A 57,671-nucleotide genomic window follows, 5' to 3' on the forward strand; every position below is an offset into this window, starting at 1 on the left:
GCGAGTTCCGCACGCAAAGGAAAGCACTTAATGTGCTTTCCGTCTTGCGCAGGACTGTAGAGCAGCAAACTTAACCCGCGCCCGCCCGGCGAGCAAGCGGACGACAAACACATCTGTCCAACAATTCGTCCGAAACATAATGAAAAACCGTTTGATGTGAGTTAATATAAACAACGTCGTGAATCTGACTCCTGCCACATACATGACAGGGGTTAAACACAAAAAAGGAGTCAACTATGGTTTCTGAGAAGGCTACCCTCGTTAATCCTCAGGGTCTGCACATGCGTCCGGCTGGTCTGTTCGCCTCCACCATGGGCAAGTATGCCTGTGACGTGACGGTCGTCACCCCCGAGAAGGAGGTCAACGGCAAGTCCCCGATGGCCCTCATGGCTGCTGGTATCCCCTGCGGTACCGAGGTCGAGGTCAAGTGCGACGGCGCCGACGAGACCGAGGCTCTGGCTGCTGCCATCGAGCTCATCAAGAGCGGTCTTGGCGAGTAGAACTCAAACGGGTCGCATGTTGAACAACTAAGTTCATATTTGGGGGCGCAGTGACCTGTTGTAAGGTAGCTGCGCTCTTTTGTCATGGATATGGCAAAACGCTTTATCACATGACACGGAGAGAGGAATGGGAATGTATCAGGGAGTCAACGCTTCCGAGGGCATCGGTATCGGCACCGTCATGGTCGCCGTCGATCCCGACTTGACGTTTGAGCCGCACGAGGTTGCTGATTCGGCAGCAGAGAAGGAGCGCTATCAGTCCGCTCTTTCGGTCTTCTGCGAGAAGACCCAGGCTCAGGCCGACCACATGAAGGAGACGGTGGGCGAGGCCGAGGCCGAGATCATGAGCGGACACATTGTTCTGGCTCAGGATCCGGGTATGACCGACGCCATCAACGCCGCCATTGACGGCGGTACCTGCGCCGAGCAGGCGCTCATGGACACCTCGACCATGTTCGAGAACATGTTCCTGTCCATGGACGACGAGATGTTCCGTCTTCGCGCGGCTGACATCGCCGACATCCGCACCGGTATTCTGGCCGAGCTGCTGGGCAAGGAGGTCGTCGACCTCTCCGTCCTGCCCGAGAACACTGTCGTTGTCGTGCACGACCTCACGCCGTCCATGACCGCCACGATCGATAAGGCCCACGTTGCCGGTATCGTCACCGAGACCGGTGGCCGCACGTCGCACTCCGCGATCATTGCGCGCGCCCTCGAGATCCCGGCTGTCCTTTCGGTCTCCAACAGCTGCACCGCACTGCGCAACGGCATGACCGTTGTCGTCGACGGCGGCAAGGGTATCGTCGAGGCCGATCCCGACGAGGAGACGCTCGCTGCCTACACCGCCAAGGCCGAGGCCTTCGCTGCCGAGAAGGCAGCCCTCGAGGCCTTCCGTGGCAAGCCGTCCGTGACTGCTGATGGCATCAAGAAGATCATCGCCTGCAACATCGGTAACCCCGATGACGTGCCCAACGCGCTCGATCACGACGCCGAGGCTATCGGTCTGTTCCGCTCCGAGTTCCTGTTCATGGACTCTGCTGAGCTTCCTTCCGAGGAGGAGCAGTTCAACGCCTACCGTAAGGTCGCCAGCGCGCTCAAGGGTGCTCCGGTCATCATCCGCACGCTCGATGTGGGTGGCGACAAGGAGATTCCGTATCTGCATATGGTCAAGGAAGACAACCCCTTCATGGGCTTCCGCGCCGTGCGTTACTGCTTGGCCAATCCCGACCAGTACAAGGTCCAGCTCCGCGCTCTGCTGCGCGCTAGCGCCTTCGGTGACGTCAAGATCATGATCCCGCTCGTCACCTGCGTCGAGGAGGTCTTGGCTGTCAAGGAGCTCGTCGAGCAGTGCAAGGCCGAGCTGACCGAAGAGGGGCGCAAGTTCAACGAGAACATCGAGGTCGGCATCATGGTCGAGACGCCCGCCGCTTCGCTGCTCGCAGACCGTCTTGCCGAGGTCGCCGACTTCTTCTCCATCGGCACCAACGACCTGATCGGCTACACCATGTGCGCCGACCGTGGCAACGACACCATCTCCAACCTGTACCAGGTTTACTATCCCGCCGTGCTCCGCTCGCTCAAGAACATCATCGAGAGCGGCGTGAAGGCCGGCATCATGGTCGGTATGTGCGGCGAGGCCGCTGCCGATCCGCTGCTCGAGCCGCTGCTGATCAGCTGGGGCCTGGAGGAGTTCTCGATGAGTGCTCCGTCGATCCTGCGCGCCCGTAAGACCATCAGCCAGTGGACCAAGGCCGAGTGCGACGAGCTCGCCGAGAAGGCGCTCGCCTGCAACACCGCCGCCGAGGTCAAGGCACTGCTCGAGTCCGCAGCTCGCTAATTTGGTATCAGAGGTAACCGCGTGGTTGGAATGGGCCGGCCACGCGGCCCTCACATATACAGGGGGTACTGTAAATGTTCTACACGCTAACCGCTAACCCGGCTGTCGACATGACGGTTTCGAGCTCTCCGCTCGAGCCCGACGAGAACGTCCGCACCGGTTCGGCCAGCTACACGGCTAACGGCAAGGGCCTCGACGTGTCCTTCGCCTTTAAGAAGATGGGCGTCGACACCGTCGCGCTCGGCTTCTTCGCTGGCTTCACGGGCAAGTTCATCGTCGAGGAGGTCATGAACCTGGGTTGCCTCTGCCGCCCGGTCTGGACCGACGGTATCACGCGCATTAACACCTACGTCAACGATGGCCAGCACGAGTACGGCATCCTGAACCCCGGCGCCCCGATCACGCCGCAGCACCAGGAGGAGCTCTACAACATCCTGGACACCGCGGGCGATCTCGAGTGCCTGATTGTCTCCGGCTCCGTGCCTCCCAAAGCTACGCCCGACTTCCTGGCTCAGGTCATGGAGCACGCTCAGGCTCGTGGCGCTGACGTCGTCCTGGACTTGTCCTCCGACAAGCTCAAGGAGCTCGCTCACAAGAAGCCGCTGCTCATCAAGCCGAACCATCACGAGATGAAGGCCATCTTCGGCGTGCCGGTCGACACCGACGACGAGGTTCGTGTCGCCATGAAGATGGCTCACGACGCTGGCGTTCAGAACGTGCTGCTCACCCGTGGTAGCCGCGGCGACGCTTACTTCTCCAACGGCGAGGACATCTGGTACGCCAAGCGTGAGTTCAACATCAAGCTGGTCTCTTCCGTCTGCGCCGGCGACTGCACCCTCGCTGCGTTCCTGCACAAGTGGTACAGGGATCGCGACAACGTCGAGGAGGCCATGAAGCTCGCTATGGCCACCGGCGCCAACGTTGCCGAGTCCGTCGGCATTGGTGACTTCGGTCACGTCGATGAGTACAGCAAGCGCGTTGCTGTCCGCAAGCTCGATCGTCAGTAATCGAAACGCGACATATTCGTGCGCATGCGGCGCCCCGGTTTCGGCTGGGGCGCCTTTTTGTTCCGCCACGGGGGAGAGGTGTCCCGCCGTACTTCATCGCTTCCACACCGTTCACCGAGTTGTCCTAGCCTTTTACCGATGCGTGGAATATACTTTCATTAACACGTTGCTTCGTGAAAGGAACATTCATGATTTACACGCTCACTGCAAATCCCGCCATTGACTACAACATCGCCTGCGACGGCCTTGCTGCCAACACCGTCACGCGTACTCGCAACGCCGTCTATACGCCCAACGGCAAGGGCCTCAACGTCTCGTTTACGCTTGACCACTACGGTGTCGACACCACGATCCTGGGCTTCTTCGCTGGCTTCTCGGGCGAGTTCATCGTCAAGGGCGCCGAGGCCCTGGGCGTGCCCGTCAAGCCCGTGTGGACCGACGGCATCACGCGCGTCAACGTCTTCCTCAATGCCGGCCCCGACACCGAGTACAACATGGTCAACGCCGGTGCCGCCATCAACGAGGCCAATGAGCAGGAGATGTTTGAGCTCATCGATTCGCTCGATGACATGACCTGCCTGGTCATCAGTGGCTCGCTGCCTCCCAACACTTCCGAGGGCTTCCTGGCCGAGGTTCTGCGCCGCGTCAAGGCCAAGGGTGCCGAGTTCGTTCTCGACATCTCGAGCCATCAGCTGGCAGATCTCATTGCCATGGAGCCGCTGCTGATCAAGCCCAATGACGACGAGTTGCTCGATATCTTTGGCATTAAGGTGAGCGGTGGCGACGACGAGTCCGTCAAGGGCGCTATGGCTGAGCTTCATGCCAAGGGCGCCAAGAACGTGCTGCTGACCCTCGGCGGCGCCGGTGCGTACTTCTCCAACGGCAAGCACATCTGGTTTGCTAACCGCACCTTCGACGTCAAGCTGCTGTCGACGGTGTGTGCCGGCGATTCCTCGCTCGCTGCCTTCCTGTCCGTGTGGCATGACGCCCCCGAGCGCGTCGAGGATGCCCTGCGCCTGTCGATGGCCACCGGCGCCAACGTGGTCGAGTGCCCCGGTTTGGGCGATTTTGCCAAGGTGGACGAATATAAGAAGCACATCGAGGTTCGCCAGGTCTGCTAGCCGCATCGATACATCGTTGCCGAACACCCGCTTTGGATTACCAAGGCGGGTGTTTTTTGCGCGCTGAACATATGTGGTGTCTGCTGTCTCGTTTTATCTAATCAACGACGCGATTGCGTGTGCGCGCTTTCTCGTTTCTTGTTAGACTTCTTGAGAACCATCGATTAACGCTCACAAGTGCAGGAGGCCATAGGCATGTGCAATGTTTCGCTCAACGGTACTCAACCGTCCGATGCGTCCCTGCGCGTCCTGCGCGCGCTTGAGGCGGCTGGTCTTGAGGCTTGGTACGTGGGCGGTTGGGTGCGCGACGCCCTGATGGGGTACCCCAGCCACGATGTTGATATGTGCTGTAGCGGCCTGTGGCAGGAGTCCAAGGCGGCGCTCGAGGCCGCCGGCATCGCGGTTGTGGAGTCGGGCATTAAATTTGGCGGAATCACGGCTATTTCCGATGGCGAGCGTATCGAGGTCACCACGTACCGTCTGGATGGCTTTTACACCGATGGTCGTCATCCCCAGAGTGTGGAGCGTGCCGCCTCGCTCGAGGACGATCTGGCGCGCCGCGACTTTACCGTCAATGCCATGGCCTGGCATCCCGAGCGCGGGCTTGTCGACCGCTACGACGGCCAGGGTGACTTTGAGCGCAAGCTGATTCGCGCTGTCGGCGATCCCAAGCGTCGCTTTAACGAGGACGCCCTGCGCATGCTGCGTGCGGTGCGCTTTGCCTGCCGTCTGGACTTTATGATTGAGCCCGAGACCAAGCGTGCGCTTGCCGAGTGCGCGCCGCTGCTCGATGCCGTGGCGCGTGAGCGTGTGGGTATTGAGCTCGAGGGCATTCTTTCGACCGGTCATGGGGGAGACGCGATGCTTCGCTATCCCGAGCTCATCTGTGCCGCTGTGCCCGAGTTGGCAGCGGGTCGCGGGTTTGATCAGCGAAGTGTCTACCATGCGTTTAACGTCTACGAGCATATCGCCCGTGTGCTGACAGTGGCAGGGGAGCTGGCGCTGTGCGACGGCGTCGCGCCATCGTCGAGCCTTATGTGGGCGGCGTTTTTGCACGATGTCTCCAAGCCCGAGTGCTTTACGGTCGATCACGCCGGCAGCGGGCACTTCTACGGTCATCCCGAGCTCGGCGCCAAGAAGGCGCGCGTCATTATGGATCGCCTGGCTCTCTCGCACGACCTGGTGCGCGACGTGTGCCTGCTCATCAAATATCACGACAAACCGCTGCGTCCCGAGCGATCCTGCCTGCTCAATATGATGTGCGCGCTTTCTGGCGAGGGCGTCGACACGGCCCGTCTGATTGACGAGCTCATGGACCTTAAGCGTGCTGACACCCTCGGCAAGGCCCCGTCGTGCTTCTATTACGTTGAGACGATTGAGGAGATGCGCGCGATGGCGCACGAGCTGCTGAAGGCAGGGGAGCCCTATACGCTCAAGATGCTCGCCATCAACGGTGGCGACCTGATCCGTGCCGGAGTCAAGCCTGGGCCGGAACTGGGTCAGCTTCTCAACTCCGCCCTCGACGCCGTGATCGAAGACAACATTCCCAACGATCGCGAAGCTCTTTTGGTCCATCTCAACTTGAATTAGCTACCCAGTTTACCTGCGTGTTCCATAACCTGCCGACAATTTTTCGGCAATTTGGAATTTCTTCTTGCGCTGACGTTTTTTGTCCCGTAATATATTTCCACGCAGCACGGCAGTGCAGATGTCATGTGGCCCGTTCGTCTAGCGGTTTAGGACGCCGCCCTCTCAAGGCGGAGATCACCAGTTCGAATCTGGTACGGGCTACCACGCATCTGATACCCGGACTTCCCATGGAAGTCCGGGTTTTTTGTTATCAAACAACCGTCTGCAATTCCCGTTTGAACCAGAGCTTTGCGTTCTGCCTATGGCCCTTACGGGTACAATATCCAAGATATTTTGACTGTTAGAAGGAGTCTCATGACGGAGTCCTCTCAGCATACGTCTAAGCCCCAGGTCGAGGTTGAGGCCTCGGGCGGAGATGACAATAAGAGCGCACGCCGCGGCGCCATCTTTATCGGCGTCGTGCTGGTGGGTTATATCGTCTATCTGGTGGTAACCGGGCAGATGGGGCAGTTCTGGGCCGCAATGTCGAGCGTCCAGGCGTCATGGCTCGTTGTCGCGTGTCTTTGCATGTTCATGTATCTGTTCTTTGGCATTGTGGCCTATGCGATCGCCGTCTGGCTCGACCCATATTCACCCGTCGGCATCCGCGACCTGATTTCGGTCGAGGCGAGCGGCATCTTCTTTGGCAACCTCACACCTATGATGATGGGCTCGACTCCCGCCCAGATCTACCGCCTGACCAAGGCGGGCCAAAATGTCGGCGAGGCTGGCGCCACGCAGTTCACGCGCTTTATCGTGTATCAGTTTGGCCTCGTTGCCTGGGGCGCTATCCTACTGCTTGCTCGCATGCCGTTTTTTGCCGAGCGCTATGGCGACATGACGCTGCTGTGTGTCTTTAGCTTTGGTGGGCACTGCTGCATCTTGCTGGGCATCTTCGCCGTCGCGCTCATGCCTAAGACCGTCACGCGCGTCGCCCATTGCATCATCAATTGGCTTGAGCGCATTGGTGTCTCGGCCACTAAGATCGAGGGATGGCGCACGTTTGTCGATGGCGAGATCTACTCCTTCTCCGAGAAGTTCAAGCTTTCAGCCGGACATTTTTCTTCCATGCTGCTCACCGTGTTTATCACCATGCTGCAGCTCGCGTTTTTCTATCTGGTGCCGTATTTCCTGATGCTTGCCTTTGGCCACCACGAGGTCGACTTTTTCTCGGTCATGGCCGCGAGCGCCTTTGTCCAGTTGCTGAGCTCTGCGGTTCCCTTGCCCGGTGGAACTGGTGGCGCTGAGGGCGGCTTTGCATTGTTCTTGGGTCATTTCTTCGGTTCGGCATCGACCGCCGGCTATCTGCTGTGGCGCCTCATTACGTTTATTGCACCGACCATTTTGGCTGCGCCCCTGCTGGGCCTTAAGAGCGCCCACAACGAGAGCATCCATGCGCGCTGGGATCGCGTGATGCGCAAGCTCGGCCGCACGCCTCAGACGCCCTCTGCGCCCACTAAGCCGCACCCCGCGAATGCTGTTACCGTTGATCCCAAGAAGCAGGCTCAGAAGGCTTCTGGGACCGCTAAGCCGGCTCATAAAGCCTATGTGCGCCAGACAGGCGACGGTATTCGCGTATCTCTGTCGGCACTCAATAAGAAGAAGCACCCTAAGTCGCAGTAGGGCAGTCGTGCGTTCTTCATGATGCGGGGCATATTTGTGCTGTATGGGGGATAATCCTCTTACGTAGATTATCTCTCATCTGTTGATGAATGCTCGCATATCGAAGGGACACGCCCATGGCAACCAGCAAACCGCGTCTTGATCGTCGCATCGTTCGCAGCCGTAATGCCATCCTTTCGGCTTTCGAGCGCCTGCTCATGGAAAAGCCGCTGGCAGACATTACGGTGAGTGCCATCGCGCGCGAGGCCAATGTCGACCGCAAGACCTTTTACGTTCACTTTGGTACGGTTGACGGCCTGCTCGATGCCATTGCCGTCGATGTGGTGGAGATGATTGTCGACTCAGTCGAGAAAACGCTTGCTTCCATGGACGGCGACACTAACGAGCGCGCCCTGGGCGCGGCGGCGACCTTCTTTAAAACCGTTAACGAGGCACTGTGCAACAACTTGGTGCTCAATCGTCAGCTGATCGAGAACATTCCGCTCGATGATTTTATGGCTCGTCTTCGTGCACCGCTCGAGCACGAGATTGCCGAGCGCGATCTGCTGCCCCAAGGTCTCAAGGACGAGATGTTCGACTACTATCTGGCGTTTTTGCTGTCGGGTATTATCGGTATCTATCGCACGTGGGCGCTGTCTGACGGCTCGGTTCCTATCGAGCGCGTCTCTGAGGTCGCCAACGACCTGACTCTCAACGGTCTGTCGAGTCTGGAATCTCGCTTCGAATAGCATCGATAATTCAACAACTTAAAGAAGTTGCGGTGGAATAGGGATTGTTTTGGTTATTGGAAGGCCGATCTAGTCCCTATTTCACCGCAACTTAGTAAAACTGTTTTGATGGTAAGGCGGAGCAGCCTCGAAGATGAGCCTCGAGACTGCTCCGCTTCATTTCTGAGCGTTTGCCGTGTAGAACAGCATTAATCGCCGTTTTTGAGCGTGCGGCCCTGCTTTTCGAACTTGTGCATGTCGCTATCGGCCATACCCTGTGACTTATCCTCGTGACGCTTGGCGTATAGCGGATCGTCGGAGTCGTTCCAGATGCGGTCGGCGACAGGTGACCATGCCTCGGCGGCAGCCTGGGTCTTTTCGCGCAGCTGCTCGGGTGACTCCTTCTCGATAAGATCGGTGCTCGTTGCGCCACTCTCGGCAACCATTTTGGGCAGCACGTCGGGATTCTCGAGCATGGGGCATGGTTTGAGGTAGTTGTCGTTGAACGGCATGTTTTCGTAGTACTTCATAAAGAGGGGAGAGCGCAGCGCGTCGAGTAAGCTCACATCGTGGATGTTGGCGTTTGAGTAGTGGATGAACACGCACGGCTCCACGTCTCCGGCGGCGTTGATGTGCAGGTAGCGGCGGCCGCCGGCGATGCATCCGCCTACAAACTCGCCGTCGTTTTGGAAGTCGAGCGTAAACAGCGGCTTCTTCTCACGCATTTCGCGGATAAAGTGATACATGTGCTCGCGCTGCTCGGGCGTGGGCATGAGCTCGGAGGTTGCATTGCGGCCAACCGGCATAAAGTGGAAGTACCAGCAGAAGAGTGCTCCCTCGTCGATCATCCAGTCCATGTTCTCCTCGGTAGCAACCGTATCGGCATTGGCGCTGGTCCAACAGGTGGAGATACCAAATGGCAAGTCGCGCTCGCGCAGGAGTTTCATTGCGTGCTCGATCTTTGCGTAGGTACCCTCGCCGCGACGGGCGTCGGTGGTGTGCTCATTGCCCTCGGCGCTGATGGCGGGGACAAAATTACCTACGCGAATCATATCGTCGCAGAAGGCCTCGTCGATCAGCGTGGAGTTGGTAAAGCAGAGAAACACGCAGTCCTGATGTTTTTCGCAAATTCTGATCAGGTCGTGCTTGCGGACGAGCGGCTCGCCGCCGGTATAGATGTAGATATGCGTACCGAGCTCTTTGCCCTGCGTAACGATAGAGTCGATGTCTTCGAACGAGAGATTCTGCTTGTAGCCGTACTCGGCGGCCCAGCAGCCCGTGCAATGCAGGTTGCAGGCGCTCGTGGGATCGAGCAGGATGGCCCACGGAACGTTGCACTGGTACTTTTCGCGGTTCTTTTCCTGCTCTGGCCAAGCAAGCAGGTTGGCGTCGACAATGAGGGTCTTAAGCAGTTTGGTTCGCATCTGGGGATTAAGGCTGAACACACGCATAATCAGGTCATACCAATTGCCGCGGCTCTTGATGACATTGGTGAATGCCTCTCGCTGTACAGGAAATACGCGATTGGGGACCAGCTTGTTCACGAGGTCCATGATTTTGTCGATGTTTTCTTGCGGGTTGTTGTCGAGATAATCGATGAGCTTATTGAGCGCTGCACGCTCTGCTGACTGTGTAAGCGACATGGGTATATCCTTTCACGTGTGCTTAATGTGTGATAATACCCACTTGTGGATTAAACGAAGTCTAAAGATTTGTAATGTGTCTATTCAACGAATCAATTTAATTTGGGGTGAAGCGTTATACGCCGACACCTTCTAAGTTGCGGTGAAATAGTGTCAGATGGGGATGCGGACGATTTCTTGGACCGCGCCTAGGCGTATCCATTGGAATCCTCCGATGCGCCTTCGCACGCTCGCATGACCTCGATACCATGCGAGCGTGCGAACTCGACGAGCTCTGCGTTGCGGGCGTTAATGGTGCCGAAGGCGGCGGGGCACACGATAAGGCGTGCGCAGTGGACGAGGAGCTCTTTGGCGCGGGCTATGGTTTTATCCCCGATCGGCTCGAAGGCGCGCTCGGCCACGCATTCCGTCGCCAGGTCGCGCGCAAGCTCGCAGTCGATGTCCCCTTCGTGCAGAATGCCCGCGTAGAACGCCTTGCCCTGCCGGATGAGCTGGCGAAACACAGCTGACCCCGTACCTGCGCCGGCGATGACGAACGTGTGCGCATCGCCGTGCGGGCGCCCAATTTCCACGCTGCCGAAGCGCTCGTTGAAGGTGCCATGTTGAAGGCCGTAGAGCTCGCCAATCGTCTCGCGCGTGAATATGTCCTCGGGTGCGCCGGCGCGGAAGACCCGACCGTCCTTCACGCAAATCACCTTTTCGGCGCTTTTCTGCGCGAGCTCGAGTTCGTGGATGGACATGATGACAGCCACATTCTGCGATTTCGCAAGGTGGCGAAGTATTCGCAGCAGGTCGATCTGGTAGCGGATATCGAGATACGATGTGGGCTCGTCGAGCACGAGCACACGCGGATCCTGCGCGATGGCGCGTGCGAGCATGACGCGCTGGCGTTGCCCGTCGCTTATCTGCATGAAGTCGCGCTCGGCGAGCTCTTCCACATGTGCGGTTTTCATGGCCTCGTCGACCCGACTATGGTCGTCAGGCGAGAGTGTTCCCATTCGCCCGGTGTAGGGATGCCTTCCCGCCTCTACGATATCGCGGCAGGTGAGGAGCTCGGTCCGGGGGCGATCTGTCAGCATAACGGCAAGGTTCCTTGCGATCTCCGCAGTCTTCCATCGGGAAATCTCCCGCCCGTCGAGCTCGATCGCGCCGGCAAGCGGTGCCAGATGGCGTGTGATGGTTTTCAAGATGGTCGACTTGCCCGAGCCGTTCGGCCCGATGAGCGCCACGACGTCGCCCGCGCGAACCTCCAGATCGACGCCTTCGACTACGATCTTCTTGTCGTAGCCCGCCGACAGGTCGCTTATGCGGAAAAGCGGCGCTCCGTCAGCCTGCGTTACGACCGGGGTTTCGAGGTTCGACTCCGCTCGGAGGAGGCTTTCCGCGCGCAGTTCCGCACGAGTCGAAAGTGCCTTCTGGCACTTTCGTGCGAGCTCAGGACTGTCTAAGCATGGAATGTCCCCTCCGAGCGTTTTGGGCCGCGGCACGAATTCCCCCATCTACCTCACCCGCTTCTTCAACATGAGCGCGATAACCACCGGCGCGCCGAAGATGGCGGTGACGGCGCTGATGGAAAGCTCGACGGGGGAGAACAGCGTGCGCGCGATCAAATCACAGCCCGCGCAGAAGATGGCGCCTCCCAAGAAGCACGCAGGAATCACGCGGATGGGCTTCGACGACTTCAGCGCCGACTTCACGAGATGCGGAACCGCGATGCCTACGAACGACACCGGACCAGCGAACGCGGTCACGCAGGCGGAGAGCATGCTCGCTAGAAGGACGAGCACCACGCGGAAACGTGCGACGTTCACGCCGACGCTTTTCGCGTAGGCTTCTCCCAGCTGGAAGGCGGAAAGGGGCTTCGATATCGCGAATACGCATGCGCTCACGGCGATCACCACGACCGCGATGACCGCGACGTCGTCCCAGCTCGAACCCGAGAAGCTACCCAAAGACCAGTTGTGCAGGTTTACGATGGACTGGTCGTCGGCGAAGGCGATGAGGAAGTTCGTCGCCGCCGAGCAGATGTATCCCACCATGACGCCCGCCACGATGAGCATGGCCATGGAACTTATGCGCCGTGCGATGAGGAGCACGAAGCCGATGGTGATAAGCGAGCCCACAAATGCTGCGGCCACCATGGCCGGCGAGGACATGGCCTGGTTCGCGCCCAGAAGTACGATCATCGTAAGCGCGACGACGAACTTTGCGCCCGAGGAGACGCCCAAGATGAACGGGTCGGCGATGGGGTTGTTGAAAAACGTCTGTAGCAGGAACCCGGAGAGCGAAAGTGCCCCGCCGAGAAGCACGGCTGAAAGCACGCGCGGCAGACGAATCTCCCAGATGACCTGGCTTTCCATGGAATTGGCCGCGCCACCCGAAAGGATGCCGGGGATGTGGTCTGCGGGCACGAGCACGCTCCCGATGCACAGGTTGGCCCCGACGATCACGATGAGGGCAACAGCGAGCAGCGCCGTCACGACGCGACACCGCGCAGCGCGCCCCGATTCGTCGTATGCCATGGAAAGCCGGTTTCTCATGGCGCTAGCCGAGCTTCCTCAGATAATGGAAGTCGCTCGCGTCATCGCCGGTAAACGCCCCGTGCAGCTCGTCGATAATGTCGGCGGTAGAAGTCATCTGCTGGTACATGTCGGCGCTTGTGACCCAGACGTTGCCGTTCTTCACGGCTTTGAACTGCGACAATAGCGCATTTTTGCCTACGAAGTCGTCCAAGGTGGCAACCGATTCGTCGATGGTGCCGTTGTAGACGATGATGTCCGCATCCTTCGCCGTCGCGTAGAAGCGCTCCATTTCGAGCGTTATTGACGAACCTGACGTCGACGCCGTCTGCGCGTCATCGAGCGCGTAGATGCCGCCTGCAAGCTCGATCATCTGCGCCACGTAGTCGCCCGCCCGCCGCGTGACGGCGGCCCCGTTCGAGTTAATGTAGAAATACGCCACGGTTTTACCTGACGACGCGAGCCCCGACGTTTGCTCGACGCGGGCCTTCTGCTCGTTGAACAGGTGCGCGGCCTCGTCTTCTTTGTCGAACAGGACGCCGAAAAGTTTAATCCACTCGACGCGCCCGAGTGCTTCGGGCTCGCTCGATGACTGTTCGGTGAGCACGACGAGCCCGAGCTTCTGCAGCTTTTCCTTCACATCGGGCGTGTGGTTGATCATGGTGTTCTCGATGGCGAGCGTGCAGCCCGAGGCCGATATTCTCTCGTAGTCGGGCGCGCTGTACTTGCCGCCGTAGGCGATCGCCCCACTTTCGAGCGCGCTTTTGAAGCCCGCGACCGAGCAATCGTTAGCCTTCGTGCCCGACATGAGGATATTGTCGTTCGCATCGAGCGCGTCGACCAGGCACATCGTCGCCGACGACACGAGGTACACCTTGTCGGCGGGGCGCCTTATGACCGCGATGTCGGAGCTCAACCCATCAGGTACCTTTGCATTTTGCGGCACCACGAGGAAGCGCTCCCCGTTCGAAATGCAGATAAGCCGCAGGCCGCCTTCGTACTCGTCGACAGTGAAGTGCTCGGCGTATTCAAGCTGAAGCGTCCCCGTCGGCTTCCAGCCGCAGCCCAAATCGGCGTTGTGGAAGTCAGCCGCGGCGTTTGAAGCCGTTCCCGCAGGGGAGCCGCCGCTTGCTTCGTCGCCCGATTTCTCCTTCATGGTGGATGAATCGAAGTGGAGCGTGTAGTCGATGGTGTGCGGCGTCGACATGGCGACGGTCTCGGCCGACACGGCGATGTCCTCGTCGAGCGTGACGGGTATCTCGAATGTGGAGTTGCCGCCGTCGTTTACGGGCGCGTAGTCCACGCCGTCGACGGTCATCTTGTCGTAGTTCGAACTCGACCAGGTGATGGTCGCGGTGTAGGTGTCGCCATCCTTCACAATTGTGGTGGGTGAGGCGATGCTTGCGCGCCCTGACCCGCCGGAGAGCGAGACGCTCACAGTGTATTCCTGAGAGCCTGCCGTGCCACCGGTCGCGTTCGGGCTCGCACTGCACCCCGCGAAGGGAAGCGCGAACAGGGCGACGAGAACGCAGGCGATCGCGCGCACCGCGATGCTGAGACGCTTCCTGCTTTCCCCCTTGGGAAGAATCGACCGCATGGCGTTACTTCAGTGCGTCGGCGCGCAGATCGACGCCGGCGGATTCGAACACGAGCGTGCGGTCGTACCACTGCTCTTTTCTAATACTCCACGCGGCGCAGGCGGTGTCCTCGTCGAGCGCTTCAACGGGCACGTCGTAGGTGTACTTGCCTTCCGCGTTTTCCACATAGGGGATGAAGTCGGCCTCGCTCGCGGCGGCAGCCTCGTCGCCCGTGCCCATGAAGAGCTTGCCGTAGCCCGTGCCGGAAAGCGTCATCACGCAGTGCATGGAGCCGTTTTCCACGATGAGCTGGGCGTCCACAATCCTGAACATGTTCGAGCTGGAATCTACGGTGATCGGATAGGTGCCGTCGGCCACCTTGTCGGCGGTGATGGGGTCAGCGCTTGCGCCCTCGGGCGCATCGGCCGCCTGTTCGGTCTTTTCCTGGGAATCGGCATCGCTTGCTTTTGCGCTGTCGATTGAATTTCCGCCGCAGCCGGCGAGCGAGAACGCGAAAAGCGCCGCTGACAGGGCGAAGGCGAGGGTTTTCTTCAACATGGAGGGGGTTCCTTTCAATCGCTTCGACCGTCCGCGCCGTGCGGTGGGCGGGCGGGATGCGAATGCAACGGGCATGCGCCGTCAGTCGGGGAAGGCGCATGCCCGTTGCACGGGGACGCGACCGGCGCCCCCGTGCGCGGCGAGTTTACAGCTTGGCGATGGCGTCGTCCACGTGCGCGACGTAGATGTCGTCGACCGCGACGTTCTGTCCCAGACCCTGGAGCAGGCACGTCACTTCGAAGCCGGCGGCCACGAACTTCGCAGCCCAGCTGTCGGGGTCGGTCTCGTCTGCCATGTCGTTGTTCGCGTGGTCGCCCGCGACCACCATGAACGGCGCGAGCACGGCCTTCTTGTAGCCTGCGGCGCTCGCGGCGGCGATAACATCCTCGCAGGTCGGTTCAGCCTCGACGGTGCCGACGAAGAACTGCGTCAAGCCCTCGTTCTTAAACACTTCCTGCATCTTGGCATAGTCGGCGTTGGAATCGGCTTCGGTGCCGTGGCCCATGAGGCACAGCGCCGTCTTGCCGTCGTCGAAGGACGCCATGTTCTCCTTAATGGCTGCGGCCACCTTCTTGTAGTCGTCGTCGGAGGTGAGCAGCGGGTCGCCGAGCGAGATTTTGTCGAACTTGTCGGCGTACTTGTCGAGCTCGTCTTTCACGTCGGTGTATTCCAGGCCACCCATGAGATGCGTCGGCTGCACGACGATTTCCTTCACGCCGTCTTCCACGCAGCGGTCGAGCGCCTCGGTCATGTTGTCGATCGTGATGCCGTCGCGCTTCTTCAGCTTGTCGATGATGATCTGCGCGGTGAAGGCGCGGCGGATGTCGTAGTCCTGCCAGTACTTCTCGCGGATAGCGTCTTCGATGGCGCCGATGGTGATGTGGCGCGAGTCGTTGTAGCTCGTGCCGAAGCTCGTGACGAGGATGACCGGCTTCACGGCCTTCTCCTTTTCACTCGATTTCTCGGAACTCGCGGAGGTGTTGGAGCAGCCCGCGAGCGCGACTCCGGCGAGCGCGACGGCTCCGGTTGCTGCGGCGCCCATGAAGCCGCGGCGTGACATCTGGTCGGACATGGTTTTTCCTTTCCTCGGTTTGCCGGTCCCCCGGCGACAGTTGCTTGTCGGCACAAGCGAAAGAAAAGCGCACCCCTCGGGGTTCACAAGGAGCTAACGCCACGGCGATGCCGTGAGGAAAAGGCGAAGCAGTCTGGCTTGGGGCGCGAGGCGGTTCGCCCGCGCGTCCTATACAGTAATGTCCCTTGCCCAGGATTCCCACCTGGTTCCCTCCGCAAGCCAGCGCGGGCTGTGCGGGCGCCGCGCCGGTCATTTCCTTTTATCCGATTGTCATATGCTCGTTGCCGAATCTTTTACTATGATAGTGGGCACTTGTGAACGTGTCAAAGCCAGGGCGGGCGGCATTGCGCCTCCTGCCTGCGTATTTGCGCCGATTGCCGCCGCAGGCGCCGTGTTTTGCCCGCTGCGCGAATGGCGGCGTAAACGGTTGCGATGAGAAACGGGAAGGGAAGGCTCGGATGATTCATATCGTTGGCGCAGGCTCGGGCGCCGCCGACCTTATCACGCTGCGCGGGGCGCGCCTTCTGCGCGCAGCCGACGTGGTCGTTTGGGCGGGAAGCCTTGTGAACCCCGAGCTGCTCGCTGAGTGCAAGGAATCCTGCATCGTCTACGACAGCGCGCACATGACCTTGGAGGAAGTGCTCGACGTGATGTGCGCGGCAGATGCGCGGGGCGAGGACGTGGTGCGCCTGCACACGGGCGACCCGTGCCTGTACGGCGCCATCCAGGAGCAGATGGACGCGCTCGACGCGCGCGGCGTGGACTACGAGGTGGTGCCCGGCGTGTCGAGCTTTTGCGGTGCCGCGGCGGCGCTTCGCCAGGAATACACGCTGCCGGGAATCAGCCAGTCGGTCGTGATCACGCGGCTTTCCGGACGTACCCCCATGCCCGCGGGCGAGGGCATGCGCACCATGGCGGAAAGTGGCTCGACTATGGTCATCTTCCTGAGCTCGGGTATGCTCGCCGAGCTTTCCGCCGAGCTTTTGGCCGCGGGCCGCAGCTCCGACGAGCCGGCCGCGCTCGTGTACAAGGCGACCTGGCCTGAGGAGCGCGTGGTGCGATGCACAGTTGGCACGCTCGCCGATGCGGGCGCGCGAGAGGGCATCGACCGCACGGCGCTCGTGGTGGTGGGCCGCGTGCTCGGAGCTCGCGGCGGGTTTTCGCACAACGGCGCGCAAGCAGAGTCGTACGAGCGCAGCAAGCTTTACGACCCTTCGTTTGCCACGGGGTATCGGAAGGCGAGCAGCTAGCGTGGCCTTCGAGCACTACATATATACCGGGACGACCCGCCTGCGCTGCGGCTACACCACGGGGAGCTGCGCCGCGCTCGCGGCGAAGGCGGCCTGCGAGATGCTCTTGTCACGAAAGCCCGTCGGCCTCGTGTCGATCGTCACCCCCGGCGGGCTGCCCGTCGAAGCGAACGTGGTCGACGCATGCATCGGCGAGGGGTGCGCCCAGTGCGCCGTGCGAAAGGACGCAGGCGACGATGCCGATGTGACCGACGGCGTGCTCGTGTACGCGCGCGTGGAACATGCGGGGTCGGGCACGGGTGCTGCGGGCAGCAAGGGCATGCCCGCGCGCGAATCGGAAGTTTCCGTCGATGGCGGCGTGGGCGTGGGGCGCGTGACGTTGCCCGGGCTCGAGCAGCCGGTGGGGGCGGCCGCCATCAACGCGACGCCGCGCGCGATGATCACTTCGGCGGTTCGCGAGGTGTGCGCCGCGCACGGCTTTTCTGGAAATATTGCTGTGACGATTTCTGTACCCGAGGGCGTTGCCCTTGCCGAAAAGACCTTCAACCCGCACCTGGGGATAAAGGACGGCATCTCCATCCTGGGCACGACGGGCATCGTCGAGCCGCGCAGCCTCGCTGCCTTGCGCGACAGCATCGTGCTCGAGATTCGGCAGCATGCGGCTATGGGGCGGCGCGGAGTCGTGCTCACGCCCGGCAACTACGGCGCGCAGTTCATCTCGGGGCATTTCCACCTAAACGGTGCGCCGGTGGTCTTTATCTCCAACTTTGTAGGCGATGCGATTGATTGCTGCGTTCGCGAGGGATTTACCAATGTCCTTCTTGTGGGACACATCGGCAAGTTGGTGAAGGTCGCGGGCGGCATCATGGACACCCATTCGCGTACCGCCGACTGCCGCGCGGAGATTCTGGCCGCCCACGCGGCCTTGGCCGGCGCGGGCGCGAAGACCGTGCGCGAGATCCTGTCGTCGGTCACGACCACGGCGGCGCTCGAGGTAATCGAGGCCGCCGGCGTGGGGGACGCTGCGCGCGCCTCGCTCGCTGCGGCAATCGAGGACAGGTTGCGCCGCCGCGCGGCGGGCGCATGCGACATCGCCGCGGTCGTGTTCGACGCCGAGCGCCGCGAGCTTTTCCGCACGTCGGGCGCCGATGCAGTTATCGGGGAATTGGGGGCGACGTATGAGTAAAGGCGTTCTGTACGGGGTGCGCCGTGCAATCGGCTGGCCGGGGACGAAGGTGGTCATGAAGGCGCGCCGCTCGCTTGCGGACACGAAGCGCATCCTTCGCGAGGAGGGCGCCTTCGACGGTGCCGAGCTCGTAGAGGACTGTGGTCTTCCGGGCGAGCGCGTGTACCGCTCGCTCGACGATGTGCCCGATCGGGGCAGCTACTTCTCGACGATGGTAGTGCGCTAGATGAGGATTTCCTGCATAGCGTTCACTGAGAGGGGGTATGCGTTGGCGGAGCGCACCGCACGCGCGCTTTCCGATTGCGCGCAGACAGGTGAAGATGACCCTGGCTGGAACGTTTCCGTTTCGCGCGGGTTCGGCGAGGGGAAGGCCGACCTGCGCGCATGGACGGCGCTCGCGTGGGAAGCGTCGGACGCGCTTCTGTTCGTCGGCGCGGCGGGCATCGCCGTGCGGGCGATCGCGCCGCATGTCGCCTCGAAGGCAAAAGATCCCGCGGTTGTGGTGATCGACGAGGCGGGGCGCTTTGCCGTCCCGCTTTTGTCGGGGCATTTGGGCGGTGCGAACGAGCTTGCGCAAACTGTGGCACGCGCGGCAGGGGCCATCCCCGTCATCACAACGGCGACCGACGTCCGCGGCGTGTGGGCGGTGGATACGTGGGCGCGCTGTGAGGGGCTCGCCGTTTCGAATCCCGAGGCTATCAAGCGAGTGTCGGCGAGGCTGCTTTCGGGCGGGCACGTGGCGCTCTATTCCGACATGCCGATTTCGGGACAGCCGCCTGAGGGGGTTGACATTGCGTCCGACCGCGCTCGGGCCGATATCGTCGTGTCACCGTTCGCTGGCGCGAATGCAGGTGCGTTCGTTCGCGCGGCGGAGACAACGGGCGAGGTCGTGCCCGCCGGTGAAACTGGGAAGCCAGCGTGCGTGCGGGCGCAGGCGCCTGCGCCCGAGCCGCTTCGCCTTGTCGTGCCCTGCATCGTTGCGGGCATAGGGTGCCGTCGCGGTGCGTGCGCCGAAGCGTTCGAGGAGGCGTTTCTTCTCGCGTGCGGGCAGGTGGGTATCTCGCCTTCGGCCGTGCGCGAGGCGGCGACGATCGACGTGAAGGCGCACGAGGAGGGTCTGCTCGCCTTCTGCTGCGCGCGCAATATCCCGCTTGCGACGTATTCCGCAGAGGAGTTGTCGCAGGTCGAAGGCAGCGTTTCGCCATCTGATTTCGTGCGCGCGACGGTGGGGGTCGACAACGTGTGCGAGCGCGCGGCGCTCGCGGAGGGGGGCAAACTTATCTTCCCGAAGCTCGCTCACGGCGGCGTGACCGTCGCGTTTTCCAAGGTAACTATTAAACTTTCGTTTAAGGAGCGGTGATGGGAAAGCTCTTCGTGGTGGGAATCGGCCCGGGCGGCCCCGACGGCATGACGATTGCGGCTCGGCGTGCGCTCGAGGCGTCCGACGTCGTTGTGGGTTACACGAAATACGTGGAGCTCGCGCTCGCCGCCGTGCCCGACGCGGCGCATCTCGCGACGCCGATGATGCACGAGGTCGAACGGTGCCGCCTTGCGCTTTCGCGCGCGCAGAGTGGAGAAGCCGTGGCGCTCGTGTGCAGCGGCGACGCGGGCGTGTACGGCATGGCGAGCCCCGTGCTGGAGCTTGCGGAGGACTACCCCGATGTAGACGTGGAAGTTATCGCCGGGGCCACCGCGGCTCAGAGCGGGTCGGCGGTGCTCGGCGCCCCGCTTGCCCACGACTTCGCGGTCGTGTCGCTCTCCGACCTGCTCACGCCATGGGAGGTCATCGAGCGCAGGCTCGCCGCCGTGGCGAGCGCCGACTTCTGCATCTGTTTGTACAACCCGCGCAGCAGAAAGCGCGCCGACAGGCTCTCACGCGCGGCGAAGATTATGCTCGAATGGAAGGCCCCCAACACGCTCTGCGGCTGGGTACGCAACATCGGGCGCGAGGGGCAGCAGTCGGGCATGTGCAGGCTCTCCGAGCTGGGGGAGATCGACGCCGACATGTTCACCACCGTGTTCGTCGGCAACGCGGACACGAAGCTCGTAGGCGGACGTATGGTCACGCCGCGCGGGTATCGGGAGATTCCATGCGAAAGGTAACGATCATCGGGGCGGGGCCCGGAAACCCCGACTTGCTCTCGCGCGCGGCGCTCGACGCGATCGACATCGCCGACGTGGTCATCGGCGCTCATCGCGCGCTTGCCTGCATCGACGTGCCGCCCGACGTGGTGAGATGCGAGCTCGTGAAGACGGCGGACATCGTCGCCGCGCTCACCGATGCGGCGTCGTGGCAGCGCGCCGTGGTCGTGATGACGGGCGATGTGGGGCTGTTCAGCGGCGCGCGCCGCCTGGTGGAGGCGCTCTCCGGCGACGCGCAGGTGGACGTGCGCGTCATTCCCGGCATAAGCTCAGCGTCGTATCTCGCCGCGCGCCTCGCGCGTCCATGGCAGGATTGGCGCTTCGCGAGCGCTCACGGCGTGGCGTGCGACATCGTGGCCGAGGCCGAGCGCGCAGGTGAGCTCTTCCTCGTCACGTCGGGCGGGGAAGATCCCTCGCGGCTTTCGGGCGAGCTTGTGCAGGCGGGCTTCGGGGACGCGTGCGTGACGGTGGCCGAGCGCCTGTCGTACCCCGACGAGCGCATCACCTGCGCGACCGCAAGTGAAATCACAGGTCAGACGTTCGACGACTTGAACGTGATGCTTATCGATTTCGCAGGCGGCGCCGGGTCGCCTGCGGGCTCTAGCGCAGCCTCCGAGGCACCGGCCGGCGCGTCTGCGCCCGCGGCGGCTTCTTCCGCGGCGGCTTCTTCCGCGGCGGACTCTGCGGGCGCATCCCGCGCCGCGAGTTCCCGCTGGCCGTATGCTTCCTCGGGCATTCCCGACGAGCTCTTCATCCGCGGCGACGTTCCCATGACCAAGCAGGAGGTACGCGCCGTCGCGCTCGCGAAGCTGCGCCTTACCGCGACCGACACCGTGTGGGACGTCGGCGCTGGCACGGGGAGCGTGTCGATCGAGGCGGCGCTCGTCGCGCGAGCGGGCTCGGTATGGGCGGTCGAGCGCAACGCGGCCGGCGTGCGGCTCATCCGAGAGAACGCGGATGCATTCGGGTGCGGCAACGTGCATGCGGTCCCCGGTGTCGCCCCCGAAGCGCTCGCGAAACTGCCCGTCCCCGACGCCGTGTTCGTCGGCGGGAGCGCGGGCGAGCTTCCCTCCATCGTGGAGGCGGCGCTCGAGAAGAACTCGCAGGTTCGCCTGTGCGTGCCATGCGTCACCGTTGAGACGCTCACCGAGGCGTGCGCGCTCCTCTCGGGTTCGCGCTTTAAGGGGTTCGAGGCGTGCCAGGTGTCGGCCGCCCGCGCCGAGGCTGTAGGCTCGCACCATCTTATGAAGGCGCAAAACCCCGTGTTCCTCGTCAGCGCGCGTGGTGCAGGTGGGGAAGGCGGCGCCCGGTGAGCACGTCCATCCCGCGCTTCATGGTCGCTGCGCCCTCGAGTGGGAGCGGCAAGACGGTCGTAACGTGCGCGCTCCTGCGCGCGTTCGCGCGCCGCGGCCTTGCATGCGCGGCCTTCAAATGCGGCCCCGACTACATTGACCCGCTCTTTCATCGCCGCGTCGTGGGTGCGCGCTCGGGCAACTTAGACGGCTTCTTCACCGACGCCCCGACGCTGCGCGCCCTGCTCGCACGCGGCGCCGCGGGCGCGGATGTCGCGGTGCTCGAGGGGGTCATGGGCTTCTACGACGGCATGGCGCCCGGCGTGGCCGACGCGAGCAGCTACCAGGTTGCGCGCGACACGGAAACGCCGGTCGTTTTAGTGGTGAACGGGCGCGGGGCGTCTTTATCGCTCGCCGCCGTAATCCGCGGCATCGCCGAGTTCCTGCCTTGTGCGAACGTGCGCGGCGTCGTGCTGAACAAGACGAGCGCCGCTGCCTGCGCCTACGCGGCGCCTGCGATCGAGAAGCACACGGGCGTCGCGGTTTTGGGTAATATTCCCGCCGACGAGGCGTTCTCGCTCGAAAGCCGGCATCTGGGGCTTGTGACCGCCGACGAGGTCGAGCAGCTCTCCGCGCGCATCGACAAGATGGCCGAGCTGGTGGAAAAGAGCGTCAACGTCGACCGCTTGCTTGAAATAGCGGCGACGGCACCCGATATCTGCGAGGAACCTTATCGGTTGGAGCCGATCGCGGGAGCGCGGCCCATCGTCGCCGTCGCGCGTGACGAGGCGTTCTCGTTTTACTACGAGGAGAACCTGCGCGCGCTCGAGGACCTGGGTTGCGAGCTGGCCTTTTTCAGCCCCCTGTGTGATAGCGAGTTGCCCCGGGGGACAAGCGCCCTCTATCTGGGGGGCGGCTACCCGGAGCTCCATGCGCGGCAGCTCTCCGAGAACGCGCCGATGCGCGAGGCGGTGCGGCGCGCGGTGGAATCCGGCATGCCGACGGTCGCCGAATGCGGTGGGTTTCTGTATCTGCAGCGCGAAATCGCCGATAGCGAGGGGCGGCGCTGGCCTGTTGCGGGCGCCCTTGAGGGCGTAAGCGAGAACGGGGGAAGGCTGTCCCATTTCGGGTACGTGGAGCTCACTTCCCAACGCGACGGGCTCTACGGGCCGCGCGGCACACGCATCCGCGCGCACGAGTTCCACTACTGGCAGTCCACCTGCCCGGGCGGCGACTTCTGGGCGCAGAAGCCCCGGCGCGACAAGGGTTGGCCGTGCATGACGACCACCCCGTCCCTGGTTGCGGGCTTCCCGCATGTGTACTATCCTGCGAACCCCGACGTTGCGCGCGCGTTCGCGTCTGCCGCAGCGTCGTTCGCAGAGAGGAGACGGCATGGCTGAAGCAACCGAAACCGCGCTTGCCTGCATCCGCGAGGAAGTCGAGCGCGCGTTCTCGTCGGCGCCGGGCGCCGTGCTCGAAGCCGCGCTCTCCCGGATTGCGCCCGCAGACGAGTGCGCCCGCGCCGCCGCGTACGCCGCGTGGGACTCCATCGCGCACCCCTTGGGGGGATTGGGCGACTTTGAAGACGCCGTCGCGTGTATCGCCGCAGCTCAGGGGAGCGCCGAGGTGGTCGAGTTTCCCCGTGCGCTCGCGGTATTCTTCTCCGACAACGGGGTCGTTGCCGAAGGCGTGTCGCAAAGCGGGCAAGACGTGACGCGAGTCGTCGCGCGCAACATGTGCGAGGGGGCCACGAGCGCCTGCCGCATGGCGGCGTTCGCGGGTGCCGAGGTCGTGCCCGTCGACGTGGGTATGGCCCGGGGCATAGAAGACGCGCGCATGGTGCGCGCGAACGTGCGGCGGGGGAGCGGCAACATCGCGTACGGCCCCGCTATGTCTCGCGATGGGGCCGTGCGCGCGATCGAGGTCGGAATCGCCGTCGCGTGCGGGCTTGCCCGCGCCGGCGTGCGCCTTCTCGCCGCGGGCGAGATGGGCATCGGCAACACGACCACCTCGGCGGCGGTGGCCGCAGTGCTCCTCCGGACGGACGCGCGGAGTCTCGTCGGGCGCGGCGCGGGCCTCTCGGACGCCTCGCTCGCGCGCAAGCGCGACGTGGTCGAGCGCGCTATCGACGCGAACTCGCCCGATCCCGCCGACCCGATCGACGTGCTCTCGAAGGTGGGCGGCTTCGACATCGCGGCGATGTGCGGTTTCTACCTGGGGGCCGCGGCCTCGAAGGCGCCGTCGCTCCTCGACGGGGTCATATCCTGCACGGCGGCCCTGTGCGCGGCGCGCCTGTGCCCCAACGCCTTGGGTTACCTCGTGGGCACCCACACATCAAGCGAACCCGCAAGCCAGGAGCTCCTTCGCGAGCTCGGCATAAAGGCACCCCTCGACGCAGGCATGCACTTGGGCGAGGGCGCGGGCGCCATGGCGTATCTGCCCCTTCTGGATTCGGCGCTGCGCGTGTACCGGGATGGGAAGACGTTCACGGCGACTGGCATGGCTGCTTACGAGCATTTCGAGGCCGGGAAATGACGGTAACGCTCGTCATCGGCGCCGCCGCGAGCGGCAAGAGCGCCTACGCCGAGTCCCTGTGCCTCGGGCACGACGGACCCCGCGTGTACCTGGCAACGATGGAGCCCTTCGGGGAAGAGGGCGCCCGCCGCATCGCGCGCCATCGGGCGCTGCGCGAGGGCAAGGGGTTTTCCACCCTCGAGCGCACGCGTGACGTGGGCGCCGCAGTGTCCGGGCTTCCGCGCGGCTGCACGCTTCTTTTGGAGGACGTGGGCAACCTGGTTGCGAACGAGCTCTTCGCGGAAGGCGGCTTGTCCCCACGTGACCCCGACGCTGCGGCGCGCGAGGTGCTCGGAGGCATCGAACGGCTCGCTCAGGCCGCTGCGTATACGGTGGTGGTCTCCGTCGACGTGTTCGCCGATGGGATGCGCTACGATGAGGGGACCGAGGCATGGAGGCGCGCGCTCGCGCGCGTGAACGCGGGCGTGGCGGCGCTGGCCGACCGCGCAGTCGAAGTGGTGTGCGGGATTCCCGTGTGGATGAAAGGCGAAGGGCCTACAAGGTGAAGATAGCAGAGGCAATCGGCGCGGCGTTCGGAACGTTCTCGCGCATCCCCGTCCCGAAATCGACCTGGACCGATTTCGGATCAACCCATGCGCTTGCCGCGTTTCCCCTGGTGGGCGTTGCGGAAGGCTTCCTCATGACGGCGTGGGGGTACATGGCGAACCTGTTCGGCGTGCCCGCGACCATCGTCGCGGCTGTGCTCGTGGCGCTGCCTGTGGCGGTGACGGGAGGCATCCACCTAGACGGGCTCTGCGACACCTCCGATGCGCTTGCAAGTTGGGCCCCACGCGAGCGAAAGCTCGAGATCATGCACGACCCGCGGGCGGGCGCCTTCGGGGTCATCGGTGTTGTCGTGTACCTTATTCTGCAGTTTTCCCTGTTCACCGCGCTGCCGCTTACGGCGGGGACGTTCCTCGCGCTTCTGTGCTCGCTCGTGTTCTCCCGCGCGCTTTCGGGGCTCGCCGTTGAATGTTGGCCTGCCGCGCGGGCGGACGGCATGGCCGCGGGACTCTCGCCTTCGAAGAAGCGCGCGGCGATCGTCGTGCCGCTTTGCGCTTTCGCTGCGGCTTCGGCTGCAGGGATGGTCGCGTGCGCTCGGGCCGTCGGCGCCCTTATGGCGGTGGCGGGGCTTTTGGCGCTCGCGTGGTATCGCCATGTTGCCCTGTCCCGCTTCGGCGGGGTGACGGGGGATTTGGCCGGATGGTTTCTGCAATGGGCCGAGCTCGCGATGCTTGCCATGCTGGTGGCGGGGGGCATGCTCCTATGATGCTCGTGGTAGGTGGCGCGCATTCGGGGAAGAGGACCTTCGTGCGCGAAAAGCTCGGGTTCACGGCGGACGATTTCGTCGACGCGGCGCAGCTTGCGGAGGGCGTCGTGCCCGCGGTTTTTGCCGGCCGTGTCGCGTACCGTGCTGAGGAACTCGTACGCACGCTCGACGCTGACCGGGCGCTCGAGCGGCTGATTGGCTTCGACGCAGTGATTCTGACCTTGGTCGGCTCGGGGGTCGTCCCTATGCGTGCGGAAGACGCCCAATGGCGCGAGCGCGCGGGGCGCCTGGGATGCGCGCTCGCTGCGCGCGCCGACGTCGTCGTGCGCATGACGTGCGGGATTCCCCAGGTCATCAAAGGAAACCTTGCCGATGCGCCTCGAGGGACGCTGGGCGCGGGCGCGCCTTTGGAAGTCATCTTCGTGCGCCATGGTGCCACGGCGGGCACGGAAGACCATCGCTACAGCGGGGCGGGCACCGACGAGCCCCTGTCGAGCGCGGGCGAGCGCGCTTTGCGCGACCTCGCGTGCGATCGTGACGTGTTCCGTGTTATCACGAGCGGCATGGCCCGCACCGACCAGACGGCACGCATCCTCTTCCCGAACGCGGAGCTTATGGCGTGCCCCGGTCTGCGCGAGATAGATTTCGGCGACTTCGAGGGGCGAAGCGCCGCCGAACTTAAAGAGGATGCGCGTTACCGCGCCTGGGTAGACTCCTGGTGTGAGACGCGCTGCCCGCATGGCGAGGGCAAGAGCGATTTCACCCGCCGCGTCGTCGCGGCGTTTCGGGAGGCGTGCGAATCGGAGCGCGCCCAGGGGAGTGGGCGCGCCGTCTTCGTCGTTCACGCGGGTACCGTGAAAGCGCTGCTCTCCGAGCTAGCTGTCCCGAAAATGGGATACTTCGACGTGCATACCGAGCCGGGCGGCGCATGGGCCGCCACCTGGGATGGGCGCTGCCTTCGCGACGTTCGCCCCGCTTCGGGGGGCGATGCCCGGTGATGACGATTCTTGCCGTCGCCGCCGGGTTCGCGGCCGACCTTGCCTTCGGCGACCCGCGCTGGCTTCCCCATCCCGTCGTCGCCATGGGGCGCGCGATCACGTGGGCCGAAGGCCGCCTGCGGGGCGCATTCCCGCAAACGTCCGCGGGCACGCGCGCCGCAGGGCTTGTGCTCGCCGTGGCGCTTCCGCTTGCGTGTGGGCTTTTGACCTGGGGAATCCTGCATCTTTGCGGCATGGTTCACTCCGGCTTGCGCTTCGTGGCCGAGGCATGGGCAAGCTATCAGATTCTCGCGGCATGCGAGCTTCGCCGCCAGAGCCTGGCCGTGGACCGCGCGTTCTCGAAGGGCGGCCTTGTCGCGGCTCGCGAAGCCGTCGGGCTCATCGTGGGACGCGACACGTCTGTTCTCGACGAGCAGGGCGTTGCGCGCGCCGCCGTGGAAACGGTGGCGGAGAACGCGAGCGACGGTGTCATCGCGCCGCTTTTCTACCTTATGATCGGGGGTGCGCCCTTGGGCATGGCGTACAAGGCGGTGAACACGCTCGACAGCATGGTGGGCTACAAAAATGAGCGCTACATCGACTTCGGCTGCTCCTCGGCGCGCCTCGACGATGCGGTGAACTGGATTCCCTCGCGCTTATCGGCCCTGCTCATGATCGCCGTGTGCCCGATCGTCGGGCTCGACGCGCGCGGGGCGGCGCGCATCTGGCGCCGCGACAGGCGTCGCCATGCGAGCCCCAACTCGGCGCAGACCGAGTCAGCGTGCGCGGGCGCGCTCGGGCTGCGCCTGGCGGGACCCGCGGTGTATTTCGGCAAGCTCGTTGAGAAACCGACGATAGGCGACGCGTCCCGCGAAATCGAGTGGGGCGACATCGCACGGGCGACAAGGCTCATGCTCGCCGCGTCCGTATGCGCGCTTGTCGTCTTCGGCGCCGCGCGCGCGGCGGTCGTGCTCGCCGTGGGGGCGATGGCATGAGGGAAGACCACGCCGCGCCCCAGGCTGCCGGGGGAATCCTGCGCGCCCGTACGCATGGGGGCAGCTCGCAATCGCTCGGCATCGCTTGCGAAGGGGGCGCCTCCGACCTCATTGACTTCTCGGTGAACGTGAATCCGGCAGGCCCCTCGCCGCGCGCCGTCGCCGCAGCTTGCAAGGCGCTTTCTCGAATCGACGCCTACCCCGATAGGGAAAGCCTCGCACTCGTTCGCGCCCTAGGGCGCGCCCAGGGCATTCCCGAAGATACTATCGTCTGCGGCGCGGGCGCGTCTGACATCATCTGGCGGCTCGCCGCGGCGGTACGCCCGAAACGCATCGTCGTGTGCGCGCCGACGTTCTCTGAATATGCGGAGGCGGCATCGTACTACGGTGCATGCGTGCAGGAGTTCCCGCTCTCCGAGGCGGATGACTTCGACGTGCCCGCCTCCTTCGCCCGCGCGATCGAGGGGCCGGGAGACGTGGCGTACCTCTGCAATCCGAACAACCCGACGGGGCGCCTCGTCGACCCCCGCGTGATCGATGCCGCGGCTTGCCGCTGCGAGCAGGTGGGCGCGCTGCTCGTCGTGGACGAGTGCTTCCTCGGATTTGCGCCCGACGCCCGCGAAAGGAGCGTGGCCGCACGCGCCGCGTGTTCGCACCATGTGGCCGTGCTCTCCGCGTTCACCAAGCTCTACGGAATGGCAGGGTTGCGGTTGGGGTATCTGATCAGCGGAAACGCCCAACTCATCGAGGGGATTCGCCGGGCGGGGCAGGCGTGGCCCGTCTCCTCGGTCGCCGAGGCCGCGGGCATCGCCGCCCTGGAAGACGTCGAATACGTCTCGCGCACGCGCGATGTATTGGCGGGCGAGCGAGCGTGGCTTTCCCACGAGCTCTCCTCGCTCGGGCTTTCCGTCGTGCCGTCGGATGCGAACTTCCTTTTAGTCCGCACGCCGGCGAAAGACATCCCCGAGCGCCTGTATAAACAGGGGGTTTTGGTCCGCACGTGCGACTCGTTTTCGATACTGTCCCGTTTCTGGTGCCGCGTCGCCGTGCGCACGCACAAGGAGAATGCCCGGCTTGCGATGGCGTTCAGCCGCGCGCTTCGGGCGGAAGGCGCATCGGGCGAAGGCGAACCCGACGAACGGGGCGGCGCTTCTTGCAGCGGCGCTATGGCGGGCGCGGATGGCCGAGGCTCGGCGAAGGAGGTCGATACCCGTGGGTAGGGCGAAGCCCATCATGATCCAGGGCACCATGTCGAACGCGGGGAAGAGCCTGCTTGCGGCGGGGCTGTGCCGTGTGCTTTCGCAGGACGGCCTGCGCGTGGCTCCCTTCAAGAGCCAGAACATGGCGCTCAACAGCGGTGTCACGGCCGACGGGCTCGAGATGGGGCGCGCTCAGATCATGCAGGCCGAGGCGTGCGGCATCGCGCCCGACGTGCGCATGAACCCCATCCTGCTCAAGCCCGAAAGCGATCACCGAAGCCAGCTCATCGTGGCCGGCAAGGCGCAGGGAGCCTTCGCTGCGAGGGACTACTTCGCACGAAAGAAGGCGCTCATGCCGCAGATTTTGGAGGCGTTCGATTCGCTCGCGGAGGAAAACGACGTCATCGTCATCGAGGGCGCCGGCAGCCCCGTCGAAATCAACCTTGCCGAAAACGACATCGTCAACATGGGGCTCGCGCGCGCCGTGTCCTCCCCCGTGCTGCTCGCGGGCGACATCGACCCAGGCGGGGTGTTTGCCCAGCTCTACGGCACGGTCGCGCTCTTTGCGCCCGAGGATCGCGCTCTTTTGCGGGGGCTTGTGGTGAACAAGTTCCGCGGCGATGTGGAAATCCTGCGCCCGGGTTTGGCCCCGCTCGAGAAGATGTGCGGGGTTCCCGTCGTGGGGGTCGTGCCGTATCTTACGCTCGACCTGGACGACGAGGACTCGCTCGCGCCGCGCCTATCTGCCCGCGAGGCGCGCGGCATCATCGACGTCGCCGTCGTGCGCCTTCCGCATCTGTCGAACTTCACCGACTTCGACCCGCTTTCGCGCGTGCCCGGCATGGGCGTGCGCTACGTTTCCTCGACGACCGATCTGGGCCGACCCGACCTGGTGGTGCTCCCCGGCTCGAAGACCACGCTCGACGACGCGCGCTGGCTTGCGGCTAGCGGCATCGGAGCCTGTGTGCGCGCGCTTTCGGGCGCGGGCACGCCAGTGCTCGGCATATGCGGAGGTTACCAGCTTTTGGGAGACGAGCTTTCCGACCCGCACGGCAGGGAAGGCGCTGGCACCGCGCGCGGGCTCGGGCTCATCCCTGCAAGTACGGTGTTCAAGGAGGAAAAGCGCCTCGCCCAGTCGGAGCTGCGCATCACGTGCGCCCAAGGCGCGTTCTCGGTGTGGAACGGCATGACGGCGCGCGGGTACGAGATTCACGACGGCGAAACGACCGTCTCCTGCGCCCCTGCAGGCACGATTGGCGGCAAACCAGAAGGTGCGGCCTGCGGAAACGTGTTCGGAACCTATCTCCACGGCCTGTTCGACGAACCGGGGGTGGCGCTCGCCCTCGCGCGTTCGCTCGCGCGCATGCGCGGCCTGCCCGAGAGCGTCGTGGGTGCTGCGGGCGCGGCGTCCGCAGCTGATCACCGTGCGCGCGAGTTCGACCGCCTGGCCGATGTCGTGCGCGGGGCGCTCGACATGGAGTATGTCTACCACATTATCGAGGAGGGCGTATGATCCACGTGTATCATGGCGACGGCAAAGGCAAGACCACGGCGACGATGGGCCTCGCCCTTCGCATGCTCGCCGCAGGCCGCCGCGTCGTCGTCGTGCAGTTCCTGAAAGACGGCGAAAGCGGGGAGGCGCGCCTGCTCGCCGAGCATTTCGGCGTGCCCGTGTTCGCGGGGAAGGTGTCGGACAAGTTTACCTGGTCAATGACGTCGGAAGAACTTGCCGCGACGTGCGAGCTGCATGATGGGAACCTCGCTTCCGCGCTCGCCGAGCTCGAGGGCGCGCATGAGGGGCTGCTCGTGCTCGACGAGGCGCTCGACGCGCTTTCGAAGGGGCTTGTCGACGAGGCACTCGTGGACCGCGCGCTCGATATGTCCGCGCGCGGCGTCGAAGTAGCGCTCACCGGGCGCGCGCCTTCCCACAAGATCGTGGAGAAGGCTGACTACATAACCGAGATGCGGTGCGAGAAACACCCCTACTCTCAGGGGATATGTGCAAGGGAAGGAGTGGAGTACTAGATGGATTCCAAGGAGATGGCGCCCGGCGACATCGAGCGGCGCAGCTTCGAGATCATCACCGAAGAGCTTGGCGGCCGCACGTTCCCGCCGCTCGAAGAGCCCGTCGTGAAGCGCGTCATCCACACCACTGCCGACTTCTCGTACGCCGATTCCCTCGTGTTCACCCATGATGCCGCGCACTGTGCGCTCGACGCACTGCGCGCAGGGGCCACGGTGCTCACCGACACGAACATGGCGCTCGCAGGCATAAGCAAGCCCGCGCTCGCGAAGCTCGGCTGCAAGGCCGTGTGCTACATGGCCGACCCTAATGTCGCCGCAACGGCGCGCGCCGCGGGCACGACTCGCGCCGTTGCGAGCATGGACAAAGCTTGCCGCATCGAGGGTCCGCTTATCGTGGCCGTCGGCAACGCTCCCACAGCACTTCTGCGCCTCGCCGAGCTCATGGACGCGGGAAAGATCGCGCCCGCGCTCGTCGTTGGGGTGCCGGTCGGGTTTGTGAACGTGGTCGAGGCGAAAGAGGAGCTACTCGCGCGACGCGTGCCGGCCATCGTCGCGAGGGGTCGCAAGGGCGGCTCGACCGTGGCGGCCGCCATTATGAACGCGCTGCTCTACCAGATCACGCGCACGGGTGGCGCGAAGTGACGGCCCCCGCATCCGTGCCGGCGCTGCGCATCTTCGCCGGCACCACCGAGGGCCGCCTTCTGTGCGAATGGGCGAGCGGGGCGGGCATCCCCGCCCGTGCCTACGCGGCAACCGAGTACGGAGGAGAGCTTTTGGGCGAGCTTCCGGGCATCGAGGTGCATGCGGGCAGGCTCGACGATGCCGACATGGAGCGCGAGCTTTCCGGCGCGCGCATCGTCGTCGACGCCACGCACCCCTTCGCTACGCTCGCAAGCGGCAACATCCGAGCCGCTTCGCTCGCCGTGGGTGTACGATGCCTGCGCCTTGCGCGCGCGGCCGAGGCGCTGCCCAAAGGCGTCGTGTCGGTCGCGTCGATCGCCTGCGCGGCGCGCTTTCTCTCCGAGAACCCGGGTCGCGCGCTTCTCACGACGGGGAGCAAGGAGCTTGCTCCCTATACGCGCGTCGCCGATTTCTCGGAGCGCTTCTTCGTGCGTGTGCTCCCGCTGCCCGGTGCTATAACGAAGTGCATCGACGCGGGGTTTTCGCCGTCGCACGTCATCGGCATGCAGGGGCCCTTCACCCGCGAGCTCAACGAGGCGATGCTTCGGCAGGTGGGAGCCCAGTGGCTTGTGACCAAGGACTCGGGAACCGTAGGCGGCACGGCCGAGAAGCTTGCCGCCGCGCGCGACGTGGGAGCGCGCTGCATCGTGGTCACCCGTCCCGCCGAGGGAGACGGGGCCCTTTCGCTTCGGGAAGTGGAAGACGCGCTCTTACGGGAGTTCGCGCGCTAGGCGCTCGCCGCCCCTGCGCGCCCTCCCGCCCGCGAGGAGGATCGCCTCGAGCAAGCTTGACCCGTACAAGCCCGTCATTCGCCAATAGCTCGAGGACGACGCCCGGAACTGGCGCAAGCGGCCCTTCAACAAGTTGCGGTGAAATAGTGTCTGTTTTTGCTGCTAGATAGCATATTCAGTCCCTAATTCACCGCAACTTGTTGGTGGTGGCTTACTGGTAGCGTAGGCACTCCACCGGATCGAGCTTTGCTGCGCGGCGAGCGGGATAGAAGCCAAAGATTACGCCGATGCCGACCGATACGGCAAACGCGACCAACACTGTCGTAATGGAGAAGCTTGGCGTGATCGTCCTGGTAGCTCCAAACTCGCTCATGATGCCCGAGCTTGCGGCAAAGAACGTGAGGCCCCAGGCCAGCAGATAGCCTATCAGGACACCCAGTAGGCCACCGGTGACGCACAGCGCCGAAGACTCGGCCAAAAACTGCGCGGTGATATCGCGACGACTGGCGCCCAGAGCGCGGCGGATGCCGATCTCGCGAATGCGCTCCGTTACGTTGGTAAGCATCATATTCATAATGCCGATACCGCCGACAAGCAGCGAGATGCTGGCGACAGCACCCATGATGAGCGAGAACGCGCCCATAAAGGAGTTGAGTGCATCGATGGCGCTTTTCATGGAGGTCGCCGATACACTGTCGTACTCATCATCCTCCGCGATGCCCTTCATCGCGCGTACCTTGGACTCGATGGTCTTACAAAGCTCATCCATGTCCGTGCCCTCGGCGGCAAGTGCCGTTACGCTGGGGAATGAAGGATTCTCGTCGCCAAACAGCCCGGAGATGGTTTCGCGTGGCATATACAGCGTGAGCGAGCCCATGGAGTCGCTGCCGCCATCAATCACGCCTACAATCTGCACCTCGCCGTTGGACACCTTAATAGTCTTGCCCACCGCGTCCTGTTCGTTGCCGTAAAGCTGATCGGCGCCGTTGCGGCTGATGAGCGCCACGCGCGAGCCTGATTGGGACTCGGCCTGGGAATAGGTGCGCCCCGCAACGAGCTTGTTGGCCCCCACGGCGTCGAGCATGTCGCTATCGACACCTTGTGCCATGACGGTATAGCTTTTATCGCCGGTCTTATACTCGGTATACGCGCTGTCGACAATGCCGATCTGCTCTATCTGCGGCACCAGTTTTTGAAGCTTCTCGATGTCCGACTCGGTGAGTTCTTGCGACGAATAGATTTGCACCATGCGTGCCGCATTGAGGCCCAGACTGTTGACCAGGCTGTTTTGGATACCGCCGATGAGCGAAGTCATGGCGATAACCGAGGCGATGCCGATGACAATGCCCAGGATGGTGAGCAGGCTGCGCCCCTTGTTGGCTTCGAGCGAGTGAAGGGCTTCCTGGATGAGATCGCGGGCGCTCATGCCACCACTCCTTTCGGCGGGTTGGCGGAGGCGGAAATCATGGGCAGGCTATCTACAGCGCTGCGTAGGGTCCGCGGTGCATGTGGAATATACGCGCCGTCGTGAATGCGACCGTCGCGGATGGTCGCGGCACGGTCGGCCTCGGCGGCGATGCCGGGGTCATGTGTGATAAGCACGATGGTTTTGCCGCGCTCCTGAAGTCTATGGAAGGTCTCCATCACAAGCGCTCCGGTGGCGGAGTCAAGGTTTCCCGTCGGCTCGTCGGCCAGAATGATGGGCGGGTCATTGACGAGGGCGCGTGCGATGGCGACACGCTGCATCTGGCCGCCCGAGAGCTCGGATATGCGGTGGTCCCAGTGGTCGACGGGCAGCGTGACGGCCTGCAGCGCGTGCACGGCGCGCATTTCGCGCTGGCTACGGGGCACATTGGTGTAGGCCAGCGGCAGCATGACGTTTTCGATAACCGACAGGCGCGGCAGCAGGTTGAAGCTCTGAAAGACAAAGCCAATGCTCAGGGCGCGAACTTCGGTGAGCTCGTCATCATCGAGCTCGGCCACGTTGACCCCTTGCAGGTAGTAGTCGCCTGCCGTTGGCTTATCCAGGCAGCCTAGGATGTTCATGAGCGTTGATTTGCCCGAACCCGAGGGGCCAGTGATAGCGACGAATTCGCCGGGATTTACCGCCAGGCTCACGTTGTGCAGGATGTGGGCGCAACCTGCCTCGCTCTCAAAGATGCGGTGCACGTTGCGGATGTCGATAACGGGACGCATTACATGTCCTCATCGGCAGACATACTGCCCGAATCCGCGCCGTAGCCGCCGTCAGCCGTTGCGTCCGCTCCGGTGTCCATGACGAGGGTGTCACCATCGCGCAGCTTGGTAACCGGCACGTTGGGGTTGATCTCGTTGCCCTGGTCGTCGCGCTTGACCTGTGTCTTGCCGACTACGGTTTCGTTGTCGTTTTGCGTCACGACGGTCACCTTGACGCGGCGGGTTTGCTTGCCCTCGTCATCGGTTGCCACGTTGACGTAATAGTGTTCGCCGTCTTCGGTCATGAGCGCCATCGTCGGCACCATCACCACGTCGTCGAGCTGCTCGGTCACCACCGAGACCTCGGCCGTCATGCCCGGCTTCAGGCGCGCGTCGGGCGCCTCGATGAGAATGTCGACATTGAACGTTACGCTGCCGCCACTATAGTTGGAATCGGAGTTTGCCACCGAGGCGATGGCCGTAACCGTGCCCTGGCTCACAATGTCGGGAAACGCGGGGTACGTCACGTTGGCGCTCTGGCCCATGGCGATCTTGGCGATATCTTTTTCGCCCACCTGCACGGTCACCTTCATCTTGGACAGATCGGCAATCTGCATACATTGCTTGCCGCCGCTCGTGTCGCTTTCGCCCATGATCATGCCGCCCGTTACCGTGCCGCCTACCTTGGCGTTGAGCTCTACGATGCTTCCCGAGCTCGGCGCCGTAACGGTGCGCCCGGCGGCTTTGGCATTAGCCTGATCGAGGTTTGCCTGGGCCGAGGCAAGGCTGCGTTGCGCTGCCGATACGGCGCTCGTGTCGGTGGATGCGTTTGAGGCGGCACCTGCGGCGGTGGCAGCAGAAGCGCCATCGGTGTCCGTCGTTGGCGCGGCCTGTGCGGCGGCCGCAGCCTTCTGCGCGCTGGCGAGGTCTTCCTGCGCGGCTGCAACTGCGCGCTGCGCCTCGGCGACATTGCGGTCGAGTTCGTCGTTTTTGATGGTCATAAGCACGTCGCCCTCGTTAACGGACTGGCCCGTCTGCACGTTGATCTGCTCGACCGTACCGTCAACGAAAGGGGAGACGACCGAGGCCGAAATGGGCTTGAGCTGGCCTTTCGCCTCGACCGTTGTGGTAAACGTGCCCTCGGTCACCATGTCGGTCACAGGCTCGCTAGCGCCCTGTGGCTGCGCATTGATAACCAGGGTTGCGACAATGGCAATGAGCGCGATGGCACCTACGACACCAACGGCAATGCCGCGTCGAATCAGCTTTTTGCGTCGACGCTCGGCACGTTTTGCTTTGAGCTTGGCATATGCCTCTTCATCGGAAATCTCGGCCGCATCGTTCGCGCGTCCGTTCTGCTTATCGGCATGCACGTTTGTAATCAGAGGAATCGTTTCGGTGGCACCTTCGGGCGTGTGCTCGGTATCATCCGGGCCCGGGGTGGTCGTGGGGACATTCGACATGGCGTCTCCTTTATAGAAAGTACCTCGATAAGTATATACGTCCACCGGTTGGGGCGGGCGTATAGGACGGTTTCTTTCGGAACTGTTAGATAGGCAGCGGTAGTTCCACGTTGTATGATGGCGCGCGTTGCGTTAAGAGTGAACAACCACGCACAGGCCGACTTTGATGCAGTCATGAAGCGCCTTGGCGTCGGCCAGGCGCAGGTTAATGCATCCGTGGCTACCGCACCATTTGTACGACTCGGCGTTGTCGAAGCTCTTGTCGTTTTGCCAGGTGGCATCGTGGAAGCCGATCATATTGCCCTCGAACGGCATCCAGTAGCTCACCGGGCTCTCATATTTGGGCTTACCGGTCTCGGGATCCTTGGCTCCGATCAGGGTGCTGCCGCCGTCGTTGCTGTTGATCTGCCACACGCCCTCGGGGGTGGCGTCTTCGCCCGGTTTGCCGGAAATAAAGTTGGCCTCCCACACGATATTGCCGTTCTCGTCGTAGTAGCGCGCGTGCTGCTCGGACAGATCGACGTCGATATACGCCTTCCAGTCGGGCTCTCCCTTTGCGGTAAAGGTGTCGGCCTTCTGGGAGTACTTGATCTCGATTTCGCCGGTCTGCTTGTTGTTAATGGCGTCCTCGACCTGCTTGGCGAGCGAGCTGCTGTCGATGGACCAACCAAAGTCACCGCCTTCGACGGCGCACTGCTTGTCATCGGCGCGCGTCCACCAGCGAGTGGAGCCCACGGTATTAAAGCCGTTGGCGAGCTCGGCTGCCCAGCTGCTGATCTGCGACGTATCGAGCGTGGGGTTGGCCGGATCGGCAAAGCTGATCCACTGCAACACGGAAGCGCCATCAACCTTTCCGGCGTCCTCGCCGTTGAGCTTGAGGGTCACGTTGACGCCCAGGAAGTTGTTGGCGGCATCACATGCAGCCTGAATCTGATCATCGGTCAGCGTTCCATTGAGCGGCTCATAGGCATCGTTGCCAAGCTTGGAAAGATCTACGGTTTCGGCCAGCGAGGCAAGCTCGAGCTCGGCATATTTAATGACATGCTCGCGGTTGAGTTTTTCGTTGGAGCGCGCCTTCTCGACGGTAAACTTGCCGGCCTGTTCTTCATAGGAGCTATTGGCCTCGAACGTGCCCGAACGCCCCTCGTTAAACTCGTCGATGGCGGTGCCCAGATCCTTCTCAAACTTCTTTTGGTCAAAGGTGTCGGAGAGCATGGACAGGTCGACGTCTTGATCAAGATCGGCTTCGTTGGAGGTAGCGGTTGTTTTGGTCTTACCGCTTAAGGATTCCGCAAGGCGGACCGGCCATACAAAGGCTTCGTTGTGGCTGATAAACTCTTTTGCGGCAGCTTCGCCGTCGACAATGGGCTCATCGGACTCGGGCTGATAGGTCCAGCTAAAGTCATCGCCTGTCACGGTGAGCTTATAGTGCTTCCATGCCGAGTTGACCTTGGTAGCGGCAGACGAAGCGTTGGAGAACGAGACGTCGACGCCGGCGATGGTGGTGTTGGGGTAGGCTACCTGCGAAAACGCTACGACGCCTACGATATAGACAATGACGATTAGACCCAGGACGACAAAGAGCGTCGTCTTTTTTCCCGACTTATTGTTCTCGGCGGGTTTGCGTGCGGGGCCACGATCGCCTCGAGCGTGCGTGGGGGGCTGCTTGGGCGCATTGCCGTTTGCTTGGCGCTGCTGACGTTGCTGACGCTGCTGGTTCGGGCGTTGGGAAGCGTTTGCTGCACTACGCTGCTGACCGTGGCTCGGCGCGATAGGACGCGGCGACTGAACGCCGCCGGTGTGCCTGCTCGGCTGCTGCGGATCGGGAATCAGTTGAGTTCGATCGTTTTGCGACATCGTATGCATATCCTTCGATTTTCGCCTTGCGGTTCATCGTGTTTTTACTGGGCTTGCATTATAGCGATTGCCCTGCTGTTTGTGGTACGGAAACGGTGGCATTCAAAAGAGGTGGGACATTTGTCCCACCTTTGAGTCGTTCTTTGCCGCTATCCGCACACACCACATTTTGCACAGGCCGAAAGTGCGGCCGGAGCCTGCGCGATGCCGCCCTTTGCTGTCTCGCGCAGCGTGGCCGGCAACGCGTGGCCCACCGAGAGCATGACATGTGCCATCTGGTCAAACGGCACCAGGCTCTTAATGCCTGCGAGGGCGAGTTGTGCCGAGCTAAAGGCCGCTGCTACGCCGATGGCGTTGCGGTTTTGGCAGGGCACCTCCACGAGGCCACCGACGGGGTCACAAACGAGGCCCAGCAGGTTACTCAGCGCGATGGAACTGGCGTCGAGCGCCTGCTCGGGCGTGCCGCCGAGCATCTGCACCAGCGCGGCGGCCGCCATGGCGGCGGCGCTTCCCACCTCGGCCTGACAGCCGCCCTCAGCGCCGGCGACGCAGGCACTCGTGGTGAGGTTGAGGCCGATGGCGGCTGCGCAGTAGAGCGCGTCCATGACCTGCTCGTCGTCGAGCTGAAGGTGATCGGCGAGCGCCAGCACGCAGCCGGGCACGACACCCGCGGAGCCTGCCGTGGGGGCGGCGACGATCACGCCCATGGTAGCGGAGCGCTCAAGCACGGCCATCGCGCGGGCCACGGCTTCGGTCTGGACGGGGCCCATCAGGCTTTCACTCAAATCGTTGCGGCCGGTGGCTTCGACAAGCTTGGCCTCGCCGCCGATAAGCCCGCCGAGCGAGCGTTGCGGATTGGCGATGGGGGCCGTGGTCTCCTCGCGCATGACGTCGAGCACGCGACGCATGGCGGCGACGGCGTGGGCCTCGCCGGTCAGACGTGCCTCGCGAACGGCCATGACGGCGCCGATGCTGAGCCCCAGTTCCTCGCACGCATCGAGCAGCTGCTCGCCGTCGTCGAAGATCTCCTTTGCCGAGACGCCGGGGGAGAGCGACGAGGCAGAACCGGGGAGCTCGATAAAGGTCGCGTAATCGACATTGTCGAGCATGCGCAGCATGGGGACGACGGTGTCGTCGGGCGCGCCGTCGGTCTCAAAGACGGAGTAGGCCTGGCCGCCCACTTCGGTGCGGTAGGTGCGGCAGAAGGCGATGTTTACGTGGGCGTAGGCGAGCAGGTTGGTGAGCGCGGCGAGTACACCGGGGACGTCCTTGTGCGCCACGAAGAGCGTGGAATACATGCCCGAGATGTCGACGCCGACGCCGTTAATGCGGCTGATGCGCATCTTGCCACCGCCCAGGCTCTCGCCGCGAACCTGTGCCGTGGCGCCCGTGTCGTCGACCATTTCGATGTCGACGGTATTGGGATGGATGGAGGCGTCGTCGCCCTTGATGTCAAAGTGATATTCGAGGCCCTGCTCGCGTGCGAGGTCGAAGGCCTGCTTGATGTTCTCGTCATCGGTGTCGAGGCCCAGGATGCCCGCGACGAGCGCACGGTCGGTGCCGTGGCCGCGGTAGGTGTGGGCGAAGGAGTTCCACAGGCCAAATGTGACCTTGGTGATGCGGCCTTCCAGCAGGCTGGCGGCAACTTGGGCGCACCGCAGGGCGCCGGCGGTGTGCGATGAGCTGGGGCCGACCATGACGGGGCCCAAGATCTCGAATGCCGAGGTCGTAGCTAGTGTTTGCGGCTTACCTGCCATGGGTGCTCCTTTTCTATCCCATCGTCCCGAGGGGCGGGGCATAAGGTCGCCTGCTCGGACAGTCCTGCTCGCACGGAGGCCACATTAAGTGGCCTCCGGCTCGTGCGGAACTCGCGATCGACCTTATGCCCCGCCCCTCGGGACTAAGGATACATGGTTGGGGTTGCTAGATGGCAAAATTCATTAGCTGGTGACGCAGCGTAGGCTCATATCGAAGCATCTTCACCACCGGATTAATAAAAAAGAAGCACCGCTTGGGGGCGGTACTTCTTTTGAAAGCGCATGCGTGTTGTGACCTTGGTGGTTCCCAATTACAGGCCGCAGGCTGCTTTGAGTTCTTCGACTCGGTCGGTTTTCTCCCAGGTGAAGTCGGCATCTTCGCGGCCGAAGTGACCGTAGGCTGCCGTCTTTTCGTAGATGGGGCGACGCAGGTCTAGGTCGCGGATGATTGCGCCCGGGCGCAGGTCGAAGGTCTTCTCTACGGCTTCAACGATCTTGTCCTCGGCGACCTTAGCGGTACCGAATGAGTCGACCATGATTGAGAGGGGCTTGGACACGCCGATGGCGTAAGCCAGTTCGACTTCGCAGCGGTCGGCCAGACCGGCGGCGACCACGTTCTTGGCGACCCAGCGCGCGGCATACGCGGCGGAGCGGTCAACCTTGGTGCAGTCCTTGCCGCTAAAGGCACCGCCGCCGTGACGACCGTAACCGCCGTAGGTGTCGACGATGATCTTGCGGCCGGTCAGGCCCGTGTCGCCCATGGGGCCGCCCACGACAAAGCGACCGGTGGGGTTCACGTAGATGTCCGCGTTGTCCCACGGCATGTTCTCGGCGGCCATGACCGGGGTAATGACGTGCTCGATGAGGTCGGCCTTGATCTTGCCCATGTCCTCGATTTCGGCGGCGTGCTGCGTGGAGATGACGATCGTCGTGACCTCGACGGGCTTGCCGTCTTCATAGCGCACGGTGACCTGGGTCTTGCCGTCGGGACGCAGATAGGCGAGGGTACCGTCGTGACGCACGGCGGCCAGGCGCTCGGCCAGGCGGCTTGCCAGGTAGTGTGGCATGGGCATGAGGGTCTTGGTCTCGTTGGAGGCATAACCGAACATCATGCCCTGGTCGCCGGCACCGATCAGGTCGATCGGGTCGGTGGTAGCGCCGGTCTGGGTCTCGAAGGACTCGTCAACGCCCTGGGCGATATCGGGCGACTGCTCGTGGATGAGGCTCATGACGCCGCAGGTGTCGCAGTCAAAACCGAACTTGGCACGGTTGTAGCCAATGCGGCGGATAACGCCGCGGGCAATCTCCTGTACGTCGACGTAGGCCTGGGTGCGTATCTCGCCGGCGACGATGACGGTGCCGGTGGTCACGAGGGTCTCGCAGGCGCAGCGGACGTTCTCCACGTTCGCAGGCACGCCGTTGGGGGCGATGTAGCCCTGCTCCTGAAGCTCTATTTCTTTGGCGAGAATTGCGTCGAGGACGGCGTCGCTGATCTGGTCAGCGATCTTATCGGGATGACCTTCGGTTACCGACTCCGACGTAAAAACAAAGGACCCGTGTTGGGGCGGGATGGAACGAAGTTCTTCTGACATGATTGTCCTTTCAAAAAACGTGTCCCGGCGACCGTTACCATTCCGCCGGGCTCTCTATGCAAGGGCACATCATAGCGCGTAATTCAAACATTCACACCCTTTCCGCACCTACTCATTGGGGACAGACTTAAATGACCAGCCTTAAACTAAGAACGTCTCCAACGACTGGTCATTTAAGTCTGTCCCCAATGAGTAGGTCGGTGCCCTTTGTGCGGAGGTTGCTTTGATGCTTTATACTGGTGCGGTTAGACATCCATCCTGCAATCGAGGAGATTTCCATGGCATCAGACGTTCGCGTCCGCTTTGCACCCTCACCGACGGGCAAGCTGCACATCGGCGGCGCCCGCACCGCTATCTATAACTGGGCTTTCGCCCGCGCAAACGGCGGCACGTTCATCCTGCGCATCGACGACACCGACCCCACCCGCTCCACAGACGAGAACACGCAGATCATCCTGCGCGCCATGCGTTGGCTGGGCCTGGACTGGGACGAGGGTCCCGAGGTGGGCGGCGGCTTTGGCCCCTACGCCCAGACCGAGCGCCTGGACCTGTACAAGCAGGCCGCCCAGAAGCTTTGGGACGAGGGCAAGGCATATCCCTGCTTCTGCACCAAGGAGCAGCTCGACGCCGACCGCAAGGCCGCGCAGGAGCGCAAGGACCCCTTCCAGGGCTATCAGCGTCGTTGCCGCGATCTTGATCCCGAAGAGGCCCGCCGTCGCATCGAGGCCGGCGAGTCCTACGTCCTGCGCATCAAGGTGCCCGAGGACCGCGGCGACGTCGTCATCCACGACGCCGTCCACGGCGAGGTAACCTTCGACGCCAAGGAGCTTGACGACTTTGTCATCTTCCGCTCCGACGGCACGCCCACGTACAACTTCGCGACCGTTGTCGACGACGCCATGATGAAGATCACCCATGTCATCCGCGGCGACGACCACCTGTCCAACACCCCGCGTCAGGTCATGGTCTACGAGGCCCTCGGCGCGCCCGTGCCCACGTTCGCCCACATCTCCATGATCTTGGGCGCCGACGGCAAGAAGCTCTCCAAGCGCCACGGCGCCACCTCGGTGGAGGAGTACCGCGACGCCGGCTACCTGTCCGACGCCTTCGTCAACTACCTGGCGCTGCTCGGCTGGTCGCTCGACGGCGAGACTACGATCATCCCGCGTGATGTCCTGGCCAGCAAGTTTTCGCTCGACCGTATCTCCAAGAACCCGGCGACCTTCGACCCCAAGAAGCTCGACTGGGTCAATGCCGAGTACATCAACGGCATGACCGATGCCCAGTTTGCCGATGAGATCATGGTCCCTGAGCTGCACGAGGCGGGTCTCATCGAGGGTAATGTCGAGTACGGCGAGGACTGGATTGACGCGCTTGCCGCCATCGTCAAGCCGCGTACCAAGATGCCGGCCGACGCCGTGACCGTCGCCGCTCCCATCTTCGCTACGGCCGAGACGCTCGAATATGACGAGAAGTCCGTCAACAAGGGCCTGGCCAAGGTAGGCATGGGTGCCATTCTGGATGCCGCCAAGGCCGCGCTCGAGGGTGTTACCGAGTGGACGGCTGCCAACATCGACGCCGCGCTTGAGCCGCTGCCCGAGCAGATGGACCTCAAGAAGCGTGTTGTGTTCCAGGCCGTGCGCGTCGCCGTCTGCGGCAACATGGTGAGCCCTCCGCTGGGCGAGACCATGGCGCTCGTCGGCCGCGACGACTGCCTGGCGCGCATCGACCGCGCCCGCACGATGGCGCTGTAATCGCTGCGCAAACGTTTGTATCCGAGCCCCGTTCACTCAGAGCGGGGCTCTTGTTTCTGTAGACGTATGGGATAGGAGGTGCTGAGGCCATGGCCGAGCAACTTTCGCTGTTTGGTTCGCCGGAACCGGAGGAAGCTCCGGTGAAGCCTGTGCCTGCCGCTGCCTCGGCTCAGCCTAAGCCTGCACCCGAACCCGTCACCGCCTATGCGAGCGTGGTCCTCGACATCCCGACGCGTGCGCTGTCCGAGCCATTCGCCTACGGCATCCCGGAAACTCTTGCCAACGAGGCGCAGATCGGATCCACGGTCCTGGTTCACTTTGGCAACCGTGCCGCCGCGGGCTATATCGTCGACATTGCGCTTGAGCTTGGCGAGCTGCAAGGAAACAACGCCCTCGACCCCTCGCGCATCAAGCCCATCGAGGTAATCCTCAGCAAGCCGCTCTTTACCGCCGAGGCCGCCCGTATCGCGCGCTGGATGAGCCGCGAGTATGTTGCGACGCTTTCCGAGTGCCTGCGCCTGTTTTTGCCCCCGGGCGGCAGCCCGCGTGTGGTCAAGGGCGACGACGGCGCATGGTCGGTTGAGCGTCCCGCCGTCAAGCCCATTCAAAACCGTTGGGTGATGCTTACGCCCGAAGGTTTTGACTATACGCCGCCCAAGACCGCCGTTCGCCAGCGTCAGCTCATCGAGGCACTGCAGTGCGGCCCGGTCACGACGCACGACCTCAACCTGCTCTATAACAGCATGTCGGCGACCATCAAAGCGCTCGAAAAACGCGGCGTCGTCGTGGTGGAGGAGCGTCGTGCGTGGCGTGGCTGCAGCGAGCAGACCACGCTGTCCTCGGCAAGCGGCAAGACGCCGGTCGCACTTACCAACGGCCAGCAGCAGGCACTCGCGCAGATTGAGCGCGCCCGTCTGGACGGTCATGGAGACGTGGTGCTGGTCGACGGCGTCACCGGCTCCGGCAAAACCGAGGTTTACCTTTCGGCGATTGAGCGCGTGCTGGCGGCCGGCCGTTCAGCCTGCGTTCTGGTGCCCGAGATCTCGCTGACGGCCCAGACCGTCGGCCGCTTCCGCTCGCGCTTTGGCGAGACGGTTGCCGTGTTCCATTCGCGCCTTTCGGCTGGCGAGCGCCTGGACCAGTGGGATATGGTCGCCAGCGGTGCAGCCCGCGTGGTTGTCGGCGCCCGCTCGGCGCTCTTTTGCCCGCTCAGCGACTTGGGCCTCATCATCATCGACGAGGAGCACGAGACCAGCTACAAACAGGGCTCCAGTCCACGCTATCATGCGCGTGAGGTGGCGGCCGAGATGGCGCGCCGCTATCGGTGCCCGCTCGTGTTGGGCTCCGCCACGCCCTCGGCCGAGGCCCTCGACCGCTGCCGCCGAGGCACGTACAGCGGCGCCACCTGGACGCGCGTCGAGATGCCCGAGCGCCCGGGACACGCCGTGCTGCCCACGGTCCGTATTGCCGATCTGCGCCGCGAGTTCGCACACGGCAGTCGCTCCATGTTCTCAAAACCGCTGATGGAAGGCCTGGAGCGCGTAGTCGAGCGCCGCGAGAAGGCCGTGCTGCTGCACAACCGTCGCGGCTTTGCGCCGTTCCTGATGTGCCGCGAATGCGGCTGTGTGCCCACCTGCAACCACTGCTCCACGGCGCTTACGTACCACGAGCGCACGCACACGCTGCAGTGCCACACCTGCGGATCGTCCTGGCGCGTGCAGCCCTATCCCGCGCCCACGAGTCGCTGCCCCAAGTGCGGCAGCCGTTACCTGGCAAAAATGGGTCTGGGCACGCAGCAGATCGAGGATGCGCTGCACCAGATGCTGCCCGACGACGTCGCCATCATTCGCATGGACGCCGATTCCACGCGTGGCAAGGACGCGCACAAAAAGCTGCTCGAGCAGTTCGATGCGGCCGATTGCGCCGTGTTGCTGGGCACCCAGATGATTGCCAAGGGCCTCGACTTTCCCGAGGTCACGCTCGTGGGCGTGGTCAATGCCGACTTTGCATTAAAGCTGCCCGATTTTAGAGCGGGGGAGCGCGCTTACGATTTGCTGGAGCAGGTCGCCGGCCGCGCCGGCCGCGGCGATCGCCCCGGCGAGGTCATTATCCAGACCTATCTGCCCGAGGACCCGGTCATTCGCGCCGTCGCCGAGCACGACCGTTCAATCTTTACCGACTACGACCTGGAACAGCGTCGCGACGCCCTGTATCCGCCGTTCGTGCGCCTGGCCAACATTTTGGTATGGTCGGCGAATGCGGATGACGTGCGGGACTACATCGGTCGCATCGCGAAGCTCCTCAAGCGTCGCTGGCATGCCGCCGCGCCCGACTTTTTGCGGGCGGGCAGCGCCGTGCCCCAGGTGCTTGGTCCGGCTTCGTGTGTAATCGAGAGAGCCAAGGACCGTTACCGCTTCCATCTGCTTGTAAAGTCGCCGGTAGGGTACCATGTCTCTGATGATATCGACGCCTGCCTCAAAGAGGTGGGCTCCGTGCGCGGCGTGAGCGTGAGCGTTGACGTCGACGCCTATGATTTGATGTAACAACCCGAAAGGATGGCCATGGAAGCCAACGGAATCGTACTGTCGCCCGACCCTCGTCTGCGCCAGGAGTGCGCCGTCATCGAGGAGATCACCCCGGCGATCGAGGCGCTTGCCGAGAAGATGAAGAAGATGATGTTCGAGAACGGCGGTTGCGGCCTGGCTGCCCCGCAGATCGGAGAGCTCATCCAGCTCGTCACCATCGACTGCGACTACAGCGACAAGAACGACTACGACCCGTACGTGCTCATTAATCCCGTCATTGTTGAGCAGAGCGACCATCTGGTGCCCTTTAGCGAGGGCTGCCTTTCCATTCCTGGCATTAGCTGCGAGATCGAGCGTCCCGACCATGTCGTCGTCGAGGCGTACGACCTGGATGCAAACCTGATTCGCTACGAGGCCTCGGGCGATCTCTTCTGCGTGTGCCTACAGCACGAGATCGATCACCTGCACGGCAACACCATGTTCGAGCGACTGAAGCCCATGCAGAGGATCAAGGCCGTCAAGGAGTACCAGGACGCCCTGGCCCGCGGCGCTCGACCGGGCGAGACCGAATAGGTTAATTGTCCGTCCCTGGGATGGGGCCCACACATATCATCCCGTGCTCAAACATTCTCGCTGCGCTGCGAAACTGCGCGCGGGACGATATGTGTGGGCCCCATCCCAGGGACTACGTTGTCGCTCTTCGTTTCGCCCGGGTGCCGTCGGGCCAGGGAGGGGCGTCTTCGCTGATAGGTGCTTTGTTGGGAGGGCTGCTTTTATGCGGCTCTTTCTTTGGTTTTGGGTATATTTGTTTTTGTTGAAATGTTATTGCGGATGGGCTGGTGACTTGGCTTTCCGCCGCTATTTGTAGCCGTCTCGGCTTTGGTTGAGGGGAGACGTTCTTTATGCGTATTGTGTTTATGGGTACGCCTGATTTTGCTGTGCCTTCGCTGGTTTCGCTTGTTGAGGCTGGTAACGAGATTGCGCTTGTTGTTACTCGTCCTGATGCTGTTCGTGGGCGTGGTAAAAAGTTGGAGCCGTCTCCTGTTAAGGCTAAGGCGCTTGAGCTGGGGTTGCCGGTCGTTGAAGCAAATCGTATGACGCCTGAGGTTGTTGAGACGCTCCAGGCTGCCCAGGCTGACATTTTCTGTGTGGCTGCCTATGGTTGCATTTTGCCTGATGAGGTGCTGCATATGGCGTCGCTTGGTATTGTGAATGTTCATGCTTCGCTGCTGCCTCGTTGGCGTGGTGCTGCTCCTATTCAGCGTGCCATTCTTGCTGGTGACGAGGTTGCTGGCGTTTCCATTATGCGCATTGGGCATGGCGTGGATACGGGCGCTTATTGTGCCCAGGCCTCTACGTCGGTTGCCGGTAAACATGCCGAGGCGCTCACGATGGAGCTTGGTGAGCTTGGCGGTAAGTTGCTTGCCGATACGCTTCCTTCGCTTGCCGATGGCTCGGCTGTTTGGACCGAGCAGGATGAGTCGTTCGTCACGCATGCTGCCAAGATTTCCAAGCAGGAGATGCGTCTGGATCCGAAGATGGCGGCGCTCGATTGCGTGCGTCATGTGCTTGCTTCGTCCGATACCGCGCCTGCCCGTTGCGTGATTGCCGGTAAGTCGGTTCGCGTGCTCGATGCCGCGCCGGCTGATGTCTCGCTTGGCGAGGGCGCTGTTGCCGTCAAGAGCAAGCGTGTTTACCTGGGCCTTTCCGATGGCGCGGTTGAACTGCTCGAGGTTAAGCCCGATGGTAAGCGTGCCATGGCCGCTTCTGCCTGGGCTGCCGGTCTGCAGGGTGCCGAACTTAGGTGGGGTGTACTGTCATGAGCAAGTTGTCTCCCGCGCGCAAGCTTGCGCTCGATGTGTTGATGGAGGCCGATCGCCGCGGTATGTACGCACGCGACGTGTTATCTTCCCGTGCTTCCGCCAAGGCTATTGACCAGCGCGATTCTGCTTTTGCCGCGCGTTTGGCGCTCGGTGTTGCCGCCACGCAGGGCATTTTGGATGAGTTGCTCGATCAGTTTTTGGATAAGCCCAAAAAGGTCGCGCCGCGCGTTCGCATGGCGCTTCGCATCTCGGCCTTCGAGATGCTCTACCTGCATACGCCGGGCCGCGTTGCCGTGAGCCAGGGTGTTGAGCTGGTGCGCAGCGGTGCTAAGTCTGCCGCGGGCCTGGCTAACGCGGTGCTGCACAAGGTTGCGGACAACGTTGAGGACTTTGCCACCGCATCCGACGTGGATGAGTCCGAGCGCCGTTTGGTTCGCCTTTCGCGTTTGATGGGTCTTCCTCGTTGGCTGTGCGCTCGTATTATGGCCTCGTTCGATACGCCCGAGGGCGCGCTCAACTTTGCCGGCAATCTGGCCCCCGCGCCGCTTGCACTGCACGAGAATGCGTTTGCGACCATGGCCGACCCGTATATCTCGCAGCTCGTTGCGCCTGTCTTCCCGGGCTGCCATGCTCCGGTCGATGCACAGGTCACGGTTGCTTCGGGCGTTTTTGAGCGCGCTGCCGCGGTTGCCTCGGACCTCAACGCTCAGCTTATCGCTACCGCGGCGACCCGTCCCGGTCGTTGCCTGGAGATTGGAGCCGGTCGCGGCACCAAGACCTATGTGATGATGTGCCAGGCCAAGCGTGCCGGGTATGAGCGTCAGCATACCGCGCTCGATCTGCACGATCGCAAGTGCGATCAGAATCTCGCGCGCCTGCATAAGGCGGGTATAACGGGTGTTCGTACGGTGTCGGGCGATGCCTGCGAGCTCAATGAGGTGCTCACGTCCTTTGACGCGATGCTTGGCGAGCCCGCCCTGTTCGACACGGTGTTTATCGATGCCCCGTGCACTGGCACTGGCACTATGCGCCGTCATCCCGAGATTCCGTGGCGTCTGACCGAGAAGGACGTTACGACTGAGCTGCCCAAGCTGCAGCTGACGATGCTCAAGGAAGCAGCCGCGCGCGTGGCTGCCGGCGGTGAGCTTATCTATGCGACGTGCTCGGTCTTCGACGAGGAGAACACACAGGTGGTGGACGCGTTCCTTGCTTCTCCCGAGGGTGCCGGCTTTAGCGTGGCGCCGCTTTCCGAAGCACAGATTCTGCAACTCCCCGAGTTCGATCAGGCCAAGAAGCTCGTATCAGTACGCCAAAACGATCGAGGCTTCTTCCAAAGCGTGCCGGTAAACGCCGATTCCTACGACGGTCACTTCTGCGCCAGACTGGTCCACAAGTAACTACTAAGTTGCGGTGAAATAGGGATTGAAAAACCTCTTCTACCCGCCAAACAGTCCTTATTTCACCGCAACTCAAAAGGAAACCTGGGTAGCTAAAGAGTCAGCCCTACGATCGGTGCCGGTCGCGGGGCTGCTTGGTTTCTAGTGGCTATGCGGGCAGTTGGCGCAGCAGCCGCTCGTGGCGTTGGTGCTGGAGCCGCCGCTTCGCTGGTCGGTGTTGTAGAAACCGCTGCCCTCAAATTTAATGCCGCTGGCCGAGAACGTCTTGGCCGCCGGGGCACCGCAGCTGGGGCACACGACCTCGGGAGTCTCGGACATGGGATGCTCAACCTCAAACACGTTGCCGCAGCTCGAGCACTTGTAATCGTAGCGCGCCATAATACTTCCTTTTCAGCACAAAGCGGGCAGATTACTCTGCCCGCAAAAATTCAAACGTCTGTAACTGTACCCTATATCGGGGGTTTTATCACGCTTCGCCCCAGAATCTATGGTTGTTGCGCAGGAGCTGTGCGGTTTTGTTCTCGGCGGCCGCAATGTCCGCCTCGTCAGCCTGCCAGGTCCAGTTGCCCGTGGCCACGCCCGGAACGTTCATGCGCGCGTCGTCGCCAAGCCCCAGGACATCCTGCAGCGGCATCATCACCAGGGGAGCGTCGCTTGCCAGCGCGTCGCTCATCAACTTTGCCGCCACCTCAACACCGCTCGGCTCGTCGCCGCCCGCGAAGGAGCGCGTAGACCAACCGGTGAGCGTCGACGTGTCGTGTGTCGAGGTGTACAGAATCTTGCCCGGCGTGGGATGCACGCCGCAGCGGACGTCGTAGTCGCTAAACTCCAGCACGTCCATACCGGGGAAGCCGCAGGTCGAAGCCATGGCGCGAACGCCGGGCGTCAGGTAGCCCAGGTCCTCGGCGATAAAGTTGAGCGGCCCCAGCTCGTCATAGGCAGTCTGGAACAGATCCTTGCCCGGACCTGCCAGCCAGCGCCCGTCGGCACAGGCCTTGCCTGCGGGAATGCTAAAGTAGCTGTGGAATCCCAGGAAGTGGTCCAGGCGCACGCGGTCGTAGAGCGAGAACGCGCGACGCAGGCGATCCATCCACCAGCGGTAGCCGTTCTCCTTCATGTGATCCCAACGGAAGGTGGGGTTGCCCCACACCTGGCCCTCGGGAGCAAAATTGTCGGGCGGCGCGCCAGAAATCTCAATCGCCTTGCCGGTATCGGACAGCCAGAAGTTCTCGGGTTCGCTCCACGCATCTGCCGAATCGTCCGAGACATACATGGGGATATCGCCGATGACCTCGATGCCCTTCTTGTGCGCATAGTTCATGAGCTCGCACCAAGCCAAGTCAAAGCGGTACTGCATGTACGCCTGAAGCTCGGCCTCGTTGTGGAAGCGCTTGTCGTCGATCAGATGCTCGTTGTAGCGCGCGACATCGGCCGGCCAATCATGGCGCGACTCGCCCTCAAAGTACTTCTTAACGGCCATGTAGACGCAGTATTTCTCGAGCCAATCGGCATTGCGATGTTTAAACGCGGTGTACAGCGGATCGGCATCCTCACCGCCACGGGCCTTCCAAGCCTCAAAGTCGGCTGCCAGATCCTCTTGGCTCTCGGGCAGCAGGTCAATATTGCCCGCAAAGGCCGAAGGCCCAGCGTAAGGGGAGCGGAAGAAGTCCGTCGGGTTGACAGGCAGAACCTGCCAGTAGCGCATGCCCATAGCGGCCAAATGGTCGATAAAGCGACGCGTGGGTGCTCCGATCGTGCCGGGCTTGCCGTCGTCGGTGGGCACTGAGGTGATATGGCACACGACGCCCGCGCCGTGATCGAGCGGCTCCTGCAGGCGCTGCTCGGCGTGGTGATAGATGATCGACGAGCCCAGCGGATACAGATCGAGCGTGACCGTACCGTTGTGGATCTCGCACTCGTGACCGCTAATCACGTCACTTGCACATTCGCCGAGCGCCGGAATCGTCACGCGGTGCGAATTGCGCAGACTGCGGTTGATGATAACCGTCGCGGACTCGCCATTCTTGCCCATGCGGTTGTAGGCCAGCACCTCGTCGTTGAGCGCGAAGGCCTTGATCTCGCCGTCGATCATAAATGGCAGTGCGCGGCGTACGGCGGAGGCGTTCTTGACAATAGCCAGCGTGTCGAAGTCGTGCAGCTGGTCCTTGGTCGGCAGGGTGCGGCGGTTGCCCGGATCGGTCAGGCCCTCCAGGCCGTATTCGTCGCCGTAGTAGATCGAAGGTACGCCGGGGAAGGTCATCTGCATGAGCGTGGCGAGCCAAAAACGGCTCTTGGCCAGGCCCATCGCGTTCTCGTCCAGACGCCATTTGCTGCGCTCGCACTCGGGCAGCTGCGACTCGTCGGGGCATCCGCCGAGCACCGGGATAATGCGCGGACGGTCGTGACTCGAAAGCAGATTGAGTGCGCATGACAGGGCCTCACGCGGATAGTTCTCGCGCAGGGTCTCGATATCCTCGGCAGCTTGGTAGGCGTTTTTGTAGCCCATCAAAAAGCCGATGACCATGTCGCGGAAGGGGTAATCCATGGCCGAGTCGAGCTCGGATCCCTGCAGATAGCGACGCAGATGGCCATAGCTTATCTTGTTGGAGGCGTCTTCCCAGACTTCGCCGAGTAATAGCGCGTCAGGCTTTTCGGCGAGCACGGCCTTTTTGATCTCGGCTAGGAAATCGTCGGAAAGCTCGTCGGCCACGTCTAGGCGCCAGCCATGAGCGCCGGCACGTAGCCATTTACGGATCACGCCGTCCTTGCCCAGGAGCCGCTCGCGTACCAGTTCGGAGCTCTCATTAATGGCGGGCATATTGCCCACGCCCCACCAGCAGTCGTACGAGCCGTCCTCGTGGAAATAAAACGCATCGCGCCACGGCGAATCCTCGCTCTGCCACGCGCCCACGCCGGGGTAGTTGCCGTAGCGGTTGAAGTAGATCGAATCGTCGCCCGTGTGGTTGAAGACGCCGTCCAGAATGATGGAAATGCCCAGCTTCTCGGCCGCCTTGCACAGCTCAGTAAAGTCCTGCTCGGTGCCCAGAATCGGATCGATCTTGGTGTAATCGGCGGTGTCGTAGCGGTGGTTACTCGCGGCTTCAAAAATGGGGTTGAGGTAGATGGCCGTAAAGCCCAGCTCGGCGATGCGGGGCAGGTCATTCTGGATGCCCTTGAGCGAGCCGCCGTAAAAGTCCCAGGTCTTGATGGATCCGTCTTCGGCGCGCTCGTACACAGGCGGCTCGTTCCAGTCCTCGACCATGCGGCGCTGAATGCCCTTACGCGGTTTTTCGACCTCGGCCAGCGTGCGCTCGCGCCAGTGCTCGTCGCGGGCATAGCGATCGGGGAAGATCTGGTAGACCATACCGCGCTCGTACCAGGTGGGACGGTTCTCACGGTGTTTGTAGACGGTGACCTGGAATGACGGCACCTCAGCGTAGTCGTAGGTTACGCCTTCGCCGCCGGTGCGGCCCTGTGGTGCGCCCAGACGAACCTCGGGCTGGCCCGCAATATTGCAGATAAAGCTGTACCAAATAAGACAGGGCTCGGTGCACTCAAGCTCTGCGGTAAATATGCCGTCGCCCTCGTGCGTCATGGGATATCGAGATTCACCGATCTCATCGACCCAGGTGCGCAGCGTAAGCGTTGCCTGCGCGGGATCGGCGTCCTCCAGAATCACGGAGAGCGAAAGGGTTGTTCCTGTGGTCACAGCGCCAAACGGAGTGCGAAACTGCGGCAGACGGCTGTTGTGTATCAATCTCATAGTACGGTCCAGTTCAATTGAATCATGGCCTGCGGGCCATGGGCTTTACGCACAGGATGTAAGTATATCTGTTGTACACAGGCTGTATAAACAACATCCGTTTACCATCGGCGAACGGTTGTCCTAGAAAATCGTTTTACCAACTACCTACAGAGAAGGGGCACCCAGTTGGAGCGCCCCTTGCATAGGGTTTGATGAGGTTTTGGATCGTCTATGGGCTAGCGGCGCTTGCGGGTGGCCGTTGCCTTGCGGACGGACGTCTTCTTGGTCGGAGCCTTTTCCTCGGCCGGAGTGGCGGGGGAGACCGGGGCCTCCTTGGTGGGCTCGGCCTTAGCCTCTGCCTTGGGAGCAGCAGCCTTGGTCGTGGCCTTTTTGGCTGTCGTTGTGGCGCGCTTGCGTGTGGTGGTCTTGGCGGCCGGCTTTGCCTCGGCAGCTGTCTCGGCCTTGGGCTCGACGTGCGTCTCCTCGACTTTGCCGGCCGGCTTCGCGGCTGCCTTCGGGGTCGTCTTCGCAGTGGTCTTCTTCGTAGCAGCCTTGGTCGTCGTCGACTTCGTAGCCATGGCCTTCTTGGCGGTCGTGGTCTTGGACGCAGCCGTCTTCTTGGCAGCGGTCTTGGCCGGAACCTTTGCCGCGGGCTTAGTCTCGGCGGCGGCCTCGTCCTTTACCTCGGGAGCAGCCTCGGCTTCGGCGGCCTTCTTAGCGGCGGCGGTCGTGCGCTTGCGCGTGGTCGTTGCCTTGGCAGCAGTCGTCTTTGCTGCGGTGGTCTTTGTTGCCGCCGCCTTGGTCGCTGTGACCTTCTTGGCCGTCGTCTTACGAGTCGTAGTCTTCTTAGCTGCGGGCTTTGCAGCGGGCTTGACCTCGGCCTCTGCCTTAGGAACAACCTCAGCCTTCACCTCAGGCTCGACCTTTGCGGGCTCAGCCTCAACCGGCTTCTTCTCAACCTTGGGCTCCTCTGCGGCCACCGGCTCAGCAACAGCCTCAGGCTCGTCGACAACCGACGCCGGCCTCTCAATCTCCGGATGCATAAAGAAGTACAGGTCCAGATACTTATCGGCCGAGCGCGTCCAGCTAAAGTCCTGGCTCATGGCCTGCGTGACCAGCTGGTTCCAGGCATCGCGGTTGTCCCAGAACAGGCGCGCCGCACGGAATACGGCATCGCCCATCTCGTCGCCGTTAAAGTTGCTAAACGAGAAGCCTGTGCCCTCGCCGGTAAACTCGTTGTACGGCTGCACGGTGTCCTTCAGGCCACCGGTCTCGCGCACGATGGGCAGCGTGCCGTAGCGCATGGCGATGATCTGCGACAGGCCGCAGGGCTCAAACTTCGAAGGCATCAGGAACATGTCGGCGGCAGCATACATGCGCTGCGACAGCGCCGGGTCAAACTCGATGCGCGCGGCCATGGTGCCGGGGTACTTGTCCTGGAAGTAGCGCAGGCCGTCCTCGTAGTCGCGGTCGCCGGTGCCCAGCACCGCCACCTGCACGCCGCCGCCCAGGATGCGGTCGAGCGCGTACATGACAAGATCCATGCCCTTCTGGCGCGTCAGACGCGTGACCATCACCATAAGCGGACGGTCGTCGCGAACCTCGAGCCCTAGCTCTTCCTGCAGCTTGGCCTTGCACACGGCCTTGCCGGAACGGTCCTCGACGGTGTAGTTGGCGGCAATGCGCTTGTCGGTCGCAGGGTCAAAGCCCGCGACGTCGATGCCATTCAAAATGCCCTGTAGTGCATAGGAGCGCTCGCGCAGCACGCCGTCCAGGCCCTCGCCAAATTCTGGCGTCTGGATCTCGTTGGCATAGGTGGGACTTACCGTGGTGATGGCGTCGGCATAGCGCAGCGCGCCCAGCATGTAGTTGACGCTGCAGGCGTCGCAACGCAGCTGCGAGGCGGCCGCGGGAATATGCGCCACACCCAGGATGTCCTCCATCACGGTGTCGCTAAACTGGCCCTGGAACGCCACGTTGTGGATTGAGAACACGGTCTTGACGCGGTCGTACAGCGGCAGGCCCTGGTAGAACTCGCGCAAAAACACGGGCGCCAGCGCCGTCTGCCAGTCGTTGCAGTGCAGGATGTCGCACTCAAAGCCGGCCGGCAGGTGCTGCAGGCTCTCGGTAATGGCCTTGGAGAAGAACGCAAAGCGCTCGCCGTCGTCAAAGAAGCCGTACGGATAGTCGCGCGCAAAGTAGCGCTCGTTGTCGATGAACATATAGGTGACGCCGTCGTGCTCGAGCTTCTCGAGACCGCAGTACTCGTTGCGCCAGCCCAGGCTCACATAAAAATCGGAGAAGTGCTCCATCTGCGCCTTGTACTCGTCCTTGATGGTGGCGTACTTGGGCACCATCACGATGACTTCGGCGCCGGCGCGCACGAGCGCCGCAGGCAGCGAGCCCGCCACGTCACCCAGGCCACCGGTCTTAACAAACGGTGCGCACTCGGCCGAGGCAAACACGATCTGCATCTTTTTGCTGGTTTCTGCCATATTGTCTCCCATGTTGCAATTCGAGAATAGCCGCCTGGCGCTAACCGGGCGGCTATTCTACATGTTACGAGCGATGTTGCGGTGCCAACGTTAACGTACGATGGTGGTGTCGGAAGTTAACGGAGCCTTGCCCAGCACCAGGATGTTCTCGGGCGTGCCGCGAAGCTCGGTGTTGGTGGGAACCACGTTGTTCTTATCCAGGATGGCATTCTCGACGCGTGCGCCGCTCTTGATGATGCAGCTCTGGTTGATGATCGAGTTGGTCACCGAGGCGCCTTCCTCGACCACAACGCCGCGCGACAGGATCGAGTTGCGCACGGTGCCCTTGATGATGCAGCCGGCCGAGATGATCGAGTTGCATGCGTGGCTGCCGGTCGCATAGCGCGAAGGCGGCACGTCGTGAGCCTTGGTCAGGATCGGACGCTCGGGATCGAAGAGCTGGTCGGCCACGGTCTGGTCGAGTAGGTCCATGCTGCGGCGATACAGCGACTTCTCGCTAAACACGCCCACGACTTCGCCCTTGTACTCGTAGCTGCACACGTCGATGTTGCCAAAGTCGCCCTGGAGTGCCTCGAGCAGGTCCAGATAGTCGGCGGCCTGGTAGTGGTCGATAATCTCGAGTAGCGTCTCGCGGTTGACGATGCAGCAGTCCATAGAGGCGTTGTCGCCGTACACGACGCCGGCGCTCACGCCCGTCAGACGGCCGTTCTCGTTAATTTCGAGTTTGGTCTCGTCATCGACGTTGTGCGTGGCCTTGCAGTACACCACGGTCATCTGGGCACCGGAGTTCTCGTGCGCCTCGATGATGGTGTTGAGGTCCATGTTAAAGATGATGTTGGTGCCCATCATCACGACATAGGGCTTGTCCGAGCGCTGGAACAGCGTCTTGTTGGAGATGATGTCGCGCAGCAAGAAACGCATGCCGCCCTTGGTGGTGCCATACGCGTTGCCGGGCACCATGAACAGGCCGCCCTTTTTGCGGTCCAGGCCCCAGTCCTTGCCCGAGCCCACGTGGTCGATCAGCGAGCGATAGTTGCCCGGCATGACGACGCCGACGGTCTTAATGCCGGCATTCATCATGTTGGACAGCGGGAAGTCGATCAGGCGGTAGCGGCCCAAAAACGGAACGGACGCGATGGGGCGGTCCTTGAGCAGCACGCTGCCGTAGGTCGAAGAATAGTTAGCGGTGATATAACCGATGGCCTTGCGATTGATCATCGGATCATTCCCCCTTCCCGATAACGACGTCATTTCCAACGACGGCCGTATCCTTGGTGGTATCGACAGAGCCGAGCTTCACGCCCTCTTCGACCGTGGAGTTCTCGCCCAAAATAGCGCGGCAGATGTGTGCGCCGCTCTTAACGTGCGCACCCGGCAGCAGCACGGAGTCCTCGACCACGGCGCGCTCCTCGATGATGACATCGGTCGAAAGGATCGAGTGGCGAGCGGTGCCGTAGATCTTGCAGCCGTTGGAGACCAGGCAGTCGTCCAGACGGCCGTCCGGGCCAATGTAGTGCGGCGGACGCGTGGTGATGTTGGACATGATGGGGAAGTGCTTATCGAACAGATCAAACTCGGGGTTGTTGCCCAGCAGGTCCATCGAGGTCTCGTGGAAGCTGGCGATGGTGCCGACGTCCTTCCAAAAGCCGTGGAACTCGTAGCTGTACAGGCGCTTGCCCTCGCCGAGCAGTTTGGGGATGATGTCCTTGCCAAAGTCGTGGCTCGAGCGCTGGTCCAGAGCGTCCTCCTCGAGCGCCTCGATCAGCACGTCGGCCGAGAAGATGTAGATGCCCATGGACGCGAGATTCGAATCGGGCTTATCGGGCTTCTCGGTGAACTTGGTGATGCGGCCGTCCTCGGGGTCGGTGGTCAAGATACCAAAGCGGCTGGCTTCCTCCCACGGCACGGGCATAACGCTCACCGTGAGGTCGGCGTTGTTCTCAATGTGCGTCTTGAGCATCTTGCGGTAGTCCATGCGATACAGGTGATCGCCCGAAAGAATCAGGACGTACTTGGGGTCGTTGGCCTTGATGTAGTCGAGGTTCTGCGTAATGGCGTCGGCCGTGCCTGCATACCAGGCACCGCCGGTCTGCGTCTCGTACGGCGGCAGGATCGACACGCCGCCGTCGCGGCTGTCCAGATCCCATGCCTCGCCGGAGCCCACATAGGCATGCAGCAGGTAGGGACGATACTGCGTCAGAACGCCCACCGTGTCGATGCCCGAGTTGGAGCAGTTGGAGAGCGAAAAGTCGATAATGCGGAACTTGCCACCAAAGCTAACCGCCGGCTTAGCGATCTTTTGGGTGAGTGCCCCCAATCGGCTGCCCTGTCCTCCTGCGAGGAGCATCGCGATGCATTCTTTCTTACTCATCGATTTCTCCTTCTGTCATCGATGTTCTTAAACCCATTAGCGACGGGCGCAGCGCAACGTTGCGCCCGTCGAATAATGCCGTGCTGGCAAAGGGAGCTCGCGCGCTTTAAGCGTGCCAGATCTCGTCGCGGTACTCGCGAATGGTGCGGTCGCTCGAGAACCAGCCGCTCGAGGCGGTGTTGAGCAGGGCCTTGCGGTTCCAGGTCTCCTGGTCGCCGTAGCTGCCGGTGAGCTTTTCCCATGCATCAACGTAGCACCGGAAATCGGCCATGACCAGGTCGGGGTCGTTGTTGTTCATGAGCTCGTTGTAGATGCTCTCGAAGTTGCCCGAAAGACCGGCAAAGGTGTTGTCCTTGAGCTCGTCCATCACGCGGCCCAGACGGTCCCGATCGTTGTTGAGGGTATCCCACGCAAAGTAGCTGTTGGATGCCCAGAGCTGCTCGACCTCGGGGGCGGTCAGGCCAAAGATGGCCTCGTTCTCGCGACCGGCCAGGTCGGCGATCTCGATGTTGGCGCCGTCGAGGGTGCCCAGCGTAATGGCGCCGTTCATCATGAGCTTCATGTTGGACGTGCCCGAGGCCTCCTTGCCGGCCGTGGAGATC

At 62.7% G+C, this 57,671-nt stretch carries 47 protein-coding genes and 1 tRNA gene (1 of these 48 running past the window's edge); 30 read left to right on the plus strand and 18 right to left on the minus strand.

Annotated elements, in window-relative coordinates; all coding sequences use genetic code 11:
- Positions 1–236 precede the first annotated feature (236 nt).
- From PMX21_RS04400 to PMX21_RS04435, 8 genes are all read left to right on the plus strand, one after another.
- Positions 237–500 carry an HPr family phosphocarrier protein gene (locus tag PMX21_RS04400; protein ID WP_271758297.1) on the plus strand — a complete coding sequence of 88 codons (264 nt, stop codon included), beginning with the start codon at positions 237–239 and terminating at the stop codon, positions 498–500.
- A 133-nt stretch (positions 501–633) separates the two neighbouring features.
- Complete coding sequence (ptsP, locus tag PMX21_RS04405) at positions 634–2,337, plus strand: phosphoenolpyruvate--protein phosphotransferase (RefSeq protein ID WP_035138206.1); 1,704 nt, start codon at positions 634–636, stop codon at positions 2,335–2,337.
- Positions 2,338–2,411: 74 nt separating this feature from the next.
- Positions 2,412–3,344 carry a 1-phosphofructokinase family hexose kinase gene (locus tag PMX21_RS04410; protein ID WP_006233969.1) on the plus strand — a complete coding sequence of 311 codons (933 nt, stop codon included), beginning with the start codon at positions 2,412–2,414 and terminating at the stop codon, positions 3,342–3,344.
- 188 nt (positions 3,345–3,532) lie between these two features.
- The gene (locus PMX21_RS04415) at positions 3,533–4,465 is read left to right on the plus strand and encodes a 1-phosphofructokinase family hexose kinase (RefSeq protein WP_195361479.1); all 933 of its coding nucleotides are present in this window, start codon (positions 3,533–3,535) and stop codon (positions 4,463–4,465) included.
- A gap of 195 nt (positions 4,466–4,660) precedes the next feature.
- Positions 4,661–6,055 carry a CCA tRNA nucleotidyltransferase gene (locus PMX21_RS04420; protein ID WP_271758300.1) on the plus strand — a complete coding sequence of 465 codons (1,395 nt, stop codon included), beginning with the start codon at positions 4,661–4,663 and terminating at the stop codon, positions 6,053–6,055.
- A gap of 127 nt (positions 6,056–6,182) precedes the next feature.
- A tRNA-Glu gene (locus tag PMX21_RS04425) sits at positions 6,183–6,259 on the plus strand.
- 150 nt (positions 6,260–6,409) lie between these two features.
- A complete protein-coding gene (locus PMX21_RS04430) occupies positions 6,410–7,717 on the plus strand; it encodes a lysylphosphatidylglycerol synthase transmembrane domain-containing protein (RefSeq protein ID WP_271758302.1) in 1,308 nt (435 codons plus the stop codon).
- Positions 7,718–7,833: 116 nt separating this feature from the next.
- Positions 7,834–8,445 carry a TetR/AcrR family transcriptional regulator gene (locus tag PMX21_RS04435; protein ID WP_117746330.1) on the plus strand — a complete coding sequence of 204 codons (612 nt, stop codon included), beginning with the start codon at positions 7,834–7,836 and terminating at the stop codon, positions 8,443–8,445.
- Between the two features lie 188 nt (positions 8,446–8,633).
- Here PMX21_RS04435 and PMX21_RS04440 read toward each other — a convergent pair whose 3' ends face one another.
- From PMX21_RS04440 to PMX21_RS04465, 6 genes are all read right to left on the minus strand, one after another.
- Positions 8,634–10,067: a radical SAM protein gene (locus PMX21_RS04440; RefSeq protein WP_271758304.1), complete on the minus strand. Its 1,434-nt coding sequence runs from the start codon at positions 10,065–10,067 to the stop codon at positions 8,634–8,636.
- A 188-nt stretch (positions 10,068–10,255) separates the two neighbouring features.
- Positions 10,256–11,566 (minus strand): ABC transporter ATP-binding protein, encoded by a 1,311-nt coding sequence (locus PMX21_RS04445; RefSeq protein WP_271758306.1) that lies wholly within the window; start codon positions 11,564–11,566, stop codon positions 10,256–10,258.
- The gene (locus PMX21_RS04450) at positions 11,567–12,589 is read right to left on the minus strand and encodes a FecCD family ABC transporter permease (RefSeq protein ID WP_271758308.1); all 1,023 of its coding nucleotides are present in this window, start codon (positions 12,587–12,589) and stop codon (positions 11,567–11,569) included. It abuts the gene before it with no gap.
- A 22-nt stretch (positions 12,590–12,611) separates the two neighbouring features.
- Positions 12,612–14,183, minus strand: coding sequence for an ABC transporter substrate-binding protein (locus PMX21_RS04455; protein ID WP_271758310.1), 1,572 nt, complete (start codon positions 14,181–14,183; stop codon positions 12,612–12,614).
- A gap of 4 nt (positions 14,184–14,187) precedes the next feature.
- Entirely contained in the window at positions 14,188–14,721 is a 534-nt protein-coding gene (locus tag PMX21_RS04460; protein ID WP_271758312.1) for a hypothetical protein, read from the minus strand.
- 145 nt (positions 14,722–14,866) lie between these two features.
- Positions 14,867–15,793, minus strand: coding sequence for a sirohydrochlorin cobaltochelatase (locus tag PMX21_RS04465; RefSeq protein WP_196026065.1), 927 nt, complete (start codon positions 15,791–15,793; stop codon positions 14,867–14,869).
- Between the two features lie 458 nt (positions 15,794–16,251).
- Between PMX21_RS04465 and cobM the strand changes: the two genes are divergently transcribed.
- From cobM to cobK, 17 genes are read left to right on the plus strand one after another with little or no spacing between them, the layout of a single operon-like run.
- A complete protein-coding gene (gene cobM / locus PMX21_RS04470) occupies positions 16,252–17,043 on the plus strand; it encodes a precorrin-4 C(11)-methyltransferase (protein WP_055286466.1) in 792 nt (263 codons plus the stop codon).
- 1 nt (position 17,044) lies between these two features.
- Positions 17,045–18,229 carry a cobalt-precorrin-5B (C(1))-methyltransferase CbiD gene (gene cbiD, locus PMX21_RS04475; protein WP_271758314.1) on the plus strand — a complete coding sequence of 395 codons (1,185 nt, stop codon included), beginning with the start codon at positions 17,045–17,047 and terminating at the stop codon, positions 18,227–18,229.
- The gene (locus PMX21_RS04480; RefSeq protein WP_195568111.1) at positions 18,222–18,455 is read left to right on the plus strand and encodes an SAM-dependent methyltransferase; all 234 of its coding nucleotides are present in this window, start codon (positions 18,222–18,224) and stop codon (positions 18,453–18,455) included. Before cbiD ends, PMX21_RS04480 begins: the two co-directional genes overlap by 8 nt.
- 42 nt (positions 18,456–18,497) lie before the next feature.
- Positions 18,498–19,589, plus strand: coding sequence for a cobalt-precorrin 5A hydrolase (locus PMX21_RS04485; RefSeq protein ID WP_271758317.1), 1,092 nt, complete (start codon positions 18,498–18,500; stop codon positions 19,587–19,589).
- Positions 19,589–20,332, plus strand: a complete 744-nt coding sequence (gene cobJ / locus PMX21_RS04490) for a precorrin-3B C(17)-methyltransferase (RefSeq protein WP_271758319.1) — start codon at positions 19,589–19,591, stop codon at positions 20,330–20,332. Before PMX21_RS04485 ends, cobJ begins: the two co-directional genes overlap by 1 nt.
- Positions 20,320–21,684, plus strand: a complete 1,365-nt coding sequence (gene cbiE / locus PMX21_RS04495) for a precorrin-6y C5,15-methyltransferase (decarboxylating) subunit CbiE (RefSeq protein ID WP_271758321.1) — start codon at positions 20,320–20,322, stop codon at positions 21,682–21,684. The genes cobJ and cbiE overlap by 13 nt, the downstream gene beginning before the upstream one ends.
- Complete coding sequence (locus PMX21_RS04500; RefSeq protein ID WP_271758323.1) at positions 21,681–23,063, plus strand: cobyrinate a,c-diamide synthase; 1,383 nt, start codon at positions 21,681–21,683, stop codon at positions 23,061–23,063. The genes cbiE and PMX21_RS04500 overlap by 4 nt, the downstream gene beginning before the upstream one ends.
- Positions 23,056–24,198: a nicotinate-nucleotide--dimethylbenzimidazole phosphoribosyltransferase gene (cobT, locus tag PMX21_RS04505; RefSeq protein WP_271758325.1), complete on the plus strand. Its 1,143-nt coding sequence runs from the start codon at positions 23,056–23,058 to the stop codon at positions 24,196–24,198. Before PMX21_RS04500 ends, cobT begins: the two co-directional genes overlap by 8 nt.
- Positions 24,195–24,743 (plus strand): bifunctional adenosylcobinamide kinase/adenosylcobinamide-phosphate guanylyltransferase, encoded by a 549-nt coding sequence (locus PMX21_RS04510; RefSeq protein ID WP_271758327.1) that lies wholly within the window; start codon positions 24,195–24,197, stop codon positions 24,741–24,743. Before cobT ends, PMX21_RS04510 begins: the two co-directional genes overlap by 4 nt.
- A complete protein-coding gene (locus PMX21_RS04515) occupies positions 24,740–25,507 on the plus strand; it encodes an adenosylcobinamide-GDP ribazoletransferase (RefSeq protein WP_195621297.1) in 768 nt (255 codons plus the stop codon). Before PMX21_RS04510 ends, PMX21_RS04515 begins: the two co-directional genes overlap by 4 nt.
- A 41-nt stretch (positions 25,508–25,548) precedes the next feature.
- Positions 25,549–26,505 carry a histidine phosphatase family protein gene (locus PMX21_RS04520; RefSeq protein ID WP_271758329.1) on the plus strand — a complete coding sequence of 319 codons (957 nt, stop codon included), beginning with the start codon at positions 25,549–25,551 and terminating at the stop codon, positions 26,503–26,505.
- Positions 26,505–27,479, plus strand: a complete 975-nt coding sequence (gene cbiB / locus PMX21_RS04525; RefSeq protein ID WP_271758331.1) for an adenosylcobinamide-phosphate synthase CbiB — start codon at positions 26,505–26,507, stop codon at positions 27,477–27,479. Before PMX21_RS04520 ends, cbiB begins: the two co-directional genes overlap by 1 nt.
- On the plus strand, positions 27,476–28,699 hold the full coding sequence (locus tag PMX21_RS04530; RefSeq protein WP_195621295.1) for a pyridoxal phosphate-dependent aminotransferase: 1,224 nt from the start codon (positions 27,476–27,478) through the stop codon (positions 28,697–28,699). The genes cbiB and PMX21_RS04530 overlap by 4 nt, the downstream gene beginning before the upstream one ends.
- Positions 28,692–30,191 (plus strand): cobyric acid synthase, encoded by a 1,500-nt coding sequence (locus PMX21_RS04535; RefSeq protein ID WP_271758333.1) that lies wholly within the window; start codon positions 28,692–28,694, stop codon positions 30,189–30,191. Before PMX21_RS04530 ends, PMX21_RS04535 begins: the two co-directional genes overlap by 8 nt.
- Entirely contained in the window at positions 30,188–30,703 is a 516-nt protein-coding gene (locus tag PMX21_RS04540; RefSeq protein ID WP_271758335.1) for a cob(I)yrinic acid a,c-diamide adenosyltransferase, read from the plus strand. Before PMX21_RS04535 ends, PMX21_RS04540 begins: the two co-directional genes overlap by 4 nt.
- Positions 30,704–31,345 (plus strand): precorrin-8X methylmutase, encoded by a 642-nt coding sequence (locus PMX21_RS04545; protein WP_271758337.1) that lies wholly within the window; start codon positions 30,704–30,706, stop codon positions 31,343–31,345.
- Positions 31,342–32,115 (plus strand): precorrin-6A reductase, encoded by a 774-nt coding sequence (gene cobK, locus PMX21_RS04550; RefSeq protein WP_271758339.1) that lies wholly within the window; start codon positions 31,342–31,344, stop codon positions 32,113–32,115. Before PMX21_RS04545 ends, cobK begins: the two co-directional genes overlap by 4 nt.
- 211 nt (positions 32,116–32,326) lie before the next feature.
- On the opposite strand, the gene PMX21_RS04555 is transcribed toward cobK, so the two are convergent.
- From PMX21_RS04555 to metK, 6 genes are all read right to left on the minus strand, one after another.
- Positions 32,327–33,541 (minus strand): ABC transporter permease, encoded by a 1,215-nt coding sequence (locus PMX21_RS04555; protein WP_271758341.1) that lies wholly within the window; start codon positions 33,539–33,541, stop codon positions 32,327–32,329.
- A complete protein-coding gene (locus PMX21_RS04560) occupies positions 33,538–34,311 on the minus strand; it encodes an ABC transporter ATP-binding protein (protein ID WP_271758343.1) in 774 nt (257 codons plus the stop codon). The genes PMX21_RS04555 and PMX21_RS04560 overlap by 4 nt, the downstream gene beginning before the upstream one ends.
- Positions 34,311–35,753, minus strand: coding sequence for an efflux RND transporter periplasmic adaptor subunit (locus PMX21_RS04565; RefSeq protein ID WP_271758345.1), 1,443 nt, complete (start codon positions 35,751–35,753; stop codon positions 34,311–34,313). The genes PMX21_RS04560 and PMX21_RS04565 overlap by 1 nt, the downstream gene beginning before the upstream one ends.
- A gap of 132 nt (positions 35,754–35,885) precedes the next feature.
- Positions 35,886–37,610, minus strand: a complete 1,725-nt coding sequence (locus tag PMX21_RS04570; protein ID WP_271758346.1) for a L,D-transpeptidase — start codon at positions 37,608–37,610, stop codon at positions 35,886–35,888.
- A gap of 149 nt (positions 37,611–37,759) precedes the next feature.
- Entirely contained in the window at positions 37,760–39,367 is a 1,608-nt protein-coding gene (gene sdaAA / locus PMX21_RS04575) for an L-serine ammonia-lyase, iron-sulfur-dependent, subunit alpha (protein WP_271758348.1), read from the minus strand.
- Between the two features lie 311 nt (positions 39,368–39,678).
- Positions 39,679–40,959 (minus strand): methionine adenosyltransferase, encoded by a 1,281-nt coding sequence (gene metK, locus PMX21_RS04580; RefSeq protein ID WP_271758350.1) that lies wholly within the window; start codon positions 40,957–40,959, stop codon positions 39,679–39,681.
- 278 nt (positions 40,960–41,237) lie between these two features.
- Here metK and gltX point away from each other — a divergent pair, with 278 nt between their 5' ends.
- The 5 genes from gltX (at position 41,238) to PMX21_RS04605 (ending at position 48,458) form a co-directional block, all read left to right on the plus strand.
- Positions 41,238–42,713 (plus strand): glutamate--tRNA ligase, encoded by a 1,476-nt coding sequence (gene gltX / locus PMX21_RS04585; RefSeq protein ID WP_271758352.1) that lies wholly within the window; start codon positions 41,238–41,240, stop codon positions 42,711–42,713.
- A gap of 89 nt (positions 42,714–42,802) precedes the next feature.
- Positions 42,803–45,256: a replication restart helicase PriA gene (priA, locus tag PMX21_RS04590; protein ID WP_271758354.1), complete on the plus strand. Its 2,454-nt coding sequence runs from the start codon at positions 42,803–42,805 to the stop codon at positions 45,254–45,256.
- An 18-nt stretch (positions 45,257–45,274) separates the two neighbouring features.
- Positions 45,275–45,811: a peptide deformylase gene (gene def / locus PMX21_RS04595; protein WP_035138252.1), complete on the plus strand. Its 537-nt coding sequence runs from the start codon at positions 45,275–45,277 to the stop codon at positions 45,809–45,811.
- Between the two features lie 329 nt (positions 45,812–46,140).
- Complete coding sequence (fmt, locus tag PMX21_RS04600) at positions 46,141–47,061, plus strand: methionyl-tRNA formyltransferase (protein ID WP_271758357.1); 921 nt, start codon at positions 46,141–46,143, stop codon at positions 47,059–47,061.
- The gene (locus tag PMX21_RS04605) at positions 47,058–48,458 is read left to right on the plus strand and encodes an RsmB/NOP family class I SAM-dependent RNA methyltransferase (RefSeq protein WP_271758359.1); all 1,401 of its coding nucleotides are present in this window, start codon (positions 47,058–47,060) and stop codon (positions 48,456–48,458) included. The genes fmt and PMX21_RS04605 overlap by 4 nt, the downstream gene beginning before the upstream one ends.
- A 141-nt stretch (positions 48,459–48,599) precedes the next feature.
- Here PMX21_RS04605 and PMX21_RS04610 read toward each other — a convergent pair whose 3' ends face one another.
- The 6 genes from PMX21_RS04610 to PMX21_RS04635 all read right to left on the minus strand — a co-directional run.
- Positions 48,600–48,836 (minus strand): FmdB family zinc ribbon protein, encoded by a 237-nt coding sequence (locus PMX21_RS04610; RefSeq protein ID WP_006233925.1) that lies wholly within the window; start codon positions 48,834–48,836, stop codon positions 48,600–48,602.
- An 88-nt stretch (positions 48,837–48,924) separates the two neighbouring features.
- Positions 48,925–52,221: a 4-alpha-glucanotransferase gene (locus PMX21_RS04615; RefSeq protein WP_271758361.1), complete on the minus strand. Its 3,297-nt coding sequence runs from the start codon at positions 52,219–52,221 to the stop codon at positions 48,925–48,927.
- Between the two features lie 218 nt (positions 52,222–52,439).
- Complete coding sequence (gene glgA, locus PMX21_RS04620) at positions 52,440–54,698, minus strand: glycogen synthase GlgA (RefSeq protein ID WP_271758363.1); 2,259 nt, start codon at positions 54,696–54,698, stop codon at positions 52,440–52,442.
- 90 nt (positions 54,699–54,788) lie between these two features.
- On the minus strand, positions 54,789–55,916 hold the full coding sequence (gene glgD / locus PMX21_RS04625; RefSeq protein ID WP_161160223.1) for a glucose-1-phosphate adenylyltransferase subunit GlgD: 1,128 nt from the start codon (positions 55,914–55,916) through the stop codon (positions 54,789–54,791).
- Positions 55,917–55,920: 4 nt separating this feature from the next.
- Positions 55,921–57,069, minus strand: a complete 1,149-nt coding sequence (locus PMX21_RS04630) for a glucose-1-phosphate adenylyltransferase (RefSeq protein ID WP_006233920.1) — start codon at positions 57,067–57,069, stop codon at positions 55,921–55,923.
- Positions 57,070–57,175: 106 nt separating this feature from the next.
- Positions 57,176–57,671 carry the 3' portion of a glycogen/starch/alpha-glucan phosphorylase gene (locus PMX21_RS04635; RefSeq protein WP_271758365.1) on the minus strand. Its footprint extends 1,931 nt past the window's final position, so the window shows 496 of its 2,427 coding nt (coding positions 1,932–2,427); its start codon lies beyond the right edge, outside the window; its stop codon occupies positions 57,176–57,178.

Source organism: Collinsella aerofaciens (genome assembly GCF_028209885.1).
In the GTDB taxonomy this organism is placed as follows: Bacteria; Actinomycetota; Coriobacteriia; order Coriobacteriales; family Coriobacteriaceae; genus Collinsella; species Collinsella aerofaciens_BA.

Bases quoted from the DNA above. Each gene is read 5' to 3' on its own strand.
- PMX21_RS04400 (WP_271758297.1), top strand. From the start codon at position 237: ATGGTTTCTGAGAAGGCTACCCTCGTTAATCCTCAGGGTCTGCACATG.
- ptsP (WP_035138206.1), top strand. From the start codon at position 634: ATGTATCAGGGAGTCAACGCTTCCGAGGGCATCGGTATCGGCACCGTC.
- PMX21_RS04410 (WP_006233969.1), top strand. From the start codon at position 2,412: ATGTTCTACACGCTAACCGCTAACCCGGCTGTCGACATGACGGTTTCG.
- PMX21_RS04415 (WP_195361479.1), top strand. From the start codon at position 3,533: ATGATTTACACGCTCACTGCAAATCCCGCCATTGACTACAACATCGCC.
- PMX21_RS04420 (WP_271758300.1), top strand. From the start codon at position 4,661: ATGTGCAATGTTTCGCTCAACGGTACTCAACCGTCCGATGCGTCCCTG.
- PMX21_RS04430 (WP_271758302.1), top strand. From the start codon at position 6,410: ATGACGGAGTCCTCTCAGCATACGTCTAAGCCCCAGGTCGAGGTTGAG.
- PMX21_RS04435 (WP_117746330.1), top strand. From the start codon at position 7,834: ATGGCAACCAGCAAACCGCGTCTTGATCGTCGCATCGTTCGCAGCCGT.
- PMX21_RS04440 (WP_271758304.1), bottom strand. From the start codon at position 10,067: ATGTCGCTTACACAGTCAGCAGAGCGTGCAGCGCTCAATAAGCTCATC.
- PMX21_RS04445 (WP_271758306.1), bottom strand. From the start codon at position 11,566: ATGGGGGAATTCGTGCCGCGGCCCAAAACGCTCGGAGGGGACATTCCA.
- PMX21_RS04450 (WP_271758308.1), bottom strand. From the start codon at position 12,589: ATGGCATACGACGAATCGGGGCGCGCTGCGCGGTGTCGCGTCGTGACG.
- PMX21_RS04455 (WP_271758310.1), bottom strand. From the start codon at position 14,183: ATGCGGTCGATTCTTCCCAAGGGGGAAAGCAGGAAGCGTCTCAGCATC.
- PMX21_RS04460 (WP_271758312.1), bottom strand. From the start codon at position 14,721: ATGTTGAAGAAAACCCTCGCCTTCGCCCTGTCAGCGGCGCTTTTCGCG.
- PMX21_RS04465 (WP_196026065.1), bottom strand. From the start codon at position 15,793: ATGTCCGACCAGATGTCACGCCGCGGCTTCATGGGCGCCGCAGCAACC.
- cobM (WP_055286466.1), top strand. From the start codon at position 16,252: ATGATTCATATCGTTGGCGCAGGCTCGGGCGCCGCCGACCTTATCACG.
- PMX21_RS04480 (WP_195568111.1), top strand. From the start codon at position 18,222: ATGAGTAAAGGCGTTCTGTACGGGGTGCGCCGTGCAATCGGCTGGCCG.
- cobJ (WP_271758319.1), top strand. From the start codon at position 19,589: ATGGGAAAGCTCTTCGTGGTGGGAATCGGCCCGGGCGGCCCCGACGGC.
- cbiE (WP_271758321.1), top strand. From the start codon at position 20,320: ATGCGAAAGGTAACGATCATCGGGGCGGGGCCCGGAAACCCCGACTTG.
- cobT (WP_271758325.1), top strand. From the start codon at position 23,056: ATGGCTGAAGCAACCGAAACCGCGCTTGCCTGCATCCGCGAGGAAGTC.
- PMX21_RS04510 (WP_271758327.1), top strand. From the start codon at position 24,195: ATGACGGTAACGCTCGTCATCGGCGCCGCCGCGAGCGGCAAGAGCGCC.
- cbiB (WP_271758331.1), top strand. From the start codon at position 26,505: ATGACGATTCTTGCCGTCGCCGCCGGGTTCGCGGCCGACCTTGCCTTC.
- PMX21_RS04530 (WP_195621295.1), top strand. From the start codon at position 27,476: ATGAGGGAAGACCACGCCGCGCCCCAGGCTGCCGGGGGAATCCTGCGC.
- PMX21_RS04540 (WP_271758335.1), top strand. From the start codon at position 30,188: ATGATCCACGTGTATCATGGCGACGGCAAAGGCAAGACCACGGCGACG.
- PMX21_RS04545 (WP_271758337.1), top strand. From the start codon at position 30,704: ATGGATTCCAAGGAGATGGCGCCCGGCGACATCGAGCGGCGCAGCTTC.
- PMX21_RS04555 (WP_271758341.1), bottom strand. From the start codon at position 33,541: ATGAGCGCCCGCGATCTCATCCAGGAAGCCCTTCACTCGCTCGAAGCC.
- PMX21_RS04560 (WP_271758343.1), bottom strand. From the start codon at position 34,311: ATGCGTCCCGTTATCGACATCCGCAACGTGCACCGCATCTTTGAGAGC.
- PMX21_RS04565 (WP_271758345.1), bottom strand. From the start codon at position 35,753: ATGTCGAATGTCCCCACGACCACCCCGGGCCCGGATGATACCGAGCAC.
- PMX21_RS04570 (WP_271758346.1), bottom strand. From the start codon at position 37,610: ATGTCGCAAAACGATCGAACTCAACTGATTCCCGATCCGCAGCAGCCG.
- sdaAA (WP_271758348.1), bottom strand. From the start codon at position 39,367: ATGGCAGGTAAGCCGCAAACACTAGCTACGACCTCGGCATTCGAGATC.
- metK (WP_271758350.1), bottom strand. From the start codon at position 40,959: ATGTCAGAAGAACTTCGTTCCATCCCGCCCCAACACGGGTCCTTTGTT.
- gltX (WP_271758352.1), top strand. From the start codon at position 41,238: ATGGCATCAGACGTTCGCGTCCGCTTTGCACCCTCACCGACGGGCAAG.
- priA (WP_271758354.1), top strand. From the start codon at position 42,803: ATGGCCGAGCAACTTTCGCTGTTTGGTTCGCCGGAACCGGAGGAAGCT.
- def (WP_035138252.1), top strand. From the start codon at position 45,275: ATGGAAGCCAACGGAATCGTACTGTCGCCCGACCCTCGTCTGCGCCAG.
- fmt (WP_271758357.1), top strand. From the start codon at position 46,141: ATGCGTATTGTGTTTATGGGTACGCCTGATTTTGCTGTGCCTTCGCTG.
- PMX21_RS04605 (WP_271758359.1), top strand. From the start codon at position 47,058: ATGAGCAAGTTGTCTCCCGCGCGCAAGCTTGCGCTCGATGTGTTGATG.
- PMX21_RS04610 (WP_006233925.1), bottom strand. From the start codon at position 48,836: ATGGCGCGCTACGATTACAAGTGCTCGAGCTGCGGCAACGTGTTTGAG.
- PMX21_RS04615 (WP_271758361.1), bottom strand. From the start codon at position 52,221: ATGAGATTGATACACAACAGCCGTCTGCCGCAGTTTCGCACTCCGTTT.
- glgA (WP_271758363.1), bottom strand. From the start codon at position 54,698: ATGGCAGAAACCAGCAAAAAGATGCAGATCGTGTTTGCCTCGGCCGAG.
- glgD (WP_161160223.1), bottom strand. From the start codon at position 55,916: ATGATCAATCGCAAGGCCATCGGTTATATCACCGCTAACTATTCTTCG.
- PMX21_RS04630 (WP_006233920.1), bottom strand. From the start codon at position 57,069: ATGAGTAAGAAAGAATGCATCGCGATGCTCCTCGCAGGAGGACAGGGC.